Genomic DNA, 57,274 nt, shown 5'->3' with positions numbered 1-57,274 from the left:
GCTACTACACCAACGGCATCCAGTTCTCCTCGCGCAGCCTGGAAGACAGCCGCGGCGACCTGACCCGGCGCTGGACCGGCCGCGCCTGCCGCCTGTTCGGCTGCGACGATGCGCGCTTCCTGTTCACCCAGTACAGTATCGGCCAGCTGATGACCACCCCGGCCGACATCACCATCGCCGCGCCCCAGCCCTTCGACCGGCCCTACGCCGGCCTGCTCTACGCCGAGCGCCAGTGGCTGTTCCTGGCGCCGGGCGGCGACGCGATCACGACATTGGCGGCCCAGGCCGGGCTCACCGGCCGGTTGTCGCTGGCGGAACCGGCGCAGAAACTGTTCCACCTCGTGTTCGACCGTCCGGAGCCGATGGGCTGGGACCACCAGGTCGGCAATACCCTGGCCGTGCTGGTCTCGGTGGAACGGCGCTCGGCCTGGCGCGCGCTGTCGGGCGAAGTAGCAGGCAAGGTCCGGCTGCACACGGCGGGGCATTGGCGCCTGGCCCTGGGCAGCATCCAGAGCTACGCGGCGGGCGGCGTAACCCTTACCATCGGCAAGAACCTGCCGGCGGTATCGCCGGCGCCGCCGGGCATCGGCAACCGCGTGGCGGGCGCCGATACTTCGTGCCTGTGGCAATGGCTCCAGTGCACGCTGGTGCTGGGGGCGGAGGGGCGCGGCATGGGCTACAACATTTTCCTCGAAGGCCGGCCGTGGAAAGACGATGACCCGGGCGTGACACCGCGGCGCTGGGTGGGCGACCTGACGGCCGGGCTGCGGCTGGATTTCCCGCAGACGCGCGGCCGCTTGCACGGGCCCTGGTTCGTCCAGTTGCGCGCCATTCGCCGCACGGCCGAGTTCCGGGCGCCGGTGCACGTGCCGCGTCACAGCATCGGCTCGCTGACGCTGGGCATCGACTTCTGAACCGGGCGCTTCTATACTGCGTCAGCGATGCACTCCTGCATCACTGAACAACGGAACCGTCATGCGCAAGTCTTTCTTCCTGCTCGTCCCGCTGCTGCTGGCCGGTTGCGTCAACGACACTGCCAGCTACCGGATCGATCCCAACGACCACGCGATCACCCTGCGTGTGGTGCAGGATTATTTCTGGAGCAAGCAGGCCAAGCTGCTCCTGACCGCCACCCGGATGCCGGACTGCCAGCGCCTGGTCGACCTGGGAGAGGTGACCCTGAGCGGCCTGGAAATCGAGCTGTTCGCCAGCGGCCCCAATGTATACACGCTGCGCTCGGGCGAGGATGTGTGGCAGGTGGAAACCCAGGGCTGTACCGAGCTGGAAGCGCCGCAGGCCAATGCGGTGACCGGCCAGGCGCTGGGCGTGTTCCACCTCGACGAGCACGACAAGCTGGTGTTCGCGGCGCCCGATACGGCGCCATAACAGTCGGCACGGTAGGCCCGCGCGGCCGGCGCAGGCATCCGTCCACGCGTCCTGCGTGCGGTGGATCCCCTCGCACCGACGCAGGGAGCGACCGGTACGTTGCCGGCCGCGCAGCCCTACCCGGTCGACAACTCAGGGACGCAGCCAGCCGCGCCCGATCGGCACCGCCAGCACGCGGCGATACAGGTTTTCCATCCAGGGCATGACACCCGCACAGGCGGCGCGCACCGCCGGGGTATAGGCCAGCAGCGCCATCGCCGCCGACATCGCGAGCGCACCCGCCATATCCTTCGGCCAATGCACACCCAGGAACACCCGCGACCAGGCCACCACCAGCGCCAGCGGCAGCAGCACCAGCCCGATGCGGCGCGCCGCCCGCACGTGGCTGAAGGCCAGCACCAGCGCCACCGAGAACATGCTGGTGGCGTGGTCACTCGGGAAGGAGCTGTCCGGGTCGTGCAGCAGGAAGGTGTGGCCGACGTCGAGGAGGAAGGGCCGCGGGCTGTACCAGAAATGCCCGATCAGCCCGTTGAGCGACAGCGCGCACACCGCCGCGACCAGGGCGCGCAGCGCCACTTCCCGCTCGGGCCGGGCGCCGCCGGTCCACAGCACGATGAGCGCCAGCGGCATCAGGAAAACCAGCCACTGGGCGGCGAACAGGGCGCCCATCAATTGCCAGCCGGCCAGGCCGGCCTGCGCGTTCAGGGCCGAAAAGAGGAGGAGGTTGAAATGCTCGAACATGGTGGCTGCCGGATGATAAGAAAATGATAATTTTTTCCCAGCTTAGCCGATGCCGTCGGGCGCACATTTCGAGAAATGCAACAGATTGTGACAATCAACTGACACTTTGCACGATTACTGCCCCAGCTCAACGGCGATTGAGCAGCTTGCGCAGCTGGGCCAGCTCGGGCGCGCGGCCGGATCGCTCCAGCACGCCTTCGAGCAGGGTACGGTCGCCGTCGCGCAGCATGGTCCATTGGGTGAAATATTCATGCACCGTGCGCCAGGGTGGGAAGCCGGGCGGCATGCTGCGCCAGGTGGCGCCGGTATTGAGAAAGAAGAGGACGGCGCAGAACACGTCGTAGAGGTCGTGCTTGCGCGGCCGCGTCTTGCGCCGCGCCGCTTCCAGCATGCCGCGCACGGGCTCGAAGTCTTCGCGAGAGATGTCGCTGGGATAGGCGGGGCGTTCCATGGCGAGCCCTCCGAAAATAACTTGGAGGGCGGCGATATGGAACAGGTTCCAAGGCGGGCGGGGGCGTGGGGGGAAGTGCGAGGAATCAAATCACGGGCAGTGTGCGGTCCGCATGCTGCTTACGCTCGATTTCACCGCTAACCGCAAAACCGTCGCACCCGCCACTGGCGGCTACGACCTCCGGCGAAGGCCGGAGCCTAATTTTTGTGTGCGTAGTTGCTACGCTTGATGTTATTGGCTGCTCGTAAAAATTGGGTACCGGCCTTCGCCGGTACGACGGTCTCAGGGCTAAAGGTAGATTCAGCCAACTGGCCTGCCAGCGTGCCAGCCTTATCTCAATCCCGCGTCAGCGCCAAAAACTCCGTCCGCAGCGCCAGGTTCGGCTGCAGCTCGCCCAGCATCGCCGAGGTCACCGTCTCTTCCCCGATCGCCCGGATACCGCGGCTTTCCATGCACATGTGGCGGCACTTCACCACCACACCCACCGCCTTCGGCTCCAGTACTTCCATCAGCGCGTTCGCGATCTGGATCGTCATGCGTTCCTGCACCTGCAGGCGCTTGGAGAAGATGTCGACCAGGCGGGTCAGCTTCGACAGGCCGACGATTTTCCCGTTGGGCAGGTAGCCGACCGTGGCCTTGCCGAAAAAGGGCGCCAGGTGGTGTTCGCAGTGGCTGTACACCGGGATGCCGCGCACGACGATCAGCTCGTTGTATTCCTCGGCGCCGTCCTCGAAGGCCTTGAGCACTTCGACCGGGTCCTGGTCGTAGCCGGAAGTCCAGTGTTTCCAGGCCTTCGCCACGCGCGCCGGCGTCTCGTGCAGGCCGGGACGGTCGGGATTTTCGCCCAGGCTGGTGAGCAGGCGACGCCAGTCGTGTTCGGTGAAAGCTTCTTTGTCAGACATGGTGAACCTTAAAAAATCGATTGCCGCAAGTATATAGAAAACGGGTGCGGCCCACCCGGCCCTCCCATTTTCTTGAGCAAAATTAATGTCCCTGTACCACGCAAGGCGTAGCGTGGAACGTCATTCCTGCCTTGGGAGATCGCCATGTTCGGAAGCACGGTCCTCGAAGTCGCCATCGGCCTGACGTTTTGCTATGGCACGATGGCGCTGGTTGTCAGTACCCTGCAGGAGGCGCTGGCGGCAGCGTTCAGCCTGCGCGCCAATATGCTGCTCGCCGCCATCAAGCGCATGCTGGACGACCCGCGCTGCGAGGCGCTGGCGCAGAGCCTGTACGACCATCCGCTGGTCAACCCCCACGGCAGCACCAAAGGACGCACGCCGCTGGCCGTGCGGCCATCCTACATCGAACCGGCCCACTTCGCGATCGCCCTGCTCGATTCGCTGCGCACCAGCCCGGCCATCCCGCTGCAAGCGGCGATCGAAGCGCTGCCGGACGAGCAGGTGCGGCGCGTGCTGCTGGCCCTGTACCGCCAGTCCGGCGGCGACCTGCAGCGCTTCCAGGACGGCATCGCCGGCTGGTTCAACAGCGCGATGGAGCGCCTGTCCGGTGTCTACAAGCGGCGCCAGCTGCTTATTTCCTTCCTGCTGGCGATGCTGCTGACGATCATGCTCAACGTCGACAGCATCCACCTGTTCCAGACCCTGTGGCAGAACCCGGCGCTGGCCGCGCAGATCAAGGGCGCGCCGGGGATGCTCGATGCCGAGACCCTGCGCCAGCTGTGGGAGCTGCCGATCGGCTGGACGACTTTCCCGCCGGTGTTCGATACCGCGTTCGCGCTGCAGGTAGCCGGCTGGTTCATCACGGCCGGCACCACCCTGTTCGGCGCGCCGTTCTGGTTCGACCTGCTGCAGCGCGCGGTCCAGCTGCGCAGCACCGGCGCCAAGCCGCAGGAGAAGCGCACGGCGCCGGACGGCACCCTGGCGCAGTCATGAGCTGCTGGCTTAGCGTCCCGTTGGGCGGTGCGCGTCCACCAGCACGCTCGACACCGAAATGTGCGGCACCGGTTCGGGCCATTCGTCATGGGGCCCGAACCAGCGCGCTTCCGCGATCTCCGACGCGTCCACCCGGATCTCCCCATCGAGGTAGTCGGCGGTGAAGGCCAGCATCAGCGAATGCGGGAAGGGCCAGGACTGGCTGGCGAAATAGCGCAGGTTCTGCACCCGCAGGCCCACTTCTTCGAACACCTCGCGGTGGACCGCTTCTTCCACCGATTCGCCCGCCTCCAGGAAGCCGGCCAGCGGCACGAAGCGCTTGGTGGGCGAGGCCAGGTGCATGGCCAGCAGCACGCTGTCGCCCTTTTTGATCAGGACCATCATCGCCGGCGAGATGCGCGGATAAGCCATGTGGCCGCACTGCGGGCACTTGAAGCAGCGCTCGCCGGTCGCCAGCACGGTGCCGCTGCCGCAGGCGCCGCAGAAGCGGTGGGTGCGCGCCCATTCGGCCACCTGCGCGGCGCGCGCCGCCAGTCCCACTACCTCTTCGTCCATCTCGCCGAACAGCGAGCGCAGGCCGCGCAGCGCGTAACCGGGCGGCAGCACGGGCTCGCTGTCGAACCAGCCGGTCTCGCAATAGCGCTCGCCGTACAGGCCGAGCGGCTGCAGGCGCGCGCGGTCCACCTCCAGGCGATCGAGCAGCGCGGCATCGGGCAGCGCCAGGCCGTCTTCGCGCACCAGCAGGCGTCCGCCATGGAACAGGAAGCTCAGCGGCGCAGGGTCGGGGCGGGGTGCGAACAGCGGGGTAAACGAGGCGGGTGTCTGGAGCATGGCCATGGCAGGGATCGGATAGATGCGTCGATGATACCGCCTTTCCGGACGCCGCCCTGTCCCCTGCCCGGATACCGCCTTCCTTCAGCGTTGCGCTGAACTAAACCCTGCTCAACAGGCTCAAAGATGAGCTGAACGCGGCTTTGTTCCCAACCTGGAGGAAACATGGATGACACCCCCGTTGTGCTTGGCATTAACCGGACCGAGGACGCCAGCATCTGCCTGATGCACGGCTCGCACCTGGCCTGGGCGATCCAGAAAGAACGCCTTACCCGCCAAAAGCACCAACGGGGCACCCCCGGCGACCTGCGCGAGCACTACCTGCCGCGCCTGCCCGGGCTCGACCGGCCGATCGACATCGTGGTCGAATGCTTCCCGCCAGACGAAACCTCCGGGCGCCTGCCGCTCTATGGCGGCGACCTCGCCTCCACCCTGGCGCTGGCCCCGGGCAGCCGGCACGCGCGCCTCTCGCACCACCTGGCCCACGTGTACAGCGTGTTCCACCCCTCGCCGTTCGACGAGGCGGCCGTGATGGTCATCGACGGCCAGGGCAGCCATGTGGCCGGCTTCACCGACCACTGGAGCGGCGCCGCCAGCACGCCCGGCCACTGGCGCGAAGTGTCTTCCTTCTACACCGCCAGCCGCGAGCGCGTGCACTGCATCGGCAAGCAGGTGTGGGACCGGGACGACGGCCGACTCGTCGGGCTCGGCATGTTCTATACCTTGCTGACGCAGGCGATCTTCCCCGGCGAAGGCAACGAAGGCAAGGTGATGGGCCTGGCCGTGTATGGCGACCCGGCCGCGCTTGGCCTGGGGGCGCTCGACGTCGATGGCCCGGCGGTGGGCGTCCCGGCCGCCTGGCGCTCGCTGCTGCGCGAGCGCAGCCGCTTCCGCTTCGGCAGCGCGGAAGCGCGCTTCACCGACTGCGCCAACCTGGCCGCGGCCGGCCAGCGCGCCTTCGAAGACGCGCTGCTCGCGCTGGCGCACTGGCTGTACCGGCAAACCCGGGCCGAGCACCTGTGCCTTGCCGGCGCCGCCTTCAACTGCACCGCCAACCAGCGGCTGCTGCGCGAGACCCCGTTCCGGCGCGTGTTCCTGCCGCCGGCGCCGGGCAAGGCCGGCGCCGCGCTGGGCTGCGCCCTTTACGGGCTCACCGAGCTGGGAAAGCAGCGCTGCGGCTTTCGCTGGAGCGGCGACTACCTCGGCCCGCCGCCGCAGCTGGCCGACATCGAAGCGGCGCTCGACGGCGCGGGCGACTTCATCATCGAACGCCCGCGCGGGCGCGACGCGCTGTGCGCGCGCATGCTCGACCTGCTGTGCTCGGGACGGGTGTTGGGCCTGTACCAGGGAGGCAGCGAATTCGGCCCGCGCGCGCTGGGCCACCGCAGCATCCTGGCCGACCCGCGCCGCGACCGCATCCGCGACTGGATCAATGCGCGCGTGAAGGGACATGAGTGGTTCCGCCCGCTGGCGCCGGTGGCGCCGCAGGAGCGCGCGCCCGTGTACTTCGATGTCGCCGGCAACGCCCCTTTCATGCAGTTCGCCGCGCCGGTGCGGCCCGAAGTCGCGCCGATGCTGCCCGCCATCACCCATGTGGACGGCAGCGCGCGCCTGCAAACCGTGGGCCCGGCCGACGACCCGCTGCTGCGCGCCCTGCTGGCCGGCTTCGAAGTGCGCACCGGGCTGCCGGTGCTGCTCAATACCTCGTTCAATGGCAAGGACGAACCCATGGTCGAGACGCCCTTCGACGCGGTGGCCGCCTTCCGCAAGCTGCCGCTGCATGCGCTGGCGATGCCGCCCTTCCTCGTCACCAAGCGGCGCGAACCGGAGCTGCCGGTGTGAAGCAGCCCCGGCCCTGCGCATTGCGCATTGCGCATTGCGCATTGCGGCGCACCTTACATCACACCAGCTGCAAGGTCACTTCGATATTGCCGCGCGTTGCATTCGAATACGGACACACCAGGTGGGCACGCTCGACCAGGGTGCGCGCCTGTTCTTCCGGCACGCCCGGCAGGCTCACCTGCAGCAGCACTTCGATGCCGAAACCGGCCGGGATCGGACCGATGCCGACGCTGCCCTGCACCGACACGTCCGGCGAGATCGCCAGCTTGTCGCGTGCGGCGACGAATTTCATCGCGCCCAGGAAGCAGGCCGAATAGCCGGCAGCGAACAGCTGCTCCGGGTTGGTACCGTCGCCGCCTGCGCCGCCGAGTTCCTTCGGGGTCGACAGCTTGACGTCGAGTGCGCTGTCCGATGAGACGGCGCGGCCGTCGCGGCCGCCGGTTGCGGTGGCGCTTGCACGGTAGAGAACTTTATCGAGTGCCATGGTGATGCTCCTTGGTGGTGACGGGACGGGCCCGTGTAGTTAAGCGATTAAATCGCGCGCTATTTGATTCCTGCTGTTCGGTGCTGTGCTGCGACCTTGGAAGCGATAATACATAGCGCGCTATTTAATTGCAAGCGATATTTTAAAGCGTACATTGCCGGTCCCGTGCGGCCAGCAACCCCCTCAGATCCGGCGCACCGACTCGCGCACCACCAGGCCCACGGCCGGCACCTCCGTCTCCGGGTGTTCATGCCCCAGCATGCCCAGCATCATGCGGCCGATGTTGGTGCCCACTTCGTACAGCGGCTGGCGCACGGTGGTCAGCGGCGGCGTCGTGTACATGGAACTGTGCAGGTCATCGAAGCCGACGATCGAGATGTCGTCCGGCACCCGGATGCTGCGCCGGTACAGCGCCAGGCGGGCGCCGTAGGCGGTCAGGTCGTTGCCGGCGAAGATCGCGGTGAAGCGCTGGTTGGAGGCGAGCAGCTGGTTCACCGCCAGCAGGCCGCCGGATTCCTGGAAGTCGCCCGGAACGATCAGCGCCCCATCCACCTCGATCTTGTGGCGCGCCAGCGTGTCGCGGTAGCCTGCCAGCCGCGCGCGCGCATCCTCGTGGTCGGCCGGGCCGGTGATCATGGCAATGCGGCGATGGCCCTGCTCGACCAGGAATTCCACCGCTTCGCAGGCGCCACGGTAGTTGTCCAGCCCGAAGCTGAGCACCCGCTCGCCCGCCACCTGGCGCCCGAAGGCGACGATCGGCACCCGCTTCGAAAAGCCCAGGATCTGCGCGTCGCTCATGTTCCCGGTAAGGATCGCCACGCCATCGACGCGGCGCGCGATGAGCAGCTCGACCCGTTCGGCTTCTTCGTCGGCATGCCAGTGGCCGCTCATGATGAGCAAGGCGTAGCCGGAATCCTTGACGGCATCCTCGATGCCCACCATGGCGCGGTTGAAGTAGCCGCTCTCAAGCGACTGGGTCAGCACGCCAATGGTGCGGGTGCTGCCCATCTTGAGGCTCTGGGCCAGGCGGTTCGGCTTGTAGTTGAGCTCTTCGATGACGCGCTCGATGGTCCGGCGCTTGTCGTCCGACACCTTGGCGGTGCCGTTCAGGAAGCGCGATACGGTGGCGGGCGACACGCCGGCGGCCTGGGCCACGTGGTGCAGGGTCGAGGTGCTGCTCTCGTCGTTTTTCATGAAGGCATTCGCAGTGGTCTTTTGCCGAGCTTACCACGCCATGAAAATCTTTCATAGCTTTGCCCCCTGCTGTTCCAGAACAAGCGTTCGTTAACTTTTTCAAAATTTCGTTTGACTTCTTCTCCCAAGCGAAATTAGTATGAAATCGTTTTCAAGATTTATGAAACCGTTTTCTTGAAACGCCGGCACAAGACCATCGAATACCAATAATCCGAATACTGGAGACAACATGAACCACCCAGCACCGCAGCCCCGGCGCGCCCTGCGCTCGCCCTTCGCCCCGATCCCGCTCGCCGTCCTGATCCTCGTGGCCGGCATCGGCAATGCCGCCGCCCAGACGGCCTCCACGCCCGCACCCGTGCCGGCCGCTACCGAGGCCAACGGCATGGCCGAAGTCATCGTCACCGCCACCAAGCGCTCCACCTCGCTGCAAAAGACCCCGATCGCCATCACCGCCCTGAGCGCCGCCACCCTGGCCGACAACCACGTGCAGACCATGCTCGACGTGGTGCAGCTGGTGCCCGGCTTCCAGGCCACGTCGCAGGGCGACCACGGCGTCACCACCATGACCCTGCGCGGCATCGGCAACGACAGCGCCAAGACCCAGTACGCCGACCCGGAAGTGGCCTCCTTCGTCGACAACGTGTATTCGCCGCGCGCCGAAGGCGCCACCGCGCTGATGTTCGACGTCGAGGGCATCGAGGTGCTGCGCGGCCCGCAGGGCACCCTGTGGGGCCGCAACTCCACGGTCGGCGCGGTCAACATCCAGACCGCCAAGCCGGAACTGAACAGCCGCGCCGGCTACGTGGAAGGCGGCATCGGCGACTACCACCGCTACGGCATGCGCGGCGCGGTCAATGTGCCGCTGTCCGACACCGCGGCCCTGCGTTTCGCCATCGTCCACGAGCAGCACGACGGTTACGTCGACTACCAGAAGTTCCCGGGCGTGCCGGTCGAGCAGCAGCGCGCCGCCTACCTGGCCGCCGGCGGCGCCGCGGCCGCCTTCCGCCCGATCAACCCGAACGACTTCGCCGTGGGCGACCGCAAGTACAACGCCCAGGACCAGAGCGCCGCGCGCGTGAGCCTGCTGTGGCACATCCTGCCGTCCCTGCAGTGGAACGTCGCCTACGAGAAGTTCTCGGACCGCGGCACCCCGAGCGCCAACCTGATGCAAACCCCGCGCGCCGGCCAGCAGCACTGGTCGACCCTGAGCGACAGCGCGCCCTGGATCGAACGCGACAGCCACAACGTGCGCAGCCGCCTGAGCTGGGACATCAGCCCCGACCTGGCCCTGCACTACATCGCCGGCTTCTCCAAGTACAAGGGCACGATGCGCTTCGACCAGGATGGCGGCGCCACGGTGCCGACCTCGATCATCTCGGGCGCCAAGTGGCAGGAGCACACCACCACCGATTCCGACTACCGCAGCCAGAGCCACGAGGTGGAGCTGCAGTCGACCGGTACCCGCACCGTCGACTGGCAGGTGGGCCTGTACTACGGCGGCGAGAAGAACAGCATCCGCTTCGACATCCCGATCATGGAAGGCACCAAGGACAGCGGCAAGGTGGCGTGGCAGGGTTCCTTCATCCAGCCGCGCGAGACGGTCGACTCCAGCGCCGCCTTCGGCCAGGCCACCTGGAACGTAAACAGCCAGCTGCACCTGACCGGCGGCGTGCGCTACACCCACGACAAGCGCGAGAACGTCGGCGGGCGCGCCTATACCTGGCGCGGCAACCTGAACGCACCGGGCATCCCGCTGAACCCGTCGATCGACCCGCGCACCCATGCCGGCCTGCAGGCAGACGTGCCGGGCAACGACGGCACCTTCAGCGGCAGCAAGGTCACCTGGCTGGGACGCGTCAACTACGACCTAAACAAGGACAACATGGTCTACGCCAGCGTCTCGACCGGCTACAAATCCGGCGGCACCCAGGACCGCGGCCTGACCTACCAGCCCGAGACCCTCACCAACTACGAAGTCGGCTCGAAGAGCGCCTTCATGAACGGCGCGGTCAAGGTCAATAACGCCCTGTTCTACATGGACTTCAAGGACTTCCAGTTCAATTCGCCCGTCAACTTCTCGGACGGCGGCCGCGGCCTGTCGATCGAGAACGCCGAAGGCGCCGAAGTCTATGGCCTGGAGTCCGAGATCGCCGCGCGCCTGTCGCCGGACGACCGCCTGTCGCTCAGCGTGGCCCTGCTCAAGACCAAGCTGGGCGCGCTGGTGGCCGGCTCCAACGACTACACCCTGCCGAGCCCCTGCGTGGCCAAGCCGGAATTCGAGCGCTGCCTGGACGTCACCGGCAACACCCTGCCGCACGCGCCACGCTTCTCCGCCACCCTGATGTACCAGCACACCTTCCGCCTGAACAACGGCGCGACCCTGGTGCCGCGCGTGACGGCCCACTACGAGACCGATGCGGAGCTGAGCGTGTTCAACCTGGGTCCAGAAGACCGCCAGGAATCCTGGGCCAGCGCCGACCTGGGCCTGCGCTACCAGAACAAGGGCTGGTGGGTCGACGCCTTCGTGCGCAACGTGGGCGACAAGAAGGTCAAGACCAGCGCCTTCAACGGCTTCGGCCCGTGGCTGGCGCAGTACAAGCCGCCGCGCACCATCGGCATCAATACCGGCATCGATTTCTGACGCCGCCGCACGGCGCGCCCGCACCCGCGGCGGGCGCGCCGCTTTTCACCTGCAATCACGAACCTGCCTCATGACCAAGCGCACCTCCTTCGATTCCGAATTCGACACCGCCGACGCCTTCCCCGCCGGCTTCACCTGGGGCGTCGCCACCAGCGCCTTCCAGATCGAGGGCGCGTCCAGCGCCGACGGCAAGGGCCCATCGATCTGGGACACCTTCTGCGCCGACCGCGCCAACATCAAGGACGCCAGCGACGGCACCGTGGCCTGCGACCACTACCACCGCTACCGCGAAGACGTGGGCCTGCTGGCCGGGCTCGGGGTCGACGCCTACCGCTTCTCGATGGCCTGGTCGCGCGTCCAGCCGGACGGCAAGGGCGCCTGGAACGAACAGGGCTTCGACTTCTACGACCGCCTGCTCGACTCCCTGGCCGAAAAGGATATCCGCGCCCACCTGACGCTCTACCACTGGGACCTGCCGCAGGGCCTGCAGGACGATGGCGGTTGGCTCAACCGCGACACCGCACACCGCTTCGCCGACTACGCGCATGAAGTCACGCGCCGCTTCGGCCGCCGCATCGAGGCCATCGCCACCCACAACGAGCCCTGGTGCACGGCCAACCTCGGCTACGGCAACGCCCAGTTCGCGCCCGGCGTGGCCGACCTGAAGCAGTCGATCCAGGTGTCGCACCACCTGCTGCTGTCGCACGGCCTGGCGATGCGCGCCATGCGTGCGCTGAACACCCCGGCGCAACTGGGCATCGTCCTGAACCAGTGGACCGCCGACCCGGCCACCGATTCCCAGGCCGACCGCGACCTGGCCGCGTTCGAGTACGCGCGCTCGACCCAGTGGTTCATGGACCCGATCTTCAAGGGCCACTACCCGGAGCTGGCACTGCGCGCCCACGGCGCCAACGCGCCCCAGGTGCAGGAGGGCGACTTCGACATCATCCGCCAGCCGATCGATTTTTTGGGCTGTAACTACTACTTCCGCGCCTGGTGCAGCGCCGAGACGCCGCCGCGGCCGATGCCGGGCAAGCTCGGTTTCACCGACATGGGCTGGGAGATCCACCCGCAGGGCCTGCCGGAACTGCTGCTCAAGCTCAAGCAGGAATACGACCTGCCGCCGATCTACATCACCGAGAACGGCATGGCGCATGCCGACGTGGTGGTGGACGGCCACGTGCACGACCAGGAACGGATCGCCTTCGTGCGCAGCCACCTGGACGCGCTGCACGAGGCGATCGCCCAGGGCGTGGATGTGAAAGGCTACTTCCTGTGGAGTTTGCTGGATAATTTTGAATGGAACTCCGGCTACAGCAAGCGTTTCGGCATCGTCCATGTCGACTACGCCACCCAGCAGCGCACCCTGAAGGACAGCGCGCTGTGGTACCGCGAGTTCCTGGCCGCACGCGCCTCCAAGAGCGCAGGCTAGACACCAATAAAGAACGAGGAGGAGACATGCACGACACATCCTGGCGCCTGCTGGCCGACATCGGAGGCACCAATGCACGCTTCGCGTTGGAAGCCGGCGCGGGCGGCCTGCACACCGCCCTGACCCTGCCCTGCGCCGACTACCCGCGCTTCGAAGACGCCGTCCACGCCTACCTGGCCCACGCCAACGTGCCCGTGGCGCACGCGGTGGTGGCCATCGCCAACCCGGTCGACGGCGACGCCATCCGCATGACCAACCATCACTGGGCCTTTTCCATCGAGGCTGCGCGCGCCGAGCTGGGACTGGCCACGCTGCTGGTGGTGAACGACTTCACGGCGCTGGCGATGGCCCTGCCTGGGCTGGGCCTGGACGAACGGATGCAGGTCGGCGGCGGCGTGGCCCGCGCCGGCAGCGCCATCGGCCTGGTCGGCGCCGGCACCGGCCTGGGTGTTTCGGGCCTGGTCCCGGCGGGCGAGCGCTGGGCGCCCCTGCACAGCGAAGGCGGGCATGTCGCGTTTTCCCCGCTCGACGAGCGCGAAGTAGCGGTGCTGCGCTACTGCTGGCAGCGCTACGACCATGTATCGGCCGAACGTTTTGTTTCCGGTCCCGGCATTGCGCTGGTGCGCGAGGCGCTGGCCGCCGGCCGCGGCATCGCACCCGATGCCGGCCTCACGCCGGCCGCCATCGTGGAACGCGCCTTGTCCGGCGGCGACGCCCTGAGCCGCGAAGCGGTGGACTGCTTCTGCGGCATGCTCGGCACCGTGGCCGCCAACCTGGCCGTGACACTGGGCGCCCAGGGCGGCGTCTATATCGGTGGCGGCGTGGTGCCGCGCCTGGGAAGCTATTTCGCAGAATCTCCGTTCCGCGCCCGCTTCGAGAAGAAAGGCCGCTTCAGCGCCTTCACCGCCCGCATCCCCACCTGGGTGATCACCGCGCCCTACCCCGCACTGGGCGGCGCCGCGCGCATCCTGGCCGAGCACCTGGACCGGCAGCCGGCCGCACCCGCGCGCCGCCGCCTGCGCGCGGCCCCGCTCACCTCCCACCTGGATGCCGGCCATGCGCAGCGCTAAGCCCGCGGCCTCGCCTCTGCTGTGGGTGCCGACCGGCTACTTCACGATGGCGCTGGGCTACGTGATGCTCACCAGCGTCACCGCCATCATGTTCAAGAACCTCGGCATGGACAACGGCCGCGCGGCCCAGTATTCGAGCCTGCTGATCCTGGCCTACACCATCAAGCCGCTGTTCGCGCCTTTCGTCGAGATGTACCGCACCAAGAAGTTCTTCGTGCTGTGCGCCCAGGTACTGGTGGGCCTGGGCTTCGCCGGGGTCGGGCTGGCGATGGGGCTGCCCGGCTACATGGGCTTCTTGATGGCGCTGTTCTTCGCCCTGTCCTTCATCGGCGCGACCCAGGACATCGCCAGCGACGGCGTCTACGTCACCTCGCTCGACAGCCGCGCGCAGTCGCTGTACTGCGGCATCCAGAGCCTGTCCTGGAACATCGGGCCGATCGTCGCCGCCGGCGGCATGGTCTACCTGAGCGGCTACCTGCACACGAGCGTGTTCGGCCACGATCCCACCGTGTTCGGTCCGGACTGGATCGACGCCTGGCGCATCATCTTCTTCCTGGCCGGCGGCCTGACCCTGTTAATGGCGCTGTGGCATGCGCGCGTGATGCCGGAAGGCGCGCGCGCGGCCGACACGCCGGCCGGCGTGCGCGACGCCGGGCGCATCCTGCTCGACGCCTTCGTCACGCTGTTCCGCAAGCGCGGCGTGTGGCGCATGATCGCTTTTGCCTTCCTGTTCCGGCTCAGCATCGGCTTCCTCGAGAAGATCGGCCCCTTCTTCATGGTCGACCCGGCGTCGAAAGGGGGGCTGGGCCTGTCCAACGAAATGCTCGGCCTGGTCTACGGCACCTACGGGCTGGCGGCGGTGCTGCTCGGCTCCCTGCTGGGCGGCCTGTACGTCGCCCGGCGTGGCCTGAAGGCGACCCTGTTCGTGCTGTGCTGCGCGGTGAACATCCCGAACGTGACCTTCCTCCTGATGAGCATCTGGCTGCCATCGAGCCTGCTGGCCATCACGGCCGGCGTCGTGATCGAGAAGTTCTTCTTCGGCTTCGGTTCGGTGGGCTTCATGATCTACCTGATGCAGCAGCTGGCGCCCGGCAAGTACACGACCACCCACTACGCCTTCGGCACCGGCCTGATGGGCCTGTGCGGCCTGGTCACCGGCGTGATCAGCGGACACCTGCAAGAGATGCTGGGCTACGTCAGCTATTTTGTGTTCGTCATGGTCGCCACCATTCCGTCGTTTCTCGCGACCTGGTACGCGCCCTTCCACCACGACGACGGCAGCGCGGCAAAGCCGGATGCGGCGGGCAAGGCGGTGCCGGCATGAAGCGCCAGGCCTTGTGCCTGCTGTGGCTTGCCGCCTGCAGCGCGATCGCGGCGCCAGCTGCCATCAAGCTCAACCAGCTCGGCTTCCTGCCCGCGGCGCACAAGCTGGCGGTCGCGCCGGCAGGGGCGGGCGGCCGCTTCGACATCGTCGACGCCGCCAGCGGCAAGGCGGTGTTCAGCGGCGCGCTGGGCAGCCCGGCGTCCTGGGACGCCGCCGGCGAGACGGTGCGCATCGCCGATTTCTCCGGCTTTGCCGCGCCCGGCCGCTACCGCGTAAAAGTGGAGGGGCTGGCGCCATCCGACGCCTTCGCCATCGGCGCCGACGCCTACCAGGCGCTGGGCGCGGCCGCGCTCAAGGCCTATTACTTCAACCGCAGCGGCACCGCGCTGGCGCCGCGCCATGCCGGCGCCTACGCCCGCCCGGCCGGCCACCCGGACGACCGGGTGCTGGTCCATGCATCGGCCGCATCCGGCGCCCGGCCTGCCGGCACCGTGATCTCCGCCCCAAAAGGATGGTACGACGCGGGCGACTACAACAAATACCTGCCCAGCTCGGGCATCGCCACCTATACGCTGCTGGCGGCCTACGAGCACTTCCCCGGCTGGTTCGAGCGGCTGGATGTGAACATTCCCGAGTCCGGCAACGGCGTGCCCGACATCGTCGACGAGGCCATGTGGAACCTGGAATGGATGCTGGCGATGCAGGACCCGCTGGACGGCGGGGTGTACCACAAGCTCACCAACCTGACATTTGATGCGATGGTGCTGCCGCACCAGGCCATGAAGGCGCCGCGCTATGTGGTGGCCAAGAGCACGGCGGCGGCGCTGAACTTCGCCGCCACCATGGCTACCGCCAGCCGCGTACTGGCCCCCTACCAGCAGCAGTATCCCGGCATGGCCGCGAAAATGCTGGCCGCGGCCGAGCGCGCATGGCAGTGGGCCGCCGCCAACCCGGCGGTGCTGTTCAAGAATCCGCCGGACGTGCTCACCGGCGAATACGGCGACGCGCGGGTCGACGACGAACTGGCATGGGCGGCGGCGGAACTCTACATCGCTACCGGCAAGGACAGCTACTACCTGGCGATGCAGCCGGAAACCGTGTCCGCCACCTACCCCGCCTGGGATGACGTGCGGGGCCTGGCGTGGATGTCGCTGGCCCACCACCGCGCGCGCCTGACCCCGCTCGCCGACCGCGCCCTGATCGCCGCGCGCGTCGGCGGCCTGGCCGCGCGCCTGGCGGCCCAGTGGCGCAGTTCCGGCTACCGGGTACCGATGAAGGCGGAGGATATCGTCTGGGGCAGCAATGCCGTGGTGCTGAACCAGGCCATGATGCTGGTGCAGGGCTACCGGCTGGACGGCAACCGGGATTCCCTGGCGGCGGCGCAGTCGGCGCTCGACTATGTGTTGGGCCGCAACCCGCTCGGCCGTTCATTCGTGACCGGCTTCGGCGCGCGGCCGCCGCTGCATCCGCACCACCGGCCCTCGCAAGGCGACGGCGTAACCGCACCGGTGCCCGGCTGGGTGGCGGGCGGCCCGCAGCCCTTCCAGCAGGACAAGGCCGAATGCCCGCCCTATTCCAGCCGCCTGCCGGCGCTGTCCTGGCTCGACCACGTGTGCAGCTACGCCAGCAACGAGGTCGCCATCAACTGGAACGCGCCGCTGGTCTACCTGGCCGCGGCGCTGTCCGAACTGACCCCGAAAGCGAACAACATGAGCCAAGGCAGCACCGCGCTGGACCTCCTGCGCCGGCAGGAAGAGGTCCTGCAATTCGACAGCTTCAGCAATACCGCCGCGCTCGAGATCGGGACGCGGCTGGTCGACCTGGCGCGCACCAGGAAGCAGGCCATCAGCGTCGAGATCGCGCGCAACGGCCAGGTGCTGTTCGCGCACGCCATGGACGGCGCGCCGCTGGACCACGCCCACTGGATCCGCCGCAAGAGCGCGCTGTCCAACCGGACCGGGCACAGCTCCTTCTACGTGCATACCGAAGTGCTGCAGGCCGGCGGCGACATCGACGCCATTCCCACGCTTGACCCACGGGAGTATGCTGCGCATGGGGGCGCGTTCCCGGTGCGGGTCCGGGGCACCGGCCAGGTCGGCACCATTACCGTCTCGGGCCTGCCGGGCCCGATTGATCACCGCCTGGTGGTGAGCGTGCTGAAGGATTACCTCAACATCGAGGAGGAACTGTGATGGACGCTACGGTGAGGTGGGGCATCCTGGGCACCGGCGGCATCGCCCGCGCCTTCGCGCTCGGCCTCAAGCATGCGCCCGGGGCGGTGCTGGCGGCGGTCGGTTCACGCACACCGGAAGGCGCGCAGCGCTTCGCGCATGAACTCGGCATTCCCGCCGCCTACGGCTCCTACGAGGAGCTGGCCGACGCGCCCGGGGTCGACATCATCTACATCGGCACACCACACACCCTGCACGCCGAAAACGCCATGCTGGCCCTGAACGGCGGCAAGGCCGTCCTGTGCGAAAAACCCTTCGCCATGAATCGCCACGAAGCCGGCCAGGTCGTGGGCCTGGCGCGGGCGAAAAACCTGTTCCTGATGGAGGCGATGTGGACCCGCTTCATGCCGGCGCTGGCCGAGGTGCGGCGCATCATGGCCTCCGGCGAGATCGGCACCGTCACGCAAGTCCACGCCGACTTCGGCTTCTCGGCCACCACCGACCCGGAACACCGCGTCAACAAGCGCGAACTGGGCGGCGGCGCCCTGCTCGACCTGGGCATCTATCCGCTGTCGATCGCCTGCGCGCTGCTGGGCAAGGCAAAGTCCGTGCAGGCCCAGGCCATCATGAGCGATACCGGCGTGGACGCCACCACCGCCTTCACCATGAAGCACGCGGGCGGCACCTTGTCGGTCTGCAGCTGCTCGATCCGCGCCCGCTCGGCGTCCGAACTGGTGGTTTCGGGCACCGGCGGCAGCATCCGCATGCACCGCATGTTCCACCTCGCGGACCGCATCACGGTCGACCTGCAGGACGGCTCCTCGCGCACCATTCCCACGCCCTGGCTTGGCAACGGCTACACGCATGAAGCCATCGAAGCAGGCCGCTGCCTGCGCGACGGCCTCATCGAGCACCCCTTGATGACGCACGAGGACACGCTGTCGCTCATGGCCCTGCTCGACGAGATCCGCGGGCAGATCGGGCTGCGCTACCCGTCGGACGATTGATCCGGCAACTGCGGCACCGGGCGCTCGCCGATCTGCTGGCGCCACATCGCGTAATACAGCCCCTTGAGCGCCACCAGCGCATCGTGCGAGCCGGTTTCGACCACACGGCCCTTTTCCAGCACGAAGATGGTGTCCGCGTGCATCACGGTGGAGAGCCGGTGCGCGATCAGTATGGTGATCTGGCTGGCCCGCGCCGAAATGCTGCGCACGGTGTTGGTGATCTGCTCTTCGGTCAGCGAATCGAGGGCGGAGGTGGCCTCGTCGAAAATCAGCAGGCGCGGCTCGCGCACCAGGGCCCGGGCGATCGACAGGCGCTGCTTCTCGCCGCCCGACAGCTTCATGCCGCGCTCGCCGATGATGGTGTCCAGCCCCTCGGGCGACTTGGCCAGCAGGGTGGCGCAGGAAGCCTGCTCCATCGCGGTGACGATCTGCGCATCGGTCGCGTCGGGCTTCACGAACAGCAGGTTGTCGCGGATGCTGCCGGCGAACAGGTTGGTTTCCTGGGTGACGAAGCCGATCTGGCGGCGCGCCTCGTTGTAGCGCAGGTCTTCGGTCGAGATCTCGTTGTAGAACACCCTGCCGCGCGCCGGCGTGTACAGCCCCACCAGCAGTTTCACCAGGGTCGACTTGCCCGAGCCGGACGGCCCCACGAAGGCCACCGTCTGGCCCAGGCTGGCACTGAATGAGATATCGACCAGCGAATCCTCCAGCGCGCCCTTGTGGCGAAAGCCCACGTCGGCGAAGCGGATCTGCTCCAGCGGTCCGATCTCGACGAAGTCCTGCGGGCGGCGCTCGATCGGCTTGTCCATCAGCGCGCGGAAGTTCAGCAGCGAGGCCTCGACCTCGCGGTGGGCCAGGATGATGTTGCCCAGCTCCTGCAGCGGCGCGAAGATCGCCACCGAGATGAACTGCATCGCAATCAGCTCGCCCGGCGAGAGCACGTCGCGGAAGATCAGCCACAGCAGCGCAAACAGGATCGCCAGTTTCAGCAGGCTCAGGGTACTCCCCTGCAGGAATGAGAGCATCCGGATGCGCTTCACCTTTTCCATCTCGAGCGCGAAGATGCTGTCGGTCTGCGCCTTCAGGCGCCGGATCTCGGTGAAGGTCAGGCCCAGGCTTTTAATCAATTCGATATTGCGCAGCGACTCGGTGATGAAGCCGGAATTGCGGTTGGTCTCGCGCACGATCGAGCGCTGCTGGGTCTTGATCTCGCGGCTCAGCATCCCGGTGAGGCCGCCCAGCACCAGCACCCCGACCAGGAACACCGGCACCAGCAGCCAGTGCTTGGTCACCGCATACCAGACCAGGAAGCTCACCCCGACCAGCGAGGCGAAGACGGTATTGATGAAGGTGTTGATGAAGCGCTCGCTGTCGGCGCGCACCTTCTGCAGCAGCGACAGCGTCTCGCCGCTGCGCAGGTCTTCGAATTCCTGGTATTTCAGGCGCAGCACGTGGCGCAGCCCGTCGTTGAAGATCGCCACGCCGAGCTTTTGCACCACCAGCCGCGTGACATAGTCCTGCAGCGCCTTGAACAGGCGCGCCAGCAAGGCCACCGCCACCGCGATCCCGAGCAGGCGCAGCACGCCCGACACCAGCTCGGCGTCGCTCATGCTGCCGGGCTTGAGGGCGTAGTCGTCGATGATCTTGCCGAAGATGATAGGGTCGACCAGGTTCAATACCTGCGCGAGGCCGGCCAACAGCAACGCAAGCAGGGCCAGGCGCCAGTGCGGGCGCAGGTAAGTCCAGAGGATGTGCATGTTGGCATCTTACCAATGCATCCAGCCGGGGCGCGCACGGCCGGCTTTACCTTGCTTTACATTTCCAGCCCTGCGCCCGCGCTGGCGGGCGCCGTTAAAGAAGGACGACATTCACGCAAGGACGATCATGGTCAGCAGTATCGGCAGCACCACCGTGGCCCAGGCCACCGCGACGCAGGCCGCGCCAACCCGGACCGAAGAGCGCACGCCTGACGCCGCGCCCACCGCCGGCGAGGCAGCCGGCACCGCTGGCGCCACCGACGACAGCGTCGAGACCCTGAGCGCGCTCTCCAGCGCCACCGCCCGTGTCGGCAACCAGCTGCGGGCGCAGGCGGATGCGTCGCGGGTGCAGCCGGCCGCGTCCAGCGAGCTTGAGGCGACGGACTACATCGCCGAGGCCGATACCAACTCGGACAAGAAGGTCAGCGACCAGGAACGCATCGCCTACGAAAAGAAGCTGGAACAGCAGGCCGCGGCCAAGGCCCCGCAGGACCGCTCGGCCGAGGTGCAGATGGCCTATGGCCTGGCCGACGAGGCCGAACCGGCGGTGGCGACCAGCGCCTGATTCCCGCTCCGGCGCGGACAGATTGCGGCGTGTGCCTGAAGTAACGCGTTGCCTTAATCCATGTAAAAACAGTAGAGTAGCGATATTTGCCACTGTCCGAGCATGGAGACCGCATGAACGACAGCACCCCCGCCCTGCCGCCGCAACGCCTGCTGCTGGCCACCGACCTGTGCGCACGCTGCGACCGTCCGCTCGAGCGCGCCAAGCAGCTGGCGCGCGAATGGCAGACCGGCCTCGCGGTGCTCACCGTGCGCGACGGGCCGCAAACGCCTGACGAAGTCGCCTCCTGGCTCGACGGCGACCAGCGCGTCCCCGCCTTCGAGCTCGCCGCCCGCCGCGAACTGGCCGAGGAATTCGCCGGCTCTGGCGTGGCGCCCACCCTGCAGGTGGCCGAAGGCGACGTCGCCGACGGCATCCGCGCCACGGCCGCCGCCATGCAGGACGCGCTGGTGGTCATGGGCGCCTCGCGCAACGACTCCTTCCAGGAACTGATCCTCGGCTCGACCGCCGAACGCCTGTCGCAGGACCTGCCGCAGCCGCTGCTGGTCGTGCGCCGGCGCACCCGCGGCAGCTACCAGCGCATCCTGGTGGCGAACGATTTCTCGGAAGCGGCGCGGCGCGCGCTCGAAACGGCGGCCGCCTTCTTCCCGGGCCGCCGCATCACGCTGTTCCACGCGCTCGAGGGCAGCGCCGGCGCCGCAGGCGAGGTCGCCGCCGATGCGGTCCAGGACGCGCTGGCCAGGAGCGAACTGTTCCTCGACGCCTGCACCCTGCCGGGCGGGGCGCGCGCGCGCATCGCCCCCGTCATCGGCCATGGCCGCGTGACCGAGGCCGTCACCCGCCACGTGCAGGACCAGGCGATCGAACTGGCGGTGCTGGGCGTGCACCGGCACTCGGGCATGGCGCGTGTCTTCATGGGCACCCGCAGCAGCGACCTGCTCCAGCACCTGGCCTGCGACACCTTGTTGGTGCGGGCAGCCGATGGCTGAGCCTAACGCGCCCCCGGCGAGGAGCTGACCGATGCTCCTGCTGCTGCTCCTGCTGCCCTTCGCCGCCTCGTTCATCGCGGCCTGCATGCCCTCCGATTCGCGCGACCGCCCGGCCGCCGTGGCCGGCCTCGCCACCCTGGCGGCGCTGGCCGTCGCCATCGCCCACTTCGACCGCATCGCCGCCGGCGCGGTGCCGCAGGAGCGCTTCGCCTGGCTGCCCGACTACGGCCTGGACATCGTGCTGCGCATGGACGGCCTGGCCTGGGTGTTCACCGTCATGGTGCTGGGCATCGGCCTGCTGGTGCTGCTGTACGCGCGCTACTACATGTCGCGGCGCGACCCGGTGGCGCGCTTCTATTCCTACATGATGGCCTTCATGGGCGCCATGCTCGGAGTGGTCCTGTCGGGCAACCTGATCCAGCTGGTGGTGTTCTGGGAGCTCACCAGCTTCACGTCCTTCCTCCTGATCGGCTACTGGCAGGAACGCAACGACGCGCGCCGCGGCGCCCGCATGGCGTTCACTGTCACCACCATCGGTGGGCTATGCCTGCTGGCCGGGGTGCTGCTGCTCGGCCACATCGCGGGCAGCTACGAACTCGATGCCGTGCTGGGCGCCGGCAACCTGATTCGCGCGCACGACTGGTACGTGCCGGCCCTGGTGCTGGTCTTGCTGGGGGCGCTGACCAAGAGCGCGCAGTTCCCCTTCCACTTCTGGCTGCCGCACGCGATGGCCGCGCCCACGCCGGTATCGAGCTACCTGCACTCGGCCACCATGGTCAAGGCCGGCATCTTCCTGCTGATCCGCCTGTGGCCGGCGCTGGCCGGCACCGAAGAATGGACCTGGATCCTGGGCAGCGCCGGCGTGTGCACCCTGCTGATCGGCTCCTTCTTCGCCATCTTCCAGCACGACATGAAGGGCCTGCTGGCCTATTCCACCATCAGCCACCTCGGCCTGATCACCGTGCTGCTCAGCATCGGCACCCCGCTGTCGGTGGTGGCGGCGGTGTTCCACACCATGAACCACGCGGTGTTCAAGGCTTCGCTGTTCATGGCGGTGGGGATCATCGACCACGAAAGCGGCACCCGCGACATGCGCCAGCTGCGCGGCCTGAGGCGCGCCATGCCGCACACGGCGGCGCTGGCCATCGTCGCCAGCGCGGCGATGGCGGGCGTGCCGCTGATGAACGGCTTCCTCTCCAAGGAGATGTTCTTCGCCGAGACCATGATCGTCGGCGGCAGCGAGAACTGGTGGATGTCGGTGGCCGCCGTGCTCATGGGCCTGTTCAGCGTGGTGTATTCGCTGCGCTTCATCAGCGTGTTCTTCGGCCCGCTGGCGCGCGACCTGCCGGACGAACCGCACGAGCCGGCGCGCTGGATGCGGGTGCCGATCGAATGCCTGGTGCTGCTCTGCATCGCGGTGGGCGTGATGCCCGAGCGCGTGGTGGGCGACGTGCTGGCGGTGGCCGCGCACTCGGTGCTCGGTCCCACCATGCCCGAATACAGCCTGGCGATCTGGCACGGCGTCAACCTGCCGCTCCTGATGAGCCTGGTGGCGCTGGCCGGCGGCGTGGCGAGCTACCTGGTGCTGCGCGACCGCTTCGAACTGGCGGGGCGCGACCGGGTGCCGGTGCTGCACCGCCTGAAGGGCGCGCAGATCTACGAGAACACCATGCTGGCCCTGTCGCAGGGCGCAGCCTGGCTGCTGCGCTGGACCGGGACCCGGCGCCTGCAGCCGCAGCTGCTGGTGTTGATGGTCGCCATGGTCGCGGTGCCGCTGCTGCTGGCGCGTCCGCTGCAGGCACTCTCCTTGCCGCCGCTGGGCGGCATCCATCCGCTGTTCGCGCTGCTCTGGCTGATCGGCGCCGGCTGCGCGGTGGCCGCGGCCTGGAAGGCCAAGTACCACCGGCTCGCGGCACTGGCGCTGGTGGGCGGCACCGGCCTGGCCACCAGCGTCACCTTCCTGTGGCTGTCGGCGCCCGACCTGGCGCTGACCCAGCTGATGGTCGAGACGGTGACCACGGTGCTGATTTTGCTCGGCCTGCGCTGGCTGCCGCCGCGCTTCCCGCCGGCCCACCTGGGCCCGCACGTCCCGCCGCGCGCCTGGCTGCGCCGCGCGCGCGACGCGCTGGTGGCCACCGCCGGCGGCCTGGGACTGGCGGCGGCCAGCTACGCGGTGCTGACCCAGCCGCTGGCGACCAGCAGCGCCAGCATCCGCGACTTCTTCGTGCTGCGCGCCCTGCCCGAAGGCGGCGGCGCCAACGTGGTCAACGTGCTGCTGGTGGACTTCCGCGGCTTCGACACCATGGGCGAGATCACCGTGCTGTCGGCGGTGGCGCTGACCGTGTACGCGCTGCTGCGGCGCTTCCGTCCGGCGCCGGAGAGCATCGCCATTCCGGTGCAGCAGGCCAGCGACGTCGACCCGGCCGTCAATCAGAAGCCGGCGCAGCAGGCGCGCGACGGCTACCTGATGGTGCAGGCCGTGTACCTGCGCTTCCTGCTGCCGGTGATGGGCGTGATCGCCGTCTACTTCTTCATGCGCGGGCACAATCTGCCCGGCGGCGGCTTCGTGGCGGGACTGATCTTCGCCACCGCCCTCATCGTCCAGTACATGGTGGCCGGCACCGACTGGGTCGAATCGCACCTGCGCCTGCGCCCGCACCGCTGGATCGGCTGGGGCCTCGTCACCGCCTGCGTCACCGGCCTGGGCGCCTGGCTGTTCGGCTACCCCTTCCTCACCAGCCACACGGCGCACGTGACGCTGCCGCTGCTGGGCGAGCTGCACCTGCCCTCGGCCTTCGTGTTCGACCTGGGAGTGTTCCTGGTGGTGGTCGGCACCACCATGCTGATCCTGGTGGCGCTGGCGCACCAGTCGCTGCGCAGCCACCGCACCCCACCCACCGCGGGCCGCAGCGCCGCCGCGATCATCGCGCCCGTGAAGGAGATCCAGTAATGGAAACCGTGCTCGCCCTGAGCATCGGCATCGTGTTCGGTTCCGGCATCTGGCTGGTGCTGCGCCCGCGCAGCTTCCAGGTCTTGACCGGCCTGATGCTGATGTCCTACGCCGTCAACCTGTTCATCTTCGCCATGGGCCGGCTGACGGTGGACCAGCCGCCGCTCACGCCGGCCGGCACGATGCCCGACCCGGCGCTGCTGGCCGACCCGGTGCCGCAGGCGCTGGTGCTCACCGCGATCGTGATCGGCTTCGCCACCACCGCCCTGTACCTGGTGGTGATGATCGGCGCGCGCGGCCTCACCGGCACCGACCACGTCGACGGGGAGGAACCCGAAGCGTGAGTCTGCTCATGAACCTGGACTGGACCCGCCACCTGGTCGTCGTCCCGGTGCTGCTGCCGCTGCTGTGCGGCGCGGTGCTGGCGCCGCTGACGCAGGGCCGCCACCGCCTGAAGTTCGGGCTTGCCTATGCCTCGGTGCTCGGGCTGCTGGCCAATGCACTGGCGCTGGTGGCGCTCACCGATGGCGGCTGGCCGGGCGGCATCGGGGTCTACTTCGCCGCCAACTGGGCCGCGCCCTTCGGCATTGCCCTGGTGGCCGACCGCCTGTCGGCGGCAATGCTGGTGCTGGCCGCGGTGCTGGCCCTGGCCGCGCTGCACTACGCCCAGCCGCGCTGGAGCCGCATCGGCGTGCACTTCCATTCGCTGTTCCAGTTCCTGCTGATGGGGATCAACGGCGCCTTCCTCACGCACGACCTGTTCAACCTGTTCGTGTTCTTCGAAGTGATGCTGGCCGCGTCCTATGGCCTGGTCCTGCACGGCTACAACGTGGCGCGCCTGCGCGCCAGCATGCAGTACATCGCCGTTAACCTGGCCGCCGCCCTGCTGTTCCTGGTCGGCGTTGCGCTGATCTACGCCACCACCGGCACCCTCAACATGGCCGACCTGGCCGGGCGCATCGCCACGCTCCCGGCGGACAACCTGGTCTTGCTCAAGGTAGGCGTGTGCGTGCTGGCGCTGGCCTTCCTGGCCAAGAGCGCCATGTGGCCGCTGGGTTTCTGGCTGCCCACCACCTATGCGGCGGCCTCGCCGCCGGTGGCCGCCATGCTGGTGCTGATGACCAAGGTCGGCGCCTATGTAATCCTGCGCATCTGGCTGCTGGTATTCCCCGACAGCGCCGGCGAAGCCGCCCACTTCGGCTACCAGGCCCTGATGTGGGGCGGCATGGCGACCATCGTGTTCGGCGCGGCCGGCATGCTGGCCACCGATACGGCCGGGCGCATGGCCGGCTACGCGGCCATCGTTTCGTCCGGCACGCTGCTGGCGGTGATCGGCTACGGCCAGCAGTCGCTCGTCACAGCCGGGCTGTATTACTTCATCGCCTCGACCATCGCGATCGCCGCCTTCGTGCTGCTGATCGAACTCATCGACCGTATCCGCACGCCGGGCGCCGCGATGCTGGCGCTGACCATGGAGGCGTATGCGGTCGAGGACACCCCGGCCGAGCCGAAGGGACGCGGCGTGCCCGCCGCCATGGCCTTCCTGTCGCTGGCCTTCGCCGCCTGCGCGCTGATGATCGCCGGCCTGCCGCCGCTGTCGGGTTTTGTTGCCAAGTTCGGCCTGTTCCACGCGCTGCTCAATCCGGGGCCTGGCGTGCCGGCGATCGCCGGCGCCGGCTGGACCCTGATGGCGCTGGTGTTCACCTCCGGCCTGATCGCCATCGTGTCGCTGATGCGCTTCGGCGTGCGCACCTTCTGGGCCGCCGACGCCGTCGCGCCGCCGCGCCTGCACACGGCGGAAGTGCTGCCGGTGGCGGCGCTGCTGCTGGTGTCGGTGCTGCTGACGATCCACGCGCAGCCCGTGTTCGGCTACCTGGCGCGCGCCAGCGGCGACATCCACCGTCCCGCCCTGTACATCGAGCGCGTGCTCGGCACGCCGCCCGTGCCCGGCCCCACTCACGCACCGGAGGCCCCATGACTCCGTGGCTGCCCTTCCCCATCGTGTCGCTCATGCTGTGCGCGCTGTGGCTGCTGCTGAACCAGGCGATCGACCCGGCCAACGTCCTGTTCGGCGCGGCGCTGGGCATCGCGGTGCCGCTGCTGTCGCGCCGGCTGCAGCCGTTCGGCTATCCGCGCCTGCGCAAGCCGCTGACCTTCCTGCGCCTGATGGGCATGGCCTCCGTGGAAGTGGTGCGCTCCTGCTTCAACGTCTGCCACATCATCCTGTTCCGCGACTATGCGACCGTGAAGGCGCAGTTCATGCGCATCCCGCTGGACCTGCGCGACCCCTACGGCCTGGCGATGCTGTCCTGCCTGATCAACATGACGCCGGGGACGGTGTGGGTGGAGCTGCTGCCGGAGCGGCACGAACTGTCGCTGCACGTGTTCGACCTGCACGACCAGCAGTGGTGGATCGACACCATCAAGGGGCGCTACGAGCGGCCCCTGATCGAGATATTTGAATCGGAGGACGAGAATGGAAACCGTGCTTGAACTGTCGATCGGCTATGCGATGGTCTGCGTGCTGCTGGCCATGGTGTTCTGCGCCGTGCGCCTGCTGGTGGGCCCCTCGGGCCACGACCGGGTGCTGGCGCTCGATACGCTGTGGATGTGCGGCATGCTGCTGGCCCTGGTGCTGGGCATCCGCTTCGGCACCCAGGTGTACTTCGAGGTGGCGATCCTGGTCGCGCTGGTGGGCTTCGTCTCCACGGTGGCGATGGCGAAGTTCCTGATGCGCGGGGAGATCATCGAATGAGCGGCATCGAGCATATTCCCGCCTGGGCCGCGCTGCCGGTGGCGCTACTGCTGGTGATCGGCGCCACCATCATCCTGATCGGCGCCCTCGGCCTGCTGCGCCTGCCCACCTTCTACCAGCGCATCCACGGTCCGGCCATCACCGTGACCCTCGGCGCCGGCTGCCTGCTGCTGGCCTCGATGCTGTACTTCACGGTGGCGCAGTCAAGGCTGGTGATCCACGAGATCATCATCGCCGTGTTCCTGTTGATGACGGCGCCGGTGGTGTCGATGACGATCATGCGGGCGGCCGTGTACCGCGACCTGCGGATGCGCAAGCACGATGCGGGGGCGACGGCGGGGGATGTGTATGCGATCCTGGACGAGCCGGGGGAAGGAAAAACGCCGGGCGATCGGTGAGCTTGCGGCGCTTGTGGCACCATCGGCATCGCGTTCAACTATTTTAATAATCAGACATGACCACGATCCGCCAGGCCGGTGTCGATGACGCCCCGGCCATCGCACCGCTGTTCGACGCCTATCGCCAATTCTATGGCAAACCTTCCGACCCGGACCTCGCGCACAGCTTCATCGAAGAGCGCCTGGCGAATGCGGAATCGGTGATCTTCCTTGCCGTCGACGATGCGGGCCGAGCCATCGGCTTCGTCCAGCTGTATCCGTCGTTTTCGTCGGTCTCGGCGGGACGCGTGTATGTCCTGAACGACCTCTTTATTGCACCAGAGGCGCGGCGCGGTTCGGTGGCCACCGAGCTGATGGCGGCCGCGGCCGGGTTCGCGCGCGGGCGCGGCGCACTGCGCCTTTCGCTGTCGACCGGCATGTCCAATCTCGCGGCGCAGTCGCTGTACGAGCGGCAGGGCTGGGTGCGCGACCAACAGTATTTCCACTACAGCCTGGCGCTGTAAAAGCCGCTGCAGGAGAGAAAAAAGCCCGCCTTCTTTCGAAGTGCGGGCCTTGTTCACTGCAGCGTTACCGAATCAGAACGGGATGTCGTCATCCATATCCGAGAAGTTCGGCGCCGGCTTCGGCTGCGGGCGGGCTGCAGGAGCAGGTGGCGCCTGGCGCGGGGCCGGACGCTGCTGCTGCTGTGGCTCGTAGCCGCCGCCGTCGTCCATGCCGCCGCCCATGTCGTTACCGCCCATGCCCTGGCGACCGCCCAGCATTTGCATGTTTTCAGCGACGATGTCGGTCGCGTAGCGCTCGATGCCGTCCTTGTCGGTGTACTTACGGGTCTGCAGGCGGCCTTCGACGTAGACCGACGAGCCCTTTTTCAGGTACTGGCCGACGATCTCGGCCAGGCGGCCGAAGAACGAAATACGGTGCCACTCGGTGAGTTCTTTCTGTTCGCCGGTGTTCTTGTCCTTGGACTTGAACGAGGTTGCCACCGCGATATTCGCGATTGCGTCGCCACTTGGCATGTAGCGGATTTCCGGATCGCGGCCCAGGTTGCCGACGATAATGACCTTGTTAACTGATGCCATTTTGTACTCCAATTGAGTGTGTAGAGCCCTGACTCTGCGTGCTTCTAAGCGTCAGGGAACGGGGTACTGCAACTCACTATTATGGGGCCGATGAGCTGGAACCGAAAGTGCTTTTTCGATGCACAAGCACTCACAGTCAGACCTTGCCCGGGACGCTTCGGTGCCCGCCATGGAGCAGATCGATATCAAGCGCCGGGCATCGGCCGGGGGGCGAAAAACGCCGCAATCACACCTGCGGGCCGTGCTGCGTTTCATACTCCACGCGGCTGGCTTTGAGCCGCGCGATGGTGGCCAGCGCCTGCTCTTCGTCAGCAGTCATGTCCTGGAGGAACATCGCGTTATTGTCGCGGATCCAGGTCAGCGGCATCTCCCACCAGGCCAGGTCCAGCAAGGCCGCGCGCACGGCCTCGGTGAAGCGATACCTGATCAGCTTGGCCGGCGCTCCCACATAGATGCCATACGGCTCGGAACGGAAATTCGGCGGCAACAGCGAGCGCGCGCCGATGATGCAGCCGTTTTCGATGATGCCGCCGCCCAGCATCATGACTTCGTCGCCGATCCACACATCGTTCTTGATCACCGAGTCGGCATACTGCGGCGGCGGCGCGTTGCGTAAACCCATGCCCGCGACCGAGAACATATAGGTCGAGATGGTCTTGCTCTCGTGCTGGCCGTTGAGCAGGAAGCGAAGGCGCAGGCCGCCCGCAACGAAGCGGCCGACGGCCAGGCCCTGGTGCCCTGCGTCGTACTTGACCAGCGAGCCGACCCCGAAACCCGAACAGCGGCCGATGTAGAAATGGCCACTCTGCGGCTCCTGGTCGAGCCAGTCGCGGAAAAAACCGTGCGGGAAGCTGCTGGCGCCGCCACTGGCGTAGCCCAGCACGGTAAATTGCCCGGCCAATGGGTGGTCTTCCTGGACCCCAGTGAAATCGTCTTCGGTCTGGATGTGCATGTTTGCTTTCACATTGCTACGGCAGCACTGTCGCGGAATGCAGTACTTGCCTGAAGCCAACACTTTACTATGAAAAAAGACGGGATTGTTGCCGAGTGAACTATTGAACTGGGCGTAAGACGCATCAGATACCTCTATTCCCCGATCCAGCAGGATGTGTCCTTGCGGCACAAAAGTGCTGGATGCATGTACAGCACTTCGAAAAACCAGCTACACTAATGGGTTCCCCCTTGGTTGGCCCGCTCACCGCGACAGTCTCATGTGCGCCGGCCCCGCAAACTTATTGAAAGCCTCCAAAAACCTAATGGAAGAAATTCGTATCCGCGGTGCGCGCACGCACAACCTGAAGAACATCAACCTGAACCTTCCGCGTAACAAGCTGATCGTCATCACGGGCCTCTCGGGTTCGGGCAAGTCCTCGCTCGCTTTCGATACCCTGTACGCCGAGGGGCAGCGCCGCTACGTCGAATCGCTGTCGGCCTACGCGCGCCAGTTCCTGCAGTTGATGGAAAAGCCGGACGTCGACCTGATCGAAGGCCTGTCGCCGGCGATCTCGATCGAGCAGAAGGCCACCTCGCACAATCCGCGCTCCACGGTCGGCACCGTCACCGAGATCCACGACTACCTGCGCCTGCTGTACGCACGCGTCGGCACGCCGTATTGCCCGCAGCACCCGCATCATCCGCTGGCGGCCCAGACCGTGTCGCAGATGGTCGATGCGGTGCTGTCGATGCCCGAAGGCACCAAGCTGATGATCCTGGCGCCGACCGTCGCCAACCGCAAGGGCGAGCACAGCGACCTGTTCCAGGCGATGCAGGCCCAGGGCTTCGTGCGCTTCCGCGTGGCCAGCGGCGTGAACCCGGCCAAGATCTACGAGATCGACGAACTGCCCAAGCTCAAGAAGACCGAGAAGCACACCATCGACGTCGTCATCGACCGCGTGAAGGTGAACCCGGAGATCAAGCAGCGCCTGGCCGAAAGTTTTGAAACCGCGCTGCGCCTGGCCGATGGCCGCGCGGTCGCATATGAAATGGACAGCGGCACCGAGACCGTGTTCTCGAACAAGTTCGCCTGTAACGTCTGCGGCTATTCGCTGCAGGAGCTGGAACCGCGCCTGTTCTCGTTCAACAACCCAATGGGCGCCTGCCAGGAATGCGATGGCCTCGGCCACATCGAGTTCTTCGACCCGAAGCGCATCGTGGCCTTCCCGCACCTGTCGCTGGCTTCCGGCGCCGTCAAGGGCTGGGACCGCCGCAACCAGTTCTATTACCAGATGCTGCAGAACCTGGCGTCGCACTACGACTTCGACCTCGATAAGCCCTTCGACACCCTGGCCAAGCCGGCCCAGGACGCGGTGCTGTTCGGCTCGGGCAAGACCTCGATCCCGTTCAGCTATGTCAACGAGCGCGGCCGCACCGTGATCCGCGAGCACACCTTCGAAGGCGTGGTCAACAACCTGCAGCGGCGTTACCGCGAGACCGACTCGATGGCGGTCAAGGAAGAGCTGGCCAAGTTCATCAACGAGAAGAAGTGCCCGTCCTGCGACGGCGCGCGCCTGCGCACCGAAGCGCGCTTCGTGAAGATCGGCGAGGGCGAGCAGCAGCGCGCCATCTACGAAGTCTCCGACAAGCCCTTGCGCGATACGCTCGCCTTCTTCGAGACCCTGGTCCTGACCGGCGCCAAGAAGGAAATCGCCGAGCGCGTCATCAAGGAAATCACGGCGCGCCTGAAATTCCTGAACAACGTCGGCCTCGATTACCTGTCGCTCGACCGCAGCGCCGATACGCTCTCCGGCGGCGAAGCCCAGCGTATCCGCCTGGCCTCGCAGATCGGCTCCGGCCTGACCGGCGTGATGTACGTGCTCGATGAACCGTCGATCGGCCTGCACCAGCGCGACAACGACCGCCTGATCGCCACCCTGAAGCACCTGCGCGACATCGGCAACAGCGTGCTGGTGGTGGAGCACGACGAAGACGCGATCCGTACCGCCGACTACATCGTCGACATGGGTCCGGGCGCGGGCGTGCACGGCGGCCAGATCATCGCCGAAGGCACGCTCGAAGAAATCATGAAGAACGAGCACTCGGTCACGGCCCAGTACCTGGACGGCCGCCGCAAGATCGCCGTGCCGAAGAAGCGCACCAAGATGGATCCGGCGCGCCAGCTGGTCATCACTGGCGCGCGCGGCAACAACCTGAAGAACGTCACGCTCACGCTGCCGGTCGGCCTGATGACCTGCATCAGCGGCGTCTCGGGTTCCGGCAAGTCGACCCTGATCAACGACACCCTGTACCCGGCGCTGTCGCGCCACCTGTACGGTTCGCAGACCGAGCCGGCCGAGCACGACGCGATCCACGGCCTGGAACACTTCGACAAGGTGATCTCGGTCGACCAGGCGCCGATCGGCCGCACCCCGCGTTCGAACCCGGCCACCTACACCGGCCTGTTCACGCCGATCCGCGACCTGTTCGCGACCGTGCCGACCGCCAAGGAACGCGGCTACTCGGCGGGCCGCTTCTCGTTCAACGTCAAGGGCGGCCGCTGCGAAGCCTGCCAGGGCGATGGCGTGATCAAGGTCGAGATGCACTTCCTGCCGGACGTGTACGTGCCCTGCGATGTCTGCCACGGCAAGCGCTACAACCGCGAGACGCTCGAAGTGCAGTACAAGGGCAAGAACATCACCGAAGTGCTGGAGATGACGGTCGAGGATGCGCACGAGTTCTTCAAGCCGGTGCCGGTGATCGCGCGCAAGCTGCAGACCTTGTTGGATGTGGGCCTCGGCTACATCAAGCTGGGCCAGAGCGCCACCACGCTGTCGGGCGGCGAGGCGCAGCGCGTGAAGCTGTCGCTGGAACTGTCGAAGCGCGATACGGGGCGTACGCTGTACATCCTCGATGAACCGACGACGGGTTTGCACTTCGCCGACATCGACCTGCTGCTCAAGGTCATCCACCGCCTGCGCGACCAGGGCAATACGCTGGCGATCATCGAGCACAACCTGGACGTCATCAAGACGGCGGACTGGATCATCGACCTGGGGCCGGAGGGCGGCGCGGGCGGTGGCCTGATCGTGGCGAGTGGGACGCCGGAGGAAGTGGCGAAGAACAAGGGCAGCGCGACCGGGAAGTATTTGAAGCCGTTGTTGAAGGCTTGATAGGCCGCTTGAATCGACCGTAGCCACCAGCCCCGGCGCCGTCGTTCCGGCGCAGGCCGGAACCTAATTTTGCGTGCTGGCCGCTAACGGGTCACGCTAGTGGAACGCAACGGACTTGGGTTCCGGCCTTCGCCGGAACGACGGTATGGGGGCTGGTGGCACTAAACAAAAAAGGGGCAGCGCCGCCAGGCGCTGCCCCTTTTTTTACGCAAACAATCCTATTCCACCGTATACAACGGCTGCCGCATCCGCACCGGCCTCACATCCATCCTGATCCGGTAAATCGACCACGCATCCTCGCGGTTGGTCACGAACTCCCGGCTGTCCGGCGCGCGCGAAAACGTGAACTCGAACCCGCGTTCCGGCGCCCGGCTGGTCGGCCCTTCGAAGGCCAGGCCGGTGGCGCGTTCCAGGTTGCTGTCCACCAGCTTCTCGAGCAGGTTGACCACCGAGGTATTCCCCAGGATATCGGTATAGAACAGCGCCTCGCGGTACTCGCGCATGCTCCGGTCCACCGGCTCCTTGCCCGGCCCCGGCACATAGGTCCGGCTCGCGAGGTTGAAACGGTCGCCATTGTCCACGTAGCTGATGCGCGCATTGGACAGGTTGAACAGCGGCTGCGCCTTGTCGGTGCCGGCTTCCGAAAGATCGAGCACCAGCGCACCGGTGTATCCGACGATCGTCACTTCGCGCCCGGGTCCGACCACGGCTGCGGTATTCTCGTCGATGCCCAGGCCCAGCTTGTAGCCCTTGTCCAGCATGACCGGCAGCATGCGCGCGAAGCGGCCGCGCACCAGCAGGTGCTGGTCGATGAACACGTCGTCGCCGATGAAGCCCAGGCCCGGCGCGATGTCCTTGCCGTCGACCACGCCGTGCTTGAGGATGGGGACCACGTCCAGCGGCGGGTCGTAGAACATGGTGCTGCTCATGATGGCCGCGCCCGCGCTGGTGCCGGCGATCACGCCGCCGCGCCGGTACATCGACCACAGCGCGTCCAGCACGGCGCTGTTGCCGCCATCCGGCCGGCGCAGCGAGCCGGTGATGCGGGCCTGGTCGCCGCCGGTGAAAAAGGCGCCGCCGGCATTACGGACGGCGTCGGCCAGCGCCGGATCGTCGGCCGCCTTGCGCACGTCGCTGCCGGCCAGCAGCGGCGCCACCGGCACCAGGAAGGCCTGGGCGCCGTGGCGGTTCAGGAAGGCGACGGCGTTGCCGCCTTCGCGCGCGGGGTTCTGGGCGGCGGTCGGGAACACCGCGATGCGCGCCCCCTTGCCGCCGGCCAGCAGCACGATCTTTTCCCACACTGCCGCATTCTCGGGCCGCAGGCCGCCGCCGATGATGACCAGCGAGCCTTTCGGCGCCTCCGCGGCCACGCCGGCGCCTGCCGCCAGCAGCGCCAGTGCGAAGCAAACGCTCTTCAGCATACGCCTCCCGTCACCGGAACGAATAATTCAGGCTCACGTAGCCGCTGCGGCCGCGCGGGTCGGTGTAGCTCGGGTCGTACCCGGACAGGAAGAAGTAAGCCTGGTTCGAGAACGGTGGATCCTTGTCGAGCAGGTTCAGCACCCCGGCGCGCAGCTTGAGGTTCTTGCCGATGGCCCAGCTGCCGGTCAGGTCCCACAGCGAATAGGCCTTCACCTTGTTCGGCTGCAGCAGCGAGTCGGTGGCCGGGTCGTAGGTGGTGTTCTGGTCGGTGTAGCTGGACGAATACTGGTTCGCCAGCGCCAGGCTGACCGGGCCGCCGTCCCACTCGAAGCTGATGCGGTGGCGCCACTTCTGGATCGCCTGGTCGTTCAGGAACACGCCCAGGTTGCTGCGGAAGGGCTCGGACGGGCCATACTGGCGGTCGTAGCGCAGGATGCGCGTGCCCGACAGGTCGACGCCGAAGCGGCCCCAGGCTCCGCGCTCACTTTTCCATTCTGCCGAGATGTCGATGCCCGAGGTCTTCAGGCGGCCCTGGTTTTCCTTCATCAGGAGGATGTTCGAGATGAAGCCGTCCTCGTCGCGCTCGATGTAGGTGCCGTTGTAGGCTTGCGGGTTCTCGACGATGACCTGCTCGCCCAGGGTGCTGATCACGTCCTTCTTCTCGATGTTCCAGTAGTCGACCGAGAAGTTGGTGCGCTTGTCCAGCTCGAACACAGTGCCGAGCGTGAACTGGCGCGACTTCTCCGGCTTCAGGTTGGGATTCGAACGGCGTTCCACGCCCCACTGGTCGGTACACAGGTCGATGCTGCCTTCCTGCGCCACGCATTGCGGGTCGGTCAGGAAGCCGGCCGCGGTGCCGAAGATGGTCGGGCGCTTCAGGTCCGACAGCGACGGCGCGCGGAAGCCCGTGCCGGCCGAGGCGCGCACCATGAGCTGGGTGCTGGGCTGGTAGCGCAGGCCGATCTTCGGATTGGTGGAGCTGCCGATTTCGCTGTAGCGGTCGTGGCGCAGCGCGAACTGCATCTCGAGTTCCTTGGTGAACGGTGCGACCACCTCGGTGAACACCGAGGCCACGCGGCGCCGGTTGTCGGCAGTCTCGACCTCGAGCAGCTCGCCGACCGGCACGGTGCTGTCGCGGTCACCCGCGATATTGTTCGACTTGAGCAGCTCGGACGGTGTGAACAACTGGTGCTCGCGGCGGAATTCCCCGCCGAACGCGATCGCCAGGTCGCCGCCGGCCAGCTTGGTGAGCGCGCGCGACATCTTGCCGTCGATCGAGGTCGAGATGCCCTTGGCCTTGCGCGCCTCGTCGTTGATCTTGATGCCGTTGATCAGGTCGATGGCGGCCTGTCCCGACGGCGCGAAGGGATTGATGGTCCCGTTGCGCACGGCGGCGTCGAATTTGTCGTACAGGACGTAGCCGTCGACGTACTTGTCGGTGGCGCGGTTCTCGGCGCGCGAGAAGGCCAGGTCGTAGTCCCAGCCCTGGATGACGCCGGTGGCGCCCAGCACCAGGCGCTGGCCTTCGCTGGTCACCTCGTTGCTGCGGTTGCCCGCTTCTTTCATGCGGTAGCGGATGCCGCTGAAGATGGTGGGCAGGCCGGGGCCGGTCAGCGCGTTGCGGTAGGCGGTGGGCAGGATCGCGACCGGCAGGTTGCGGATGCGGACCGGGTTTGGCGAGAGCACGTACTTCGACTTCGCTTCGGTCTGCACCAGTTCGGCGAACAGCTGGTTGTCCGGGTTGAGCTGGAAAGTCGCGCGGCCGATGAAGCCGATCTTGCGCGAATCCGGATACAGCTCGGTATCCTGCATGAAGTCGAAGCTGCAGCCGGCCCGGCCGCCCGGTCCCAGCGGGGCGTAGACGGTGCCCGGCGGGTTGCAAGTCGGCGCGCTCGGGTTGACCCGGCTGGCCGTGCTGCCGGCCGGCAGCAGGCCGGCAGCGATCAGCGCGGCGCGCTGCGCGCCCGAGATATCGACGTTGGCTGGGAAGGTATTGCTCGACATCTGGGCCGGCAAGGTGGTTGCCAGCGGGCGCTCGCCGATGAAGCTGCGCTGCCCCGAGCGCAGGCTGTCGAGCTGCTGGAAGTCGAGCACGCCGAACACGTTGAAGCGGTCGGTGGCCAGGTCGCCGATGCCGCCGCTGATGCTGGCGGTGCGCTTGCCGGCGCCGCCGTGCTGGGTGCCGGCGGCCGATGCCGACAGGTCCAGGCCCGTGTAGTCCTTGCGGGTGATGAAGTTGATCACGCCGCCGATCGCGTCGGTGCCGTAGATCGCCGAGGCGCCGTCCTTGAGCACCTCGACGCGCTGGATCGCGCCGGCCGGAATGTTGTTCAGGTCGACGCCGGCGTTGTCGCCCGGGGACGCGAAGTTGGCCAGGCGCCGGCCATTGAGCAGGATGAGGGTCGACGACACGCCCAGGCCGCGCATGTTGGCGCCGTTCAGGCCGCGCTGGCCCGAGGTGCCGTCCGAGATGCTGGGGCCGTCGGTCAGCGGCGCCGTATTGGCGGCGATGTTGCGCACCAGTTCGGCGGCGGTGGTGACGCCCATCTTCTCGATGTCCTCGCGCGTGATCAGTTCCATCGGCAGGGCCGCCTCGCTGTCCAGGCGCTTGATCGACGAACCCGTCACCTCGACCCGGTGCATCTTCTGCTCGTCCGCCTGCTGCGCTACCGCGGGCGGCGCCACCAGGCCGAACGCGGCCACGATACTCGACGCCAGGATGGTCGGCCGCAAGCTAATCGACATGTGCTTCCTCATGCAATGCTCCTTGTTGATGACTCAGGACTTCTTCACGATGCGGCGCTTCGCGGCGCCCTCTTTTTTCTGCGTGCTGCCGGTACGAATCTGGTGTTCACCGTAGAGGTAGGCGGCGATCGCCTCGGTGTGGCGCGCCGCCTTGGCGACGTTGGCCTTGTTGGAGGTCATGAGGGACACGGCCAGCGCTTCGATCACGGCCAGCGCCGCGCTCGCGCTGCTGGGCAGGACCGGGTGCGCGCTGTGCGCATACAGCACGTGGTGCCCGAGTTCGGCCAGCGGCGAGGCGGGGGAGTCGGTGATCGAGACCACGGTGGCGCCGCTGTCGCGCGCGAAGCGGGTCAGCGACACCGCCGCCAGCGTGTAGCGCGGCAGCGAGATCACCACCAGCACGTCCTTGTCGGTGATGGTGGCCAGCTGGCTGGCCGCGACCTCGGTGCCGCCGGCGGCCGCGACTTCGACCACGTGGCGGCAGAAGGGCTGCAGGTGCATGGCCAGGGTGCCGGCCAGGAAGGTGGACAGGCCGAAGCCCATCACGTAGACGGTGCGCGCCTTGGTCAGGCCGGCGCTGATGCGCTCTAACTGGGCGCCGGCCAGCGCGCGGCTGGTGGCGGTGAGCGCCGCTTCCGCATAGCCCAGGCTTTCCAGCGCCGGCGAGGCGGGCCGGCGCGCGATCGAGCTGCGCAGCTTTTCTACCGGCTGCAGCATCGACTGCAGGGTCTCGGCCACCGCGCCGCGCATCGCCGCGTAGTTCTTGAAGCCGAGGTCGCGCGCGAAGCGGCTGATGGTGGCGGTCGACACCTCGCAGGCCTCGGCCAGTTCTTCGATACCCAAAGCGGTGGTGCGTACCTGGTTGCGCAGCAGGTAGTCGGCGATGCTGCGGTTCGAGGCCGAGCCTTCGGCCAGCATGCGCAGCAGCGACTGGCCGAGCGAAGACTCGGCAAAACCGATGTCGGGCGAGGTGGAGCGGACGTTGGAAGGACTCATCGCGGCATCGTTTATGTGGTGTGAATAGTTTTATTTATGACATGCAAATTTCAAAATATTTTCCAAATGTAATCCATGTTCTGTGGCAAACTCAACATGAATTTGAAAATATTCTTTCATTGAACCGAACTGTGTAAAAAAACCTACATGCGCGCCGAAGCCCCATGCGGCTGGCATGCCGGCGCGTGGAGAATTGCACATGCAGATACAGACACACCCGATCGCCACCGAACCTGGCCTGGCCAGCTACCAGCTCAGCACCTGCCATTTCGGCAGTCCGGGCAGCGGCAAGAAGGCCTACATCCAGGCTTCCCTGCACGCGGACGAAGTGCCGGCCATGCTGGTCGCCCAGTTCCTGCGGCGCGCGCTGGACAATCTCGATGCCGAAGGCCGCGTGCGCGGCGAGATCGTGCTGGTGCCGGCCGCGAACCCGGTCGGGCTGGCGCAGCTCATGCACGGCACGCCCATGGGGCGCTTCGACCTTGGCACCGGCGTGAATTTCAACCGCGCCTTCCTGCATGTCGGCGCGGAGCTGAAGGAGTCGCTGGCCGGCCGCCTGGGCCCGGACGCGGCGGCCAACGTCGCCGCCATCCGCGCCGCGGCGCGCGCCGCCGTGGCGCGCTGGGCGCCGCAGGACCACACCGAGGTGCTCAAGAAAACGCTGCTGTCGATGGCGATCGATGCCGACATCGTGCTCGACCTGCACTGCGATAACGAGGGCCTGATGCACGTGTATGCGGGCACGCCGCTGGCCGCCAAGGCCACGCAGCTGGCCGCGCTGCTCGGCGCGCGCGCCCTGCTGCTCTCCAGCGCCTCGGGCGGCGCCCCCTTCGACGAAGCCTGCAGCAGGCTGTGGTGGGACCTGGCCGAGCACTTCGGGCCCGCGACGCCGGTGCCGCCGGCCTGCGCCGCGGTGACGGTCGAACTGCGCGGCGAAATGGACGTGCGCTACGACCTGGCCGAGCAGGATGCAGGGGCGCTGCTGCAGTTCCTGGCGCGCGAGGGCATGCTCGATATTCCCGTGGCGGCGCTGCCTGCGGCGCTGTGCGAAGCGACGCCGCTGGCGGGCGTCGAGCCGCTGCATGCGCCGCAATCGGGCGTGCTGGTGTTCCTGAAAGCGCTGGGCGAACAGGTGGCCGCCGGCGAGGCGGTGGCCGACATCGTCAACCCGGTCAGCGGCGCCACCGCCACCGTGCGCGCCACCACCAGCGGCCTGCTGTTCGCCAGCACAGCCCACCGCCACCTGCTGCGCGGCATGCAGGTCTGCAAAATCGCGGGCGCCACGCCCTTCCGTTCCGGTCCCCTACTGAGCCAGTGAGACAATAAGCATGCGCCTTCGAATGCCCAACACCTTCGTGCTGCTGTTCGCCATCCTCGCGCTGATCGCGCTGGCGACCTGGTTCGTCCCCGGCGGCAAATACGACACCCACCTGGTCGACGGCAGGCAGCTGGTCAATCCCGGCTCCTTCCATTACGTGGAAAGCGCCCCGCAGGGACTGGTGGCGCTGCTCAAGGCGCCCATCAAGGGCTTCGTCGAAGCGTCCCAGATCATCGGCTTCGTGCTGATCGTCGGCGGCGCCTTCGCGGTACTGCAGCGCACCGAGGCGATCGACACCATGATCCGCTCGATCGCTAGAGCGCACACCCACTCGCCGCTGGTGCGCGCCATGCTCATCCCGGTGTTCGTCACCCTGTTCTCGCTCGGCGGCGCCACCTTCGGCATGAACGAGGAGGTGATTCCCTTCATCCTGATCTTCGTGCCGCTGGCGCTGGCCCTGGGCTACGACACCGTGACCGGCGTGTCGATTCCTTTTCTGGGCTCGCAGGTCGGCTTCGGCGCGGCCTTCCTGAATCCCTTCAATGTCGGCATTGCGCAGGGGATCGCCGGGGTGCCGGTGTTCTCGGGAATAGGCTACCGGCTGGTGGTGTGGGCGGTGGCGACGTTCGTCACGGTCGCCTTCCTGATGTGGTACGCGGCGCGGGTCAAGCAGAACCCCGCGCTCAGCCCGACCTTCGTTCTCGACCAGACCAAGCGCAAGGAGATGCCGGATGCATCCGTCCACGAACACGAACGCATGACGCGGCGCCATGCGGCGGTGCTGGCGCTGTTCGCGCTCACGCTGGGCGCGATGGTGGTGGGCGTGGTGCAGTATGGCTGGTTCATCGACGAGATCGCGGCCCTGTTCCTGGCCATGGCGATCGTGGTGGGCGTGGTCGGCCGCCTCGGCGCCGACGGCTGGGTGGCGTCCTTCATGCAGGGCGTGAAGGACCTGGCGCCCACCGCGCTGGTGATCGCGATCGCGCGCGCCACCATGGTGATCGCGCGCGACGCCCACATCATCGACACCATGCTGCACGAACTGATGCCCCTGGTGCAGTCGAGCCATCCGGTGTTCGCGGCCCAGAAGATGTACCTGATCCAGTCGGTGATCAACTTCTTCATCCATTCGGGCAGCGGCCAGGCAGCGCTGACGATGCCGATCATGGCGCCGCTGGCCGACCTGGTGGGCGTCTCGCGCCAGACCGCGATCCTGGCTTTCCAACTGGGCGAACTGTCCACCCCGATGATCCCGACCTCGGGCATTACCGTGGGCGTGCTGGCGCTGGCGCGCATCCCGTGGCTTACCTGGGCCAAGTGGATGATTCCGCTGCAGCTGATTTATCTGGTGATGGCGCTGTTGTTGCTGATACCGCCGGTGCTGATGGGGTGGAATTGAAGAAGTTCGAAAGCCTGAATTCAATCGCTGCCAAATTCCATCGCTAACCATAAAAACCGTCATTCCCCCCGCTGGGGGAAATGACTTCCCGCGCAGGCGGGAATCCAAGTCGTTCGCGCTCCGCCTGCCTCAAACGACAGTGGGGTGCACACAAAATTGGGTTCCCGCCTGCGCGGGAAGTCGTAGGCGCCAGTGGCGCGTACGACGGTCTGGAGGATGGTGGTCCAAACTAAAGAGGGGCTGCGCAACCACACGCTGCCCCTGCTTTTTATCTAGCGGCTCCGCTCCCGCTCCTTCTCCGCCTCCATCTTGCTGTCCTTGCCCGCCTTCGTCGTCCCACCCGCCCCGCTGCCCCCCATGCTCGACGCCGCGCTGCCGCTGGTGATACTGGCCAGGGTCTGGCGCAGGGCGTCGGCCTGCGGATTGCGAACCTTGCCGCCCAGAACCTCTCTTGCAGCCACCTGGCGCTGGTAGTAGGCCGCGGTCTCGTCTTCGTCGTAGTCGATGTCGGTGACGTTCAGGGCCACGCCGCCGAACAGGCCTTCGGTGTCGGCCCAGGCGGTGATGTTGCCGTAGCCGGCCGAGCCTTCGCCTTTCTTCGACCAGTCGGCCACCGTCAGGCCGGCGTCGGCGCCCAGGGAGAACTTGTTGTTCTGCGTGAAGCTGTTGAGCGCCTTCTGGTCGTTGAGGACGAAGGCGATGGCGCCGGCTTCGATGCCGGCCTGCAGGCCCGCGCTGATGCCACCCATGTTGTAGAAGGCCGGACTGCTCCAGGTGTCGCCGCTGCGCACCAGCAGCACTCCGGCGCCGCCGCGGGCCCCGACGCCGAGCGCCGCACCGCCGTAATCGGGCACGACGAACACGCCTTTCGAGCGCTGCAGCAGCGCGCGCATCTCGGGGGTCGCCTGCATCTGCTGCACCACCTGCACGGCTTTGTTGACGTGCTCGGTCGCCTTGCGCATTTCCTTCTTGTGGCGCTCGGTGCCTGGGGTGGCGGCGTCCTGGGCCTTTCCGACCTGGGCCATAGCCACTCCGGTGCTTCCCGCCAACAGCGCCGCGAGCGATGCCGCGACGAGTCGTTTCATGGTCGGGTTCATGGTAGGTCCCTCCTTGAATGACGTTGGAAAGCGCCAGCCTATTCCCGGTCCCGCACAGGGAGCGCCACTTTGAACGCAAGAAAACGACCCTAGGAATGATTTCACCGGACTAAATAAAACGGGGGCGGCGCTTGTGGCACCACCCCCGTTTCCTCATGTTTGAGGCCTGGCCGGGCTTACGCGTTTAGCTGCTGCTCCAGTTTGGCCTTCGTCTCCACCAGCTCCTGCGGCAGGCGGTAGGCGAGCTTGTCGAACAGCTCGCTGTGCAGGTTCAGCTCTTCACGCCATGCATCCTTGTCGATCGACGTGATCTGCTTGAACTGCTCTTCGGTAAAGTCGATGCCGTCCCAGTTCAGGTCGCCATACGATGGCGAGCTGCCGAACAGGTGCGGGTTGCCGGCAGGCGCGCTGCCTTCGGCGCGGTCCAGCACCCACTTGAGCACGCGCATGTTGTCGCCGTAGCCCGGCCACACGAAGCTGCCCTGGTCGTCGGTGCGGAACCAGTTGACGCAGAAGATTTTCGGCAAAACCTTTGAATGGGCTTCCACCGGAAGCTTGCCCCCGGCAAGCTTCCTGCCGAGGTCGAGCCAGTGCTGGAAGTAGTCGCTCATGTTGTAGCCGATGAAAGGCAGCATCGCGAACGGGTCGCGGCGCACGATGCCCATCTGGCCGGCGGCGGCGGCGGTGGTTTCCGAGCCCATGGTCGCGGCCATGTAGACGCCTTCGACCCAGTTGTTCGCTTCGGTCACCAACGGCACGGTGGTCGAGCGGCGGCCGCCGAAGATGAAGGCCGAGATCGGCACGCCGGCCGGGTCGTCCCAGGCCTGGTCGATGACCGGGTTCTGGGTGGCGGCCACGGTGAAGCGCGCGTTCGGGTGGGCGGCCTTGGTGCCCGAGGCCGGGGTCCAGTCCTTGCCCTGCCAGTCGATCAGGTGGCTTGGCGCCTGCTTGGTCATGCCTTCCCACCACACGTCGCCGTCGTCGGTGAGGGCGACGTTGGTGAAGATAACGTTCTCGCGCAGCGAGGCCATGCAGTTCGGATTGGTCTTGTCGTTGGTGCCCGGGGCCACGCCGAAGTAGCCGGCTTCCGGGTTGATGGCGTACAGCTGGCCGTCCTGGCCCGGCTTGATCCAGGCGATGTCGTCGCCGATGGTAGTGACTTTCCAGCCGTCAAACGCTTGCGGCGGGATCAGCATGGCGAAGTTGGTCTTGCCGCAGGCCGAAGGGAAGGCTGCCGCGACGTATTTCTTCTCGCCCTTTGGCGACTCCACGCCCAGGATCAGCATGTGTTCGGCCAGCCAGCCGGTGCCGCCCGCTTGGGCTTCCTGGTAGCCCATGTTCGAGGCGATGCGCAGGGCGAAGCATTTCTTGCCCAGCAGCGCGTTACCGCCGTAGCCCGAACCGAAGGACCAGATCTCGCGGGTTTCCGGGTAGTGGACGATGTACTTGGTGGCATTGCATGGCCACGGCACGTCTTTCTGGCCGGCGGCCAGCGGCATGCCGACGGTGTGCACGCATGGCACGAACTCGCCATCGGTACCGAGCACGTCGTAGACGGCCTTGCCCATGCGCGTCATGATACGCATGTTGACGGCGACGTAAGGCGAATCGGACAGTTCCACGCCGATGTGGGCGATCGGCGAGCCCAGCGGGCCCATCGAGAACGGCACCACGTACAGGGTGCGGCCGGCCATGCAGCCGTCGAACAGGCCGTTCAGGGTACGGCGCATTTCGGCCGGATCCATCCAGTTGTTGGTCGGGCCAGCTTGCTCCGCGGTTTCGGCGCAGATGTAGGTGCGGTCTTCGACGCGCGCGACGTCGGACGGGTCGGACCAGGCCAGGTAGGAATTCGGGCGCTTGGCCGGGTTGAGCTTCTTCATAGTGCCGGCCTCGACCATCTGGGCGCACAGGCGGTCGTACTCTTCCTCGGAGCCGTCGCACCAGTAAATGCTGTCTGGCTTGGTCAGGGCGGCGATATCCGATACCCAATTGATGAGATGCTGGTGCTTGATGTAAGCTGGAACGTTCAAAGCGGCGACGCCGCCCATCACGGGCTGGTTCATGACTACCTCCAATGCCAATTAAGAATGCTGTCTGTCCCTGCACGCACGGCCTGTCCGTCTGGCCGTGCCCTGCTTGGCATATCGCTCCAGCGGAGCGCGGCGTTTACGGCGGTCGTGTCGACGGTCTCATAAGGAGGAGGCCGGGAACCTTGCTGCTGGGCCCAACACGAGCGTGCCGAACCCTGAATAATTGGCCGATTGTACACCCGGCAAACGTGGATTCGGGCGCTCTTACTACAAAAAAGTAGCAGAAAATGACCCAGTAATGTAGTAGGCTATTCCCCATCTTTTTGGAACCTGTTATTTCGCTACGCGTCAAATGTTGAAAGGTAGAAACTCATATGCGAATAGCTGTTCTCGACGATTACCAGGACGCCGTGCGGGGTCTTTCGTGCTTCAAGCTGCTCGATGGCCACGAGGTGAAAGTCTTCAACCATTCCATCCGCGGCCAGGGCCAACTCGCCCTGCGGCTGGCGCCTTTCGATGCAGTCGTGCTCATCCGTGAACGCACCGCCTTCCCCGCTGCGCTGCTGGCCAAGCTGCCGAACCTGAAGCTGATTTCCCAGACAGGCAAGGTCAGCGGCCACATCGACGTCGCCGCCGCCACCGGGCACGGCATTGCGATTGCCGAGGGCATCGGTTCACCGGTGGCGCCGTCCGAACTGACGTGGGCGCTGATCATGGCGGCCAGCCGCAAGATCGTGCCCTATGCCACCAACCTCAAGGAGGGACTGTGGCAGACGGCGTCGACCAACCCGGTGCTCAACGGCATTGGGCGCTCGCTGCGCGGGCGTACCCTGGCGATCTGGGGCTATGGCAAGATCGGGCGCCTGGTGGCAGGATATGCGCGGGCCTTCGGGATGCGCGTGCTGGTGTGGGGGAGCGAAAGCAGCCGGCAGGCGGCGGTGGCGGACGGGTTCGAGGCGGCGGATTCGCGCGAGGCCTTGTTCGCGCAGGCGGACGTATTGACCGTGCACCTGCGCCTGAGCGATGCGACCCGCGGGGCGGTGACGGCCGAGGACCTGGCGCGGATGAAGCCGGATGCGCTGTTCGTCAATACCAGCCGGGCCGAACTGGTGGCGGAAGGGGCGCTGGAACAGGGGCTGCGCGCCGGGCGGCCAGGGTATGCGGCGCTGGATGTGTTTGCCAGCGAGCCGCTGCGGGCGGATTCACCGCTGCTGCGGATCCCGACGGTGCTGGCCACGCCGCACCTGGGGTATGTGGAGCAGGACAGTTATGAGATTTATTTCCAGGCGGCGTTTGAGAATGTGGTGAGGTTTGCAGAGGGGGAGGCGGAGAATGTGTTGAATCCAGAGGTGCTGGGTAAGGGGTGAAGGACGGACTTCGGCGTAGAAATTAGGCTCCGGCCTTCGCCGGAGCGACGGTTCTAAGGCTGGAGGTGCATACCAGAGGTATCGAAACATATCGCTAACATCATCACGTCGTTCCGGCGCAGGCAGGAACCCAATTTTTGCGAACAGAAGAAAACGCACCGAGCGCAGCGAGCCTCAACCCAACTCCGCCTCCCCCGAAAAACTCAGCTTCCGCGCCGGCATCACGTGCGTACCAGTCCACAGCCCCGCCCACCCCGGCGGCCAGCCGATGCCGGGCCCCGCATACGGCTGCAAGCCTGCCCGCACCGGCACCACGGGCACCGGCGGTGCTTCGACCAATCCGCCTCCGGCGGGCCGCTCCATGTTCAGGCTGTACATGTAGCCCGGCAGCAGCAATCCGCAGACATCCTCGAACCACGCGGTGTGGTCTTCATCCCGCCCCAGCGCCTGCGCCAGTCCTTGCGGATCGAACTTCGCCAGTGCATGGATGAGCTCGTCAGTGGTCGCGCCGGGCGAATCGCCCCAGCCCATCACCGGATTATTGTTGTACTCCGCGCCCGAGCCATACCAGCCTTCGCGCCAGGTGCGCTGCATCCAGTTACGCGGGCCGGTGAACAGATGCCAGCGCCAGTGCAGGCCGGAGGGCTTGGGCCAGGAATACAGGTACAGCTTCTGGTAGCCCGCCTTGTGCAGTTCGCGCACCACGGCCATCAGGCGCGCGTGCGGCATGCGATCGGGCGGGGCGCGGCGGAACAGGATGGGTTCGCCGTCGGCGTGCTGCACCTCGTCGCTCGACAAATTCAAGTCGAGGGCGCGCTGCTCGTTGCCGAAGCGCGCGGAAATCCAGCCGGTCATGAGGTTGACGTGGGTGATCACGCCATAGCCCTTATGACGGTGGAAGATGACGGTGCCCGGTGCGACGGCTTTCATGGGAACAAGTGAAAAGAGGAAGGGGAAGGCCTGAGTATACTCATCCGATCCGGCCGATTCTAGCGCAGTCACATACAGATACACACGCGTTTGGGGCTATCATTACCCACCTTTTTTCGCACGTGGACAAATCACTATGACTTTGCGCATCATCGCTACCGGCGGCACTTTCGACAAACACTATAACGAACTTAATGGCGTGCTCGGCTTTGCCGACAGCCATTTGCCGGCGGTGATCGCCCGCTCGCGCATGACCATTCCGGTCGAGCTCGAAGTGCTGCCGCTGCTCGACTCGCTCGACATGCAGGACGCCGACCGCCAGCGCGTGCTGGCTTCCTGCCAGGCAGCAAAAGAGAAGGCGATCGTCATCATCCACGGCACCGACACCATGCGCGACACCGCGGCCGTGCTGGGCGCGGCCAAGCTGGACCAGGCCATCGTGCTGACCGGCGCCATGATTCCGTACGAGATCGCGAACTCGGACGCGCTGTTCAACCTGGGCCTGGCCTGCGGCGTCGCGCAGACCTTGCCGGCCGGCGTGTATGTCGCCATGAATGGGCAGGTGTTCTCGTGGGACAACGTGACGAAGAATCGGGCGGCGGGCGTGTTCCAGCCGCTGTGACATCCACTAGCGTGAAAACCGTCATTTCGGCGTAGGCCGGAATCCCATTTCTCGTCCGAAGTCAGCGCTGACGGCTATTCGAAAAAATTGGGTTCCGGCCTGCGCCGGAACGACGATTCAAGTGTTTGCTTGCTTGGCTTACGTCCCAGTATTTCGGGAACTCAAGCCTTGGCTTCGCCGCCCAGCGCTTCCACCACGTCCGTCAGCAGCTTCGCCATCTCGCCCGTCATCAGCACGATGTCGTTATCGAAACGCTCATCGTCGCTATAGGTCGCGGCTTCGCCTTCCTTGATCACGTCCAGTGGCTTGACGCCCTTGATCGCCAGCGACTCGGTCAGCACGAAGCTGATGCGGTCGTTCCAGGTCATGGCCAGGCGGGTGCACTGCTTGCCGGCGGCGATGTGGCGGCGGATGTCGTCCGGTTCCAGGGTGTGCTTCACGTAGCGCACGGCGGCGCGGCTTTCGCCGGTGGCGCGCAGTTCGGTGTCCTGGTCGATGGTGAAGCCGTACGGCGCTTCGTCGGCTTCCAGCCAGCCGGTCATGACGGCCACCGGCGAGCGCTGCACGCGCAGCGACTCGAGCGGCATGCGGTCGACCGCCTTGAGCAGCAGCTTGATGACGTCGTCGGCCTTGGCCGGGCTGGCGGCATCGACCACCAGCCAGCCGTTGACCGGGTCGATCCAGACCCACACGTTGCTGCGGATCGAGAAGGCGCGCGGCAGCAGTTCTTCGGCGACGCGCTCCTTCAGTTCCTTCATTGCCTTTTTACCTGGCGGGAAGCCCTGCTGCTCTTCCATCTCGGCGGCCTTGGCCTTGGCGACCTGGTTGATCACCGAGCTCGGCAGGAGCTTCTTCTCGGTGCCCAGCATCATCAGCATCTGCTTGTTGACGACGTGCACCAGCTTGCCGTTGGCGCGTGGCGAATCCCAGCCCTGGCGCAGCAGCTCGTTGCTGCTGGCAGGGGAGAACGCCTGCGACTGCAGCGCTTCTTCCATTTGTTCAGGGTTGAACGCCCATGGAGCAGGCAGGCGATAGATCTGGAGATTCTTGAACCACATACGCTTTATCCGATTATTCAGTATTTCAAGGGAACGACATTCTACGCTGCCGAGGAGCAAATGCATCCGGCAGCAGGGGCAAAAAATTAATCTATTGTCGGGTCGTCAACAGGCTCGGCGATCGCCGCCGGCAGGGTATCGTCGAACAGGCGCAGTTGCTCGACGATCTCGGTGTCGCCCAGGCGCACGCCGACGCCCAGCAGGCGCACCGGACGGCTGGCGCGGGCCCAGCCGGTTTCCATCAGGCGGGCAAAGGTCGGAATATGTGGCGCATAGCCAACACACTCCACCGTGGTCTGCTGGAAGTCCGAGAACTTGATCTTCACGAACAGCTTGTTGATGAATTTTTCAGCACCGTTGCGCTTGATGCGGCCCAGCAGGTGTTCATACAAATCCGGCAGCAGCTTCAGGCAGGCTTCCAGGTCGGGCACGTCGGGCGTATAGGTTTCCTCGGTGCTGATCGACTTGCGCTCGCGCGAGGTGTTCACTTCGCGGCGGTCGATGCCGCGGCACAGCTCGTACAGGCGGGCGCCGAAGCTGCCGAAGTGCTCCTGCAGCCGGTCCATGCTCCAGGTCCGCATGTCGGCGCAGGTCTGCAGGCCGAGGCGGTGCATCTTGTCGGCCGTCACCTTGCCCACGCCATACAGCTTTTTCACAGGCAGCGCGGCCACGAAGGCATCCACTTCTTCCGGCCGCACCAGGAACAGCCCGTCCGGCTTGTTCCAGTCGCTGGCGATCTTGGCCACGAACTTGTTCGGCGCCACCCCGGCCGAGGCGGTGATGCCGACGGTGTCGAAAATCCGCTGCCGGATTTCCTGGGCGATCAGGGTGGCGCTGCCCTTGCACTGGGTGGCGTGGGTGACGTCCAGGTAGGCTTCGTCGAGCGACAGCGGCTCCACCAGGTCGGTGTAGTCGCGGTAGATGTCCATGATCTGGTGGGAGGCGATGCGGTACTTTTCCATCGCCGGCGGGATCACCAGCAAGCCCGGGCACAGCTTCATCGCCTGGGCCGTGGCCATGGCCGAATGGATGCCGAAACGGCGCGCCTCGTAGTTGCAGGTGGCCACCACGCCGCGCTGGTCGGAACGGCCGCCGACCGCGAGCGGACGCCCGCGCAGCGACGGATCGTCGCGCATTTCGACCGATGCATAGAAACAGTCGCAATCGCAGTGGATGATTTTACGGAGCGGGGCGTTCACAAGGGCGAGGCCGCCCCACGGCGGGGCCGACTACTGTAATTCCATACAGTATCAACCCAAAGCGGATTTCTTGCAAGGCGTTGCAAGCTGCTGCAACGCCTTGCCGGCCGGCTCAGCGCTTCACGCCGAGCTGGTTTGGCGAATGGACGGTCCGGTCGGTGAACTGCAGGCTGTGCACGCCCTGCTGGCAGTGCGGCCCATCGTTGCTGCGGAACAGGGTCTTGATGCTGGCGTCCCTGCCCTTCACCCGGAACAGGATCAATTCCGTAGACGGCTTGCCGGACTCGACTTTCCGGGCCACCGCCTCCACGTCGGTCGATGCTAGTGCGCCCATGACGAGGTTGATCTTCTGGCGTTTCTGCACGTCCTCATCGTCGTGGCAGGCATGGAACATCCTGGTCTCGTGGACGCCGTCAGCCGGCGTGTAGACATGATTGACCGGCTCGGCGGCGAAGGCCGCAGCGCCGAGCGAAGCGGCAAGCAGGAAAACTGCTGGGATTTTCATGGGTGTGGTCCTTTCCGCGCTCAGTTCATGAGCCAGGTGCCGTTGTTGGAACTCCAGTAGCCAGTCGTTCCTCCGGTCCCGGTCCAGTTGATCAGATTGAAGGTATTCGTGCCGGCCGCCGTTCCCGGTACCTTGTAGACGCGCAGCGCCTGGGCTGCCCGGTACCAGGTCAGGGGCGTCGCCGGCTGCAATACCTCGGGGCTGTCGGTGCCGCGCACGAAGAAGGCATTGCCGCTTCCGTAGACTTTGCCGACGCCGCCGGTGTCCACGGCGACGGCGGTATTTTCATCGGCGCCCACGCCCTTCATGCTGGCCCAGCCGGCGCCGTAGTTGTACAGGCTGCTGGCCATGAAGCTCACCAGGCGCGGCTGCCGGGTACGCTGCGTGAAGTGCTGGTCGGTCACCAGGTTGGTCAGCACCGGATGGGCGATGAAGTTGTTCCCCACCGCCACCGCGGTTGGATTGGCCAGCACGCTGGTATTGTCCGGGGCGCCGCCCGGGTGGTAGTACTGCCCCATCACGGCCATCCCGGCACTGGTGCCGCCGACCGGCGCGCCCTTGGTGTTGACCAGGTAGTTCAAGGCATTGCCGACACCCTGGCCCTTGAAGTAATTGATGTAGTTGGCCTGGTCCCCGCCCGCCAGGAAGACCGCCGCCGCATTGCGGATGGTCTGGACCACGCAGGCGTTATTGGCGTCGGTCGTGTTGGCGATGAGCAGGGTCTGCACCGAATTGATGCCGCCCATGGCGTAGATGTAGTCGTTGTAGGCATTCGTGCCGCTCGAGCGCAGGATCACGAAGTCGCCGCCGCCGGAACGCGCGATCATCCACTTGAAGGCTTCATCCACATCGAGGCCGCCGCCCATCAGCAGCGCGCCGCCGGTCGTGGTGGTCGCCTTCGGCGTGGCGTTGCCGGTCTTGCCCAGGTTGACTTTCTTGGGGAAGGTGCAGGCTGTTGCCGCGCCGGGCAAGGTGACGGTCAAGCTGTAGCTGCCGGTCCCGGCATTGCTGCGCACCCGCACATAATACGTGCCGGTCGTGGTCGCATTGAAGCTGCCGCTTTCCGGATTGCTCACGCTGGCGCCAGAGGCGACGTCGGTCCCTGCCGCGTTGCTCAGGATCCAGTCGAGGTCGATTCCCTGGGCATGGGAGAGGTTGATCGACACCAGGCCCGCGTTCGGCACGTCGATCCGGAACCAGTCGAGGTCGGTGCTGGCGATTATCGTCCCGCTGGCTGCCGTGCCTGGGCACAAGCCGGTGTTGGCCTGGGTACTGGTGTTGTTCGGTTCGGCTTCAATGGTCCTGCAAGTTGGCTTGGCTGCCTGCGCGGCGCCGGTGACACCGGCTGCCGCGGCCAGCAGTAGTACACGTAGCATTGTGGCGATATTCATGTATGACCCCCATTGTTATACGACGCCATGTTGTGGATTGCCTGGATCTGCCGATACGACCGTCTCCTCCTTTCGGGTGAAACTTCCGTGAGCTACCTGCGATGGGTGCGGAGAAACATACTGCTGGGCTGCGTCGATTATGTAGCACAATTTTCAACGAGTAAACAAATGTAAGAATATTTTCATTCGTATCCGGCCTATCCATCTGGCATAGCCGGCGCGATCCGGCGCCCCAATAAAAAAACGCGCGGCAAGCCGCGCGTTCCCGGATAAAACGGCGCCAGGGGAGCGGCGCCGTTTCGTCTGACCGTTACCAGGTGAGTTTCAGGGTGTACTTGCCGTTGGTCGCGCCGGTGCCGCCACTGTAGTAGACCACGCGCACATAGCGGGTCGAGGTGGTGGAACCGGTGTTGGCCGAGCTGAAGCTGTCCACGGCGCCGGCGCCGTTCTCGCTCTTGCCCAGTTGCGTGCCTGCGCTGTTGTACACGAACAGGTCGTAGTCGGCAGTGCCCGAACCCGGGGTCAGCACCGAGGCCAGCGTTTTGCCGGCCGGCAGGTCGACACGGTAGTAGTCGGTGTCGGTAGTGCTGGCCATGGTGCCGTTCACGGTGGTGCCGCTGGTCGAGATCAGGCTGGCGGTGCCGGTCGTGTTGTTCGACTCCACTTCCGTGATGGTCGGGCCTGGCGGGATCACGGTGCCCAGCGCCGCATTCACGGCCGCAGTCGCGTCCACGATGCCGGTGCCGCAGCCCGAGCAGGTTGCGGGGAAGGCGCGCGCGCTCGACTTGAGCATGCTCTCCACCTGGTCCGGGGTCAGGGTCGACTTGGCCGCGAACATCAGCGCCGCCACGCCGGCCACGTGCGGGGTGGCCATCGACGTGCCCTGGTAGCCGGCGTAGTTGTCCGAACCTGGCGAGCTGGTGCCCGAGTTCAGGGTCGAGATCACGCTGAAGCTGCCGTCGCCGCCTGGGGCTGCGACGTCGACCAGGGTGCCGTAGTTCGAGTACGATGCACGGCCGCCGGTCTTGCCGGTTGCCGCCACGGCGATGACGCCGGAGCAGTTTGCCGGGCTGGCGTTGCTGACGTTCATGTTGTCGTTACCGGCCGCCACCACCACCACCGAGCCGCGCGAGCGGGCGCCGTTGATGGCGTTCTGGGTGGTCGTATCGCAGGCGCCGCCGCCGCCGAGCGACAGGTTCAGCACCTTGGCCTTGTTGGCATTGGCCGGCACGCCGGACACGGTGCCGCCCGACGACCAGGTGATCGCGTCGGCAATGTCCGAGGTGTAGCCGCCGCACTTGCCGAGCACCCGCACCGGCACGATCTTGGCGTTGTACGCCACGCCGGCCACGCCCAGGCTGTTATTGGTCTTGGCGGCAACGGTGCCGGCCACGTGGGTGCCGTGCCAGCTCGAGCCCGAGGCCGGACGACCGGCGCCGCATTCGTTGGCGGCGACCCAGTCGCCCGGATCGCTCGCATCGCTGTCGCGGCCGTTGCCGTCGTTGCCGATGGCGGCGGTGCTGATGAAGTCATAGCCGGCCAGGATCTGGCCGCTCAGGTCGGCGTGCGGACGGTAGCCGGTGTCGATCACGGCCACGATCACGCCGCTGCCGGTGGACTTGTCCCAGGCGGTCGGCAGGCGCAGGCCGCCGGTGGTGTCGGTGTAATGCCACTGCTGGGCATAGTAGGGGTCGTTCGCCGTCGCCATGTGGGTCATGATGCGGTCCGGCTCGGCGTACTCGATGGACGGGTCGCGCGCCATCATTTCGGCGGCCAGCTTTTGCACGTCCTTCAGGGCCTTGCGGCCGTTGAGCTTGAACACCTTGGCGCCGGTGGCGATGTCGTGGCTTTCGCTGACCAGCATGCCGAATTCCTGGCCGGCACGGTCGAGCTTGGCTTTGCGGTCGGCGCCCATCGGCACGGCCATTTTTGCAAGGTTCCCCGTCTTGCCAGCAGGCAGGGCGTCCTTGTATTTCACGATGATACGGTCTGTTTCCAGGATGAACTTCTGCTCGGCCGCGCCAGCCACCGAAGCGGCGAACGCGAGCGAGATTGCGGCACACATCTTCAACATTGCAGGATGAATCGAATGCGATTGCTTCATGTTTCTTCCTTGTGTTTATAGTTTTCCGTCAAGCGAAATGCGCCTCGCCTGTGTCGTTGTGTAACCGGCAGTCCGTGGGACTGTCAGTGCCGTCTGAACGCGGCGAAAACCAGCGTAACCCGAAAAAAAGAGGACGTGCGTGACAATTCGATACAATTTCAGCGTATTAACAACAGCCGGAACATTCGTTAACGCAGAAACATGTTTTCTTCGGCGAAACGTCATATTTGGCAAATAACGTATGCCACATTTGTATTGACACTCCGGAAAAACTGTTGCCTTAAGAAAAACGCCAAGCATTGCGCGGGGCGGTTTTTCAATACATGACATTCATCCACCGCAGCTTGATGTAGCCCAAACCCAATCGTTTTTAAGCGGATCGAATACCCGTGGCGCCTGCCAGCGTTCGGTCCGCCCATTGGGGAAAGACCGGGTGCAACTGCCGTTGACGCAGCGGTTGGTGCAGCTCAAGACTTGCTGCTGCGCACTCGGCGCTGGCGGCTTGCGGCGCGCGGCCAGCGCCTTTTCCTTCGCCAGCGCGCTCTGGGCCACCACCTTGTCGAACGCGGCCGGTACTGCCAGCGCGCCCTGGTTGTCCGTCACGCTTTCCAGCTTGCAGTGGTCGCCCGGCTTGGACGACGCCCGGCAAGCCTGCATCACCGCGGCCTCGGTTTCCTGGCGCCGCGCCGACACGTGGACCGCGGTATAGCTGGGGGATCTGGCGACCGCATGGGTCAGCTTGCCCCAGTGGGTGTCGACCTTGCAGCTGACCCCGGGCCGGTCCTTCACTGCGGCCGTGCATGCCGACAGCGCCTCCTGGCGGGCACCCGCTTCGCTCTGGAATGCGTGGGCAAAATGTTCGTGGACCAGTTCGCCGGCGGCAGTGGTGGCCACCGCCCAGGCGGCCCAGCGGCCGCCCGGCTCCCAGTACAGCGCCGTGAAGCTGCAGCCCTTGTAGCGCTTGCGGCAGTCCTTCAGCGCCGCGTCGCGCGCCTCCCCGGGCTGCTTGCGGATCGACTGCACGTTGCCGTCGGTCCCCGTCGCCAGCGCAATGGCGCCGGCATCCGGAGTCCAGACCGTGAGCGTGCAATCGGTCCCCATCTTCTGGCAGCCGTGGAGCGCCGCGGCCTTGGCGCGCTCCAGGTCGTCGTATTCGGTGGCCGTGAAGCTTTTGCCGTTGCCGGCAACGGCGACGGCCGCCGCCGCGTGCGCGGACCAGCTGGAGCAGGCGAGCACCAGGCCGGCGAGGGTAGAAGCAAGGGTGCGCAAGTGTGTCATGTCGTCTTTCAAGGGCTGCCCACAAGGGCCATGACGTCATGATTTCCGAGGGCGACCCGGCGTGCCAGTGGGCAGGCGACGGATGCGGCAGTTTCCGGAATGGATGCCGCTTTCCGGGGAACTTGCCTGGTGGCTACATCTGGCGAAATGCCGCCTGGCCCTGGTAGCCGGTACTCACGGACAGCACCTCGGTACGGCCCTTGAGCCGCACGTCCATCTGGCCGTCGCGGCGGATGATGGCTTCGATCTTGCGGCGGTTGACGATGGCGCCGCGGCTGACCTGGATGAATTCATCCGGGTCGAGCTGGACCGCGAGGTCCTTCACGGGAATCCGGATCAGGGCTTCGAGCTCGGCCGTCGCGACCTTGGTGTACTTGGCGTCGGACTGGAAAAAGATCACTTCGTCGGTGGTGATCACGCGGATCATGTTGCCGACCGAGGCCTGGATCCAGGCCAGGTGGCGCACCGGCTCGGCCGCCACCGGCGCCGGCGCGACGGCCGGCGGCGCCGCACGGTCGGTGCGGGCGCGCAGCCGGCCGATGGTCTCGAGCAGGCGGCCACGGTTGAGCGGCTTGACCAGGTAGTCGGCCGCGCCGACATCGAAGGCGTCCAGCGCATGCTGGCCATAGGCGGTGAGGAAGACGATGGCGGTGCCGGGCGGGCACATGCGCGCGACATCGAGGCCGCTCGCCTTGGGCATATTAATGTCGAGGAAGGCCACGTCCGGCGCATGCTGCCTGAGCGCGGCCAGCGCCGCCGCCCCGTCCGTGCTTTCGGCGACGATGGCCAGCTCGGGCCAGAGGTCGCCCAGCGCCTCCTTCAGCTCGGCCAGCAGCAGCGGTTCATCTTCCGCGATCAGGGCGGTGGGCATCAATGCTTCCTTTCGTTGAGGGGTATGACGATCGTTGCGGTAAAACCGGCGCCCGGCTCGGCGCCCACTTCGAGCCAGGCCGCGCTGCCGAACATTGCCTCCAGGCGCTGGCGGATGTTCGACAGGCCGACCCCGGTGCCGCCCACGCTCGACAGGCCGCTGCCGTTGTCGCTGACGGTCAAGCGCAGCTGGCTGCCGCTGGCCGCGGCGGACAGCGCAATCTCGCCTTTCTCGGCGCTGGCCAGGCCATGCTTGACCGCGTTCTCGACCAGCGAGATCAGCATCGCCGGCGGGAAGGCGTGGTCCTTCAGGGTATCGGGCAGCACGAAGCGGTAGGACAGGCGCTCGCCCATGCGGATCTTCATGATGGCCAGGTAGTGCATGGCCAGGTCGAGCTCGCGCACCACGGTCGAGTCCTCGGCGCGCAGGTCGTCCATGGCGCTGCGCAGGTAGGCGATCAGGTGGTCCATCATGTCTTCGCCGGCGCTCACGCTGCTGCGGTACAGGTGGCGCACATTGGCCAGGGTGTTGAACAGGAAGTGCGGCTCGATCTGCGCCTGCAGGATGCGCAGCTGGGTTTCGACGGCATGCTCGCGCAGGGCGTCGCGCTGGCGCTCGGCCGAGACCTTGGCCAGCTGGTCGCGCAAGGGGGCGAGCAGGTGGGTCTCGATGTATTGCACCTGCGCCAGGGCGTCGAGCGGGGTGGCGAACAGCTCGACCCGGTGCCAGCCGCCGCGCAGCACCGAGCGCGCCACCACCTGCTGGCCGCCCTCCCCGTCCGGGCGCAGGGACACCAGCAGTTTCATCGGGCAGTTGGTCCAGACCAGTTCGTATTCCGGCCTGCCTTCGGCTTCGCTGACACGCAGGCGCGGGTGCGCGGTATACCAGAGCCGGCCCAGGCCCGGCATGCTGCGGTCGGTCAGGCGCTCCACCAACGCCGACAGGGCATGGCGCAGGTCGGCGCTGTCGGCGGCGACGGCAAGCGTGCGCTGGACCAGGCTGCCGTCGGCCGCGGCCAGCACGGCCCCCGGCGCGGCGCGCAGCGCATGCAACCGCCATGCGCCGAGCAGCATCGTCAGTGCCGGCAGCATCAGGACAAACATCAGGGCCGTGACGCGGGTGTTCGGATCGAGGAACCAGGCGATCAGCTCGGCCTGCGTGCGGTGGTCGCCCAGCAGGCCGATCAGCACCACCACGCCCCCCGTCACTGCCGCGACAGTCAGCGCCACCATGAGCATTTCGGCCAGCGCCTGCATTTGCAGGGCGAGCGCATAGCGAACCAGCATGCGGCTTGCCGACCGTTTGCGGACCAGCTGGGCGGCGAAGCCGAGATAAACGAGCTGTACGGCCAGCAGGGCCAGGAATCCGCCCAGCCCGCCGTAGGCGACGTGCCAGGTCTGCGGGGACAAGTCAAAGATCAGGGCAAAACCGGCCACGACGGTGCCCGTCAGGGCCGCGAGCACCAGCCCGGTCAGGACGAGGATGCTCAGCAGGCTGGATTTTGCTTCGGAGACGAAGGAAGTCATGGGATGGTTCGGAAAGTGGCGGAGCAGCCATCTTTACGTGGCGCAACATTATGCACCAGCCCCGCTGCGACGAGGGCAGGGTTTGGCGGGATGGATGCGGCTTTGGCGGGAATCCGGCTAAAAAAAAAGGCCGCGCAGTGCGCGGCCTCCTTTACAGCATCGGGACAGGCTTAGAAGTTGCCCTTGAACTGCAGGCCCCACTGGCGCGGCTCGTTGGTGAAGCCGGTCAGGTTGTTGAAGTCGATCGCGCCGGTGATGCGGCGCTGGTCGAGCACGTTGCGCCCAAACGCGGCCACTTCATACTTGCCGTTGCCGAAGATGTAGCCCACGCGCAGGCCACCCTCG

The 57,274-nt window shown here is 66.4% G+C and carries 47 protein-coding genes and 1 pseudogene (2 of these 48 only partly in view); 24 read left to right on the top strand and 24 right to left on the bottom strand.

Going from position 1 to position 57,274, the window contains the following annotated elements:
* Positions 1-914, top strand: the 3' portion of a protein-coding gene (locus tag BM031_RS10250) for a lipid A deacylase LpxR family protein (RefSeq protein ID WP_091874447.1). The gene continues 115 nt to the left of window position 1, outside the view; the window shows 914 of its 1,029 coding nt (coding positions 116-1,029); its start codon lies beyond the left edge, outside the window; it ends in the stop codon at positions 912-914.
* 61 nt (positions 915-975) lie between these two features.
* Complete coding sequence (locus BM031_RS10245) at positions 976-1,386, top strand: hypothetical protein (protein WP_229408755.1); 411 nt, start codon at positions 976-978, stop codon at positions 1,384-1,386.
* A gap of 132 nt (positions 1,387-1,518) precedes the next feature.
* Here the strand turns inward: BM031_RS10245 and BM031_RS10240 are convergent, their stop codons facing one another.
* From BM031_RS10240 to folE, 3 genes and pseudogenes are all read right to left on the bottom strand, one after another.
* Complete coding sequence (locus BM031_RS10240) at positions 1,519-2,127, bottom strand: phosphatase PAP2 family protein (protein ID WP_091874445.1); 609 nt, start codon at positions 2,125-2,127, stop codon at positions 1,519-1,521.
* A 175-nt stretch (positions 2,128-2,302) separates the two neighbouring features.
* A pseudogene (locus BM031_RS10235) lies at positions 2,303-2,578 on the bottom strand (transposase); the annotation flags it as partial.
* 335 nt (positions 2,579-2,913) lie between these two features.
* Complete coding sequence (gene folE / locus BM031_RS10230) at positions 2,914-3,480, bottom strand: GTP cyclohydrolase I FolE (RefSeq protein ID WP_091874442.1); 567 nt, start codon at positions 3,478-3,480, stop codon at positions 2,914-2,916.
* Positions 3,481-3,624: 144 nt separating this feature from the next.
* Between folE and BM031_RS10225 the strand changes: the two genes are divergently transcribed.
* Entirely contained in the window at positions 3,625-4,473 is an 849-nt protein-coding gene (locus BM031_RS10225) for a hypothetical protein (protein ID WP_091874440.1), read from the top strand.
* Between the two features lie 9 nt (positions 4,474-4,482).
* On the opposite strand, the gene nudC is transcribed toward BM031_RS10225, so the two are convergent.
* Positions 4,483-5,304 carry an NAD(+) diphosphatase gene (gene nudC / locus BM031_RS10220; protein ID WP_091874529.1) on the bottom strand — a complete coding sequence of 274 codons (822 nt, stop codon included), beginning with the start codon at positions 5,302-5,304 and terminating at the stop codon, positions 4,483-4,485.
* Between the two features lie 165 nt (positions 5,305-5,469).
* Here nudC and BM031_RS10215 point away from each other — a divergent pair, with 165 nt between their 5' ends.
* Positions 5,470-7,146 carry a carbamoyltransferase C-terminal domain-containing protein gene (locus BM031_RS10215; RefSeq protein WP_091874437.1) on the top strand — a complete coding sequence of 559 codons (1,677 nt, stop codon included), beginning with the start codon at positions 5,470-5,472 and terminating at the stop codon, positions 7,144-7,146.
* Positions 7,147-7,204: 58 nt separating this feature from the next.
* On the opposite strand, the gene BM031_RS10210 is transcribed toward BM031_RS10215, so the two are convergent.
* Both BM031_RS10210 and BM031_RS10205 read right to left on the bottom strand, forming a co-directional pair.
* Complete coding sequence (locus BM031_RS10210; protein WP_091874435.1) at positions 7,205-7,630, bottom strand: organic hydroperoxide resistance protein; 426 nt, start codon at positions 7,628-7,630, stop codon at positions 7,205-7,207.
* 183 nt (positions 7,631-7,813) lie between these two features.
* A complete protein-coding gene (locus BM031_RS10205) occupies positions 7,814-8,824 on the bottom strand; it encodes a LacI family DNA-binding transcriptional regulator (protein ID WP_091874433.1) in 1,011 nt (336 codons plus the stop codon).
* A 229-nt stretch (positions 8,825-9,053) separates the two neighbouring features.
* Between BM031_RS10205 and BM031_RS10200 the strand changes: the two genes are divergently transcribed.
* From BM031_RS10200 to BM031_RS10175, 6 genes are all read left to right on the top strand, one after another.
* Complete coding sequence (locus BM031_RS10200; RefSeq protein WP_091874432.1) at positions 9,054-11,468, top strand: TonB-dependent receptor; 2,415 nt, start codon at positions 9,054-9,056, stop codon at positions 11,466-11,468.
* Between the two features lie 70 nt (positions 11,469-11,538).
* A complete protein-coding gene (locus tag BM031_RS10195) occupies positions 11,539-12,900 on the top strand; it encodes a GH1 family beta-glucosidase (RefSeq protein WP_091874430.1) in 1,362 nt (453 codons plus the stop codon).
* 26 nt (positions 12,901-12,926) lie between these two features.
* Positions 12,927-13,970 (top strand): glucokinase, encoded by a 1,044-nt coding sequence (locus tag BM031_RS10190; protein WP_091874429.1) that lies wholly within the window; start codon positions 12,927-12,929, stop codon positions 13,968-13,970.
* Entirely contained in the window at positions 13,957-15,294 is a 1,338-nt protein-coding gene (locus BM031_RS10185; protein WP_091874528.1) for an MFS transporter, read from the top strand. Before BM031_RS10190 ends, BM031_RS10185 begins: the two co-directional genes overlap by 14 nt.
* Positions 15,291-17,486, top strand: coding sequence for a heme-degrading domain-containing protein (locus BM031_RS10180; protein ID WP_091874427.1), 2,196 nt, complete (start codon positions 15,291-15,293; stop codon positions 17,484-17,486). The genes BM031_RS10185 and BM031_RS10180 overlap by 4 nt, the downstream gene beginning before the upstream one ends.
* Complete coding sequence (locus tag BM031_RS10175) at positions 17,486-18,472, top strand: Gfo/Idh/MocA family protein (protein ID WP_091874426.1); 987 nt, start codon at positions 17,486-17,488, stop codon at positions 18,470-18,472. Before BM031_RS10180 ends, BM031_RS10175 begins: the two co-directional genes overlap by 1 nt.
* Here the strand turns inward: BM031_RS10175 and BM031_RS10170 are convergent.
* On the bottom strand, positions 18,454-20,229 hold the full coding sequence (locus tag BM031_RS10170; RefSeq protein WP_091874424.1) for an ABC transporter ATP-binding protein: 1,776 nt from the start codon (positions 20,227-20,229) through the stop codon (positions 18,454-18,456). The two genes, BM031_RS10175 and BM031_RS10170, sit on opposite strands and share 19 nt — an antisense overlap.
* Positions 20,230-20,356: 127 nt before the next feature.
* Between BM031_RS10170 and BM031_RS10165 the strand changes: the two genes are divergently transcribed.
* From BM031_RS10165 to BM031_RS10125, 9 genes are all read left to right on the top strand, one after another.
* Entirely contained in the window at positions 20,357-20,794 is a 438-nt protein-coding gene (locus BM031_RS10165) for a hypothetical protein (RefSeq protein WP_091874423.1), read from the top strand.
* A 113-nt stretch (positions 20,795-20,907) separates the two neighbouring features.
* The gene (locus BM031_RS10160; RefSeq protein ID WP_091874421.1) at positions 20,908-21,783 is read left to right on the top strand and encodes a universal stress protein; all 876 of its coding nucleotides are present in this window, start codon (positions 20,908-20,910) and stop codon (positions 21,781-21,783) included.
* A 31-nt stretch (positions 21,784-21,814) separates the two neighbouring features.
* Positions 21,815-24,733, top strand: a complete 2,919-nt coding sequence (locus BM031_RS10155; RefSeq protein WP_091874419.1) for a monovalent cation/H+ antiporter subunit A — start codon at positions 21,815-21,817, stop codon at positions 24,731-24,733.
* Positions 24,733-25,077 carry a Na+/H+ antiporter subunit C gene (locus BM031_RS10150; protein ID WP_091874417.1) on the top strand — a complete coding sequence of 115 codons (345 nt, stop codon included), beginning with the start codon at positions 24,733-24,735 and terminating at the stop codon, positions 25,075-25,077. The genes BM031_RS10155 and BM031_RS10150 overlap by 1 nt, the downstream gene beginning before the upstream one ends.
* Positions 25,078-25,085: 8 nt before the next feature.
* Positions 25,086-26,711 carry a monovalent cation/H+ antiporter subunit D gene (locus BM031_RS10145; protein ID WP_091874415.1) on the top strand — a complete coding sequence of 542 codons (1,626 nt, stop codon included), beginning with the start codon at positions 25,086-25,088 and terminating at the stop codon, positions 26,709-26,711.
* Positions 26,708-27,226: a Na+/H+ antiporter subunit E gene (locus BM031_RS10140; protein ID WP_091874412.1), complete on the top strand. Its 519-nt coding sequence runs from the start codon at positions 26,708-26,710 to the stop codon at positions 27,224-27,226. The genes BM031_RS10145 and BM031_RS10140 overlap by 4 nt, the downstream gene beginning before the upstream one ends.
* Positions 27,210-27,488 (top strand): K+/H+ antiporter subunit F, encoded by a 279-nt coding sequence (locus BM031_RS10135; RefSeq protein ID WP_091874410.1) that lies wholly within the window; start codon positions 27,210-27,212, stop codon positions 27,486-27,488. Before BM031_RS10140 ends, BM031_RS10135 begins: the two co-directional genes overlap by 17 nt.
* Positions 27,485-27,886, top strand: coding sequence for a monovalent cation/H(+) antiporter subunit G (gene mnhG / locus BM031_RS10130; protein ID WP_091874409.1), 402 nt, complete (start codon positions 27,485-27,487; stop codon positions 27,884-27,886). The genes BM031_RS10135 and mnhG overlap by 4 nt, the downstream gene beginning before the upstream one ends.
* Positions 27,887-27,942: 56 nt before the next feature.
* Positions 27,943-28,389 carry a GNAT family N-acetyltransferase gene (locus tag BM031_RS10125; RefSeq protein ID WP_091874407.1) on the top strand — a complete coding sequence of 149 codons (447 nt, stop codon included), beginning with the start codon at positions 27,943-27,945 and terminating at the stop codon, positions 28,387-28,389.
* A gap of 72 nt (positions 28,390-28,461) precedes the next feature.
* Here BM031_RS10125 and ssb read toward each other — a convergent pair whose 3' ends face one another.
* Positions 28,462-28,965, bottom strand: coding sequence for a single-stranded DNA-binding protein (gene ssb / locus BM031_RS10120; protein ID WP_091874405.1), 504 nt, complete (start codon positions 28,963-28,965; stop codon positions 28,462-28,464).
* A 226-nt stretch (positions 28,966-29,191) separates the two neighbouring features.
* Positions 29,192-29,917, bottom strand: a complete 726-nt coding sequence (locus tag BM031_RS10115; protein WP_091874404.1) for an LbetaH domain-containing protein — start codon at positions 29,915-29,917, stop codon at positions 29,192-29,194.
* A gap of 304 nt (positions 29,918-30,221) precedes the next feature.
* Here BM031_RS10115 and uvrA point away from each other — a divergent pair, with 304 nt between their 5' ends.
* Positions 30,222-33,071, top strand: coding sequence for an excinuclease ABC subunit UvrA (gene uvrA / locus BM031_RS10110; protein ID WP_091874402.1), 2,850 nt, complete (start codon positions 30,222-30,224; stop codon positions 33,069-33,071).
* Positions 33,072-33,289: 218 nt separating this feature from the next.
* Here uvrA and BM031_RS10105 read toward each other — a convergent pair whose 3' ends face one another.
* From BM031_RS10105 to BM031_RS10095, 3 genes are read right to left on the bottom strand one after another with little or no spacing between them, the layout of a single operon-like run.
* Positions 33,290-34,492 carry a cyanophycinase gene (locus BM031_RS10105; RefSeq protein WP_091874400.1) on the bottom strand — a complete coding sequence of 401 codons (1,203 nt, stop codon included), beginning with the start codon at positions 34,490-34,492 and terminating at the stop codon, positions 33,290-33,292.
* A 10-nt stretch (positions 34,493-34,502) separates the two neighbouring features.
* Positions 34,503-37,238: a TonB-dependent receptor gene (locus BM031_RS10100; RefSeq protein ID WP_177207703.1), complete on the bottom strand. Its 2,736-nt coding sequence runs from the start codon at positions 37,236-37,238 to the stop codon at positions 34,503-34,505.
* A 33-nt stretch (positions 37,239-37,271) separates the two neighbouring features.
* On the bottom strand, positions 37,272-38,234 hold the full coding sequence (locus tag BM031_RS10095; protein WP_091874396.1) for a MurR/RpiR family transcriptional regulator: 963 nt from the start codon (positions 38,232-38,234) through the stop codon (positions 37,272-37,274).
* Between the two features lie 199 nt (positions 38,235-38,433).
* Here BM031_RS10095 and BM031_RS10090 point away from each other — a divergent pair, with 199 nt between their 5' ends.
* Positions 38,434-39,552 (top strand): M14 family metallopeptidase, encoded by a 1,119-nt coding sequence (locus tag BM031_RS10090; protein ID WP_091874395.1) that lies wholly within the window; start codon positions 38,434-38,436, stop codon positions 39,550-39,552.
* Positions 39,553-39,562: 10 nt separating this feature from the next.
* A complete protein-coding gene (locus tag BM031_RS10085; protein ID WP_091874393.1) occupies positions 39,563-40,951 on the top strand; it encodes a YfcC family protein in 1,389 nt (462 codons plus the stop codon).
* 272 nt (positions 40,952-41,223) lie between these two features.
* Here the strand turns inward: BM031_RS10085 and BM031_RS10080 are convergent, their stop codons facing one another.
* Positions 41,224-42,036 (bottom strand): lipid-binding SYLF domain-containing protein, encoded by an 813-nt coding sequence (locus tag BM031_RS10080; protein WP_177207702.1) that lies wholly within the window; start codon positions 42,034-42,036, stop codon positions 41,224-41,226.
* A gap of 188 nt (positions 42,037-42,224) precedes the next feature.
* Positions 42,225-44,111 (bottom strand): phosphoenolpyruvate carboxykinase (GTP), encoded by a 1,887-nt coding sequence (locus tag BM031_RS10075; RefSeq protein ID WP_091874389.1) that lies wholly within the window; start codon positions 44,109-44,111, stop codon positions 42,225-42,227.
* 341 nt (positions 44,112-44,452) lie between these two features.
* Between BM031_RS10075 and BM031_RS10070 the strand changes: the two genes are divergently transcribed.
* Positions 44,453-45,445 carry a D-2-hydroxyacid dehydrogenase family protein gene (locus tag BM031_RS10070; RefSeq protein WP_091874388.1) on the top strand — a complete coding sequence of 331 codons (993 nt, stop codon included), beginning with the start codon at positions 44,453-44,455 and terminating at the stop codon, positions 45,443-45,445.
* A 174-nt stretch (positions 45,446-45,619) separates the two neighbouring features.
* Here the strand turns inward: BM031_RS10070 and BM031_RS10065 are convergent, their stop codons facing one another.
* Positions 45,620-46,375 (bottom strand): L-asparaginase, encoded by a 756-nt coding sequence (locus BM031_RS10065; protein ID WP_091874386.1) that lies wholly within the window; start codon positions 46,373-46,375, stop codon positions 45,620-45,622.
* A 136-nt stretch (positions 46,376-46,511) separates the two neighbouring features.
* Between BM031_RS10065 and BM031_RS10060 the strand changes: the two genes are divergently transcribed.
* Complete coding sequence (locus BM031_RS10060; protein WP_091874385.1) at positions 46,512-46,997, top strand: asparaginase domain-containing protein; 486 nt, start codon at positions 46,512-46,514, stop codon at positions 46,995-46,997.
* 161 nt (positions 46,998-47,158) lie between these two features.
* On the opposite strand, the gene BM031_RS10055 is transcribed toward BM031_RS10060, so the two are convergent.
* The 9 genes from BM031_RS10055 to BM031_RS10015 all read right to left on the bottom strand — a co-directional run.
* Entirely contained in the window at positions 47,159-48,055 is an 897-nt protein-coding gene (locus tag BM031_RS10055; protein ID WP_091874383.1) for a recombination-associated protein RdgC, read from the bottom strand.
* Between the two features lie 86 nt (positions 48,056-48,141).
* Positions 48,142-49,191: a DNA polymerase IV gene (gene dinB, locus BM031_RS10050; protein ID WP_229408754.1), complete on the bottom strand. Its 1,050-nt coding sequence runs from the start codon at positions 49,189-49,191 to the stop codon at positions 48,142-48,144.
* 175 nt (positions 49,192-49,366) lie between these two features.
* The gene (locus tag BM031_RS10045; RefSeq protein WP_091874380.1) at positions 49,367-49,759 is read right to left on the bottom strand and encodes a hypothetical protein; all 393 of its coding nucleotides are present in this window, start codon (positions 49,757-49,759) and stop codon (positions 49,367-49,369) included.
* Between the two features lie 20 nt (positions 49,760-49,779).
* The gene (locus BM031_RS10040; protein ID WP_229408752.1) at positions 49,780-51,150 is read right to left on the bottom strand and encodes a pre-peptidase C-terminal domain-containing protein; all 1,371 of its coding nucleotides are present in this window, start codon (positions 51,148-51,150) and stop codon (positions 49,780-49,782) included.
* 310 nt (positions 51,151-51,460) lie between these two features.
* Positions 51,461-53,254, bottom strand: a complete 1,794-nt coding sequence (locus BM031_RS10035) for a S8 family peptidase (protein WP_091874376.1) — start codon at positions 53,252-53,254, stop codon at positions 51,461-51,463.
* A gap of 330 nt (positions 53,255-53,584) precedes the next feature.
* Positions 53,585-54,532 (bottom strand): DUF4189 domain-containing protein, encoded by a 948-nt coding sequence (locus BM031_RS10030; protein WP_091874375.1) that lies wholly within the window; start codon positions 54,530-54,532, stop codon positions 53,585-53,587.
* Between the two features lie 133 nt (positions 54,533-54,665).
* Positions 54,666-55,403, bottom strand: coding sequence for a LytR/AlgR family response regulator transcription factor (locus BM031_RS10025; RefSeq protein WP_091874373.1), 738 nt, complete (start codon positions 55,401-55,403; stop codon positions 54,666-54,668).
* Complete coding sequence (locus tag BM031_RS10020) at positions 55,403-56,929, bottom strand: histidine kinase (protein ID WP_091874372.1); 1,527 nt, start codon at positions 56,927-56,929, stop codon at positions 55,403-55,405. The genes BM031_RS10025 and BM031_RS10020 overlap by 1 nt, the downstream gene beginning before the upstream one ends.
* Before the next feature lie 170 nt (positions 56,930-57,099).
* On the bottom strand, positions 57,100-57,274 hold the end of the coding sequence (locus BM031_RS10015; RefSeq protein WP_091874370.1) for a TonB-dependent receptor. 2,030 nt of this gene lie beyond the right edge of the window; 175 of the gene's 2,205 nt are visible here — the last part of the coding sequence; its start codon lies beyond the right edge, outside the window; it ends in the stop codon at positions 57,100-57,102.

Origin of the sequence: Massilia yuzhufengensis (assembly GCF_900112225.1) — a bacterium.
Classification (GTDB): Bacteria; Pseudomonadota; Gammaproteobacteria; order Burkholderiales; family Burkholderiaceae_D; genus Telluria; species Telluria yuzhufengensis.
Note: the sequence above shows the minus strand (reverse complement) of the source record. Positions and strands in the feature narration are given on the sequence as shown.

Bases quoted from the DNA above. Each gene is read 5' to 3' on its own strand.
- BM031_RS10245 (WP_229408755.1), top strand. From the start codon at position 976: ATGCGCAAGTCTTTCTTCCTGCTCGTCCCGCTGCTGCTGGCCGGTTGC.
- BM031_RS10240 (WP_091874445.1), bottom strand. From the start codon at position 2,127: ATGTTCGAGCATTTCAACCTCCTCCTCTTTTCGGCCCTGAACGCGCAG.
- folE (WP_091874442.1), bottom strand. From the start codon at position 3,480: ATGTCTGACAAAGAAGCTTTCACCGAACACGACTGGCGTCGCCTGCTC.
- BM031_RS10225 (WP_091874440.1), top strand. From the start codon at position 3,625: ATGTTCGGAAGCACGGTCCTCGAAGTCGCCATCGGCCTGACGTTTTGC.
- nudC (WP_091874529.1), bottom strand. From the start codon at position 5,304: ATGCTCCAGACACCCGCCTCGTTTACCCCGCTGTTCGCACCCCGCCCC.
- BM031_RS10215 (WP_091874437.1), top strand. From the start codon at position 5,470: ATGGATGACACCCCCGTTGTGCTTGGCATTAACCGGACCGAGGACGCC.
- BM031_RS10210 (WP_091874435.1), bottom strand. From the start codon at position 7,630: ATGGCACTCGATAAAGTTCTCTACCGTGCAAGCGCCACCGCAACCGGC.
- BM031_RS10205 (WP_091874433.1), bottom strand. From the start codon at position 8,824: ATGAAAAACGACGAGAGCAGCACCTCGACCCTGCACCACGTGGCCCAG.
- BM031_RS10200 (WP_091874432.1), top strand. From the start codon at position 9,054: ATGAACCACCCAGCACCGCAGCCCCGGCGCGCCCTGCGCTCGCCCTTC.
- BM031_RS10195 (WP_091874430.1), top strand. From the start codon at position 11,539: ATGACCAAGCGCACCTCCTTCGATTCCGAATTCGACACCGCCGACGCC.
- BM031_RS10190 (WP_091874429.1), top strand. From the start codon at position 12,927: ATGCACGACACATCCTGGCGCCTGCTGGCCGACATCGGAGGCACCAAT.
- BM031_RS10185 (WP_091874528.1), top strand. From the start codon at position 13,957: ATGCGCAGCGCTAAGCCCGCGGCCTCGCCTCTGCTGTGGGTGCCGACC.
- BM031_RS10180 (WP_091874427.1), top strand. From the start codon at position 15,291: ATGAAGCGCCAGGCCTTGTGCCTGCTGTGGCTTGCCGCCTGCAGCGCG.
- BM031_RS10175 (WP_091874426.1), top strand. From the start codon at position 17,486: ATGGACGCTACGGTGAGGTGGGGCATCCTGGGCACCGGCGGCATCGCC.
- BM031_RS10170 (WP_091874424.1), bottom strand. From the start codon at position 20,229: ATGCACATCCTCTGGACTTACCTGCGCCCGCACTGGCGCCTGGCCCTG.
- BM031_RS10165 (WP_091874423.1), top strand. From the start codon at position 20,357: ATGGTCAGCAGTATCGGCAGCACCACCGTGGCCCAGGCCACCGCGACG.
- BM031_RS10160 (WP_091874421.1), top strand. From the start codon at position 20,908: ATGAACGACAGCACCCCCGCCCTGCCGCCGCAACGCCTGCTGCTGGCC.
- BM031_RS10155 (WP_091874419.1), top strand. From the start codon at position 21,815: ATGCTCCTGCTGCTGCTCCTGCTGCCCTTCGCCGCCTCGTTCATCGCG.
- BM031_RS10150 (WP_091874417.1), top strand. From the start codon at position 24,733: ATGGAAACCGTGCTCGCCCTGAGCATCGGCATCGTGTTCGGTTCCGGC.
- BM031_RS10145 (WP_091874415.1), top strand. From the start codon at position 25,086: ATGAACCTGGACTGGACCCGCCACCTGGTCGTCGTCCCGGTGCTGCTG.
- BM031_RS10140 (WP_091874412.1), top strand. From the start codon at position 26,708: ATGACTCCGTGGCTGCCCTTCCCCATCGTGTCGCTCATGCTGTGCGCG.
- BM031_RS10135 (WP_091874410.1), top strand. From the start codon at position 27,210: ATGGAAACCGTGCTTGAACTGTCGATCGGCTATGCGATGGTCTGCGTG.
- mnhG (WP_091874409.1), top strand. From the start codon at position 27,485: ATGAGCGGCATCGAGCATATTCCCGCCTGGGCCGCGCTGCCGGTGGCG.
- BM031_RS10125 (WP_091874407.1), top strand. From the start codon at position 27,943: ATGACCACGATCCGCCAGGCCGGTGTCGATGACGCCCCGGCCATCGCA.
- ssb (WP_091874405.1), bottom strand. From the start codon at position 28,965: ATGGCATCAGTTAACAAGGTCATTATCGTCGGCAACCTGGGCCGCGAT.
- BM031_RS10115 (WP_091874404.1), bottom strand. From the start codon at position 29,917: ATGCACATCCAGACCGAAGACGATTTCACTGGGGTCCAGGAAGACCAC.
- uvrA (WP_091874402.1), top strand. From the start codon at position 30,222: ATGGAAGAAATTCGTATCCGCGGTGCGCGCACGCACAACCTGAAGAAC.
- BM031_RS10105 (WP_091874400.1), bottom strand. From the start codon at position 34,492: ATGCTGAAGAGCGTTTGCTTCGCACTGGCGCTGCTGGCGGCAGGCGCC.
- BM031_RS10100 (WP_177207703.1), bottom strand. From the start codon at position 37,238: ATGTCGATTAGCTTGCGGCCGACCATCCTGGCGTCGAGTATCGTGGCC.
- BM031_RS10095 (WP_091874396.1), bottom strand. From the start codon at position 38,234: ATGAGTCCTTCCAACGTCCGCTCCACCTCGCCCGACATCGGTTTTGCC.
- BM031_RS10090 (WP_091874395.1), top strand. From the start codon at position 38,434: ATGCAGATACAGACACACCCGATCGCCACCGAACCTGGCCTGGCCAGC.
- BM031_RS10085 (WP_091874393.1), top strand. From the start codon at position 39,563: ATGCGCCTTCGAATGCCCAACACCTTCGTGCTGCTGTTCGCCATCCTC.
- BM031_RS10080 (WP_177207702.1), bottom strand. From the start codon at position 42,036: ATGAAACGACTCGTCGCGGCATCGCTCGCGGCGCTGTTGGCGGGAAGC.
- BM031_RS10075 (WP_091874389.1), bottom strand. From the start codon at position 44,111: ATGAACCAGCCCGTGATGGGCGGCGTCGCCGCTTTGAACGTTCCAGCT.
- BM031_RS10070 (WP_091874388.1), top strand. From the start codon at position 44,453: ATGCGAATAGCTGTTCTCGACGATTACCAGGACGCCGTGCGGGGTCTT.
- BM031_RS10065 (WP_091874386.1), bottom strand. From the start codon at position 46,375: ATGAAAGCCGTCGCACCGGGCACCGTCATCTTCCACCGTCATAAGGGC.
- BM031_RS10060 (WP_091874385.1), top strand. From the start codon at position 46,512: ATGACTTTGCGCATCATCGCTACCGGCGGCACTTTCGACAAACACTAT.
- BM031_RS10055 (WP_091874383.1), bottom strand. From the start codon at position 48,055: ATGTGGTTCAAGAATCTCCAGATCTATCGCCTGCCTGCTCCATGGGCG.
- dinB (WP_229408754.1), bottom strand. From the start codon at position 49,191: ATGCGCGACGATCCGTCGCTGCGCGGGCGTCCGCTCGCGGTCGGCGGC.
- BM031_RS10045 (WP_091874380.1), bottom strand. From the start codon at position 49,759: ATGAAAATCCCAGCAGTTTTCCTGCTTGCCGCTTCGCTCGGCGCTGCG.
- BM031_RS10040 (WP_229408752.1), bottom strand. From the start codon at position 51,150: ATGAATATCGCCACAATGCTACGTGTACTACTGCTGGCCGCGGCAGCC.
- BM031_RS10035 (WP_091874376.1), bottom strand. From the start codon at position 53,254: ATGAAGCAATCGCATTCGATTCATCCTGCAATGTTGAAGATGTGTGCC.
- BM031_RS10030 (WP_091874375.1), bottom strand. From the start codon at position 54,532: ATGACACACTTGCGCACCCTTGCTTCTACCCTCGCCGGCCTGGTGCTC.
- BM031_RS10025 (WP_091874373.1), bottom strand. From the start codon at position 55,403: ATGCCCACCGCCCTGATCGCGGAAGATGAACCGCTGCTGCTGGCCGAG.
- BM031_RS10020 (WP_091874372.1), bottom strand. From the start codon at position 56,929: ATGACTTCCTTCGTCTCCGAAGCAAAATCCAGCCTGCTGAGCATCCTC.